Annotated in this window: 42 protein-coding genes (2 of these 42 only partly in view); 34 read left to right on the top strand and 8 right to left on the bottom strand. The window is 38.5% G+C overall.

The annotated features are described in order from the left end of the window. The 7 genes from AC1TO5_RS11175 to AC1TO5_RS11145 all read left to right on the top strand — a co-directional run. Positions 1 to 509, top strand: partial view of an ABC transporter ATP-binding protein gene (locus AC1TO5_RS11175; RefSeq protein WP_482062877.1) — the final stretch only. The gene continues 526 nt to the left of window position 1, outside the view; the window shows 509 of its 1,035 coding nt (coding positions 527-1,035); the start codon falls outside the window, past its left edge; its stop codon occupies positions 507 to 509. Continuing rightward, the gene (locus AC1TO5_RS11170) at positions 481 to 1,452 is read left to right on the top strand and encodes an ABC transporter ATP-binding protein (protein WP_482062876.1); all 972 of its coding nucleotides are present in this window, start codon (positions 481 to 483) and stop codon (positions 1,450 to 1,452) included. The genes AC1TO5_RS11175 and AC1TO5_RS11170 overlap by 29 nt, the downstream gene beginning before the upstream one ends. A 13-nt stretch (positions 1,453 to 1,465) precedes the next feature. Then, on the top strand, positions 1,466 to 2,380 hold the full coding sequence (locus AC1TO5_RS11165; RefSeq protein WP_482062875.1) for a metallophosphoesterase: 915 nt from the start codon (positions 1,466 to 1,468) through the stop codon (positions 2,378 to 2,380). Positions 2,381 to 2,642: 262 nt separating this feature from the next. Then, positions 2,643 to 2,786, top strand: a complete 144-nt coding sequence (locus tag AC1TO5_RS11160; RefSeq protein WP_482062874.1) for a hypothetical protein — start codon at positions 2,643 to 2,645, stop codon at positions 2,784 to 2,786. Positions 2,787 to 2,945: 159 nt separating this feature from the next. Then, positions 2,946 to 3,392 (top strand): LytTR family DNA-binding domain-containing protein, encoded by a 447-nt coding sequence (locus tag AC1TO5_RS11155; protein WP_482062873.1) that lies wholly within the window; start codon positions 2,946 to 2,948, stop codon positions 3,390 to 3,392. 14 nt (positions 3,393 to 3,406) lie between these two features. Continuing rightward, positions 3,407 to 3,835, top strand: a complete 429-nt coding sequence (locus tag AC1TO5_RS11150) for a DUF3021 family protein (protein ID WP_482062872.1) — start codon at positions 3,407 to 3,409, stop codon at positions 3,833 to 3,835. 178 nt (positions 3,836 to 4,013) lie between these two features. Next, complete coding sequence (locus AC1TO5_RS11145; RefSeq protein ID WP_482062871.1) at positions 4,014 to 5,321, top strand: alpha/beta hydrolase family protein; 1,308 nt, start codon at positions 4,014 to 4,016, stop codon at positions 5,319 to 5,321. Between the two features lie 377 nt (positions 5,322 to 5,698). Here the strand turns inward: AC1TO5_RS11145 and AC1TO5_RS11140 are convergent, their stop codons facing one another. Together AC1TO5_RS11140 and AC1TO5_RS11135 are read right to left on the bottom strand one after the other, a co-directional pair. Beyond that, complete coding sequence (locus AC1TO5_RS11140) at positions 5,699 to 6,640, bottom strand: aldo/keto reductase (RefSeq protein WP_482057925.1); 942 nt, start codon at positions 6,638 to 6,640, stop codon at positions 5,699 to 5,701. Positions 6,641 to 6,719: 79 nt separating this feature from the next. Next, positions 6,720 to 7,544 carry an SDR family NAD(P)-dependent oxidoreductase gene (locus AC1TO5_RS11135; protein ID WP_482062870.1) on the bottom strand — a complete coding sequence of 275 codons (825 nt, stop codon included), beginning with the start codon at positions 7,542 to 7,544 and terminating at the stop codon, positions 6,720 to 6,722. Between the two features lie 266 nt (positions 7,545 to 7,810). Between AC1TO5_RS11135 and AC1TO5_RS11130 the strand changes: the two genes are divergently transcribed. The 3 genes from AC1TO5_RS11130 (at position 7,811) to AC1TO5_RS11120 (ending at position 16,524) form a co-directional block, all read left to right on the top strand. Then, positions 7,811 to 8,368, top strand: a complete 558-nt coding sequence (locus tag AC1TO5_RS11130; RefSeq protein ID WP_482057905.1) for a TetR/AcrR family transcriptional regulator — start codon at positions 7,811 to 7,813, stop codon at positions 8,366 to 8,368. A 542-nt stretch (positions 8,369 to 8,910) separates the two neighbouring features. Further along, on the top strand, positions 8,911 to 11,256 hold the full coding sequence (locus AC1TO5_RS11125) for a cadherin-like beta sandwich domain-containing protein (protein ID WP_482062869.1): 2,346 nt from the start codon (positions 8,911 to 8,913) through the stop codon (positions 11,254 to 11,256). A 273-nt stretch (positions 11,257 to 11,529) separates the two neighbouring features. Next, positions 11,530 to 16,524 (top strand): leucine-rich repeat protein, encoded by a 4,995-nt coding sequence (locus AC1TO5_RS11120; protein ID WP_482062868.1) that lies wholly within the window; start codon positions 11,530 to 11,532, stop codon positions 16,522 to 16,524. A 315-nt stretch (positions 16,525 to 16,839) separates the two neighbouring features. Here the strand turns inward: AC1TO5_RS11120 and AC1TO5_RS11115 are convergent, their stop codons facing one another. The 3 genes from AC1TO5_RS11115 to AC1TO5_RS11105 all read right to left on the bottom strand — a co-directional run bounded on the left by AC1TO5_RS11115 (position 16,840) and on the right by AC1TO5_RS11105 (position 21,494). After that, the gene (locus AC1TO5_RS11115) at positions 16,840 to 18,252 is read right to left on the bottom strand and encodes a HAMP domain-containing sensor histidine kinase (protein WP_482062867.1); all 1,413 of its coding nucleotides are present in this window, start codon (positions 18,250 to 18,252) and stop codon (positions 16,840 to 16,842) included. Further along, positions 18,249 to 18,923 (bottom strand): response regulator transcription factor, encoded by a 675-nt coding sequence (locus AC1TO5_RS11110; protein WP_482063116.1) that lies wholly within the window; start codon positions 18,921 to 18,923, stop codon positions 18,249 to 18,251. Before AC1TO5_RS11110 ends, AC1TO5_RS11115 begins: the two co-directional genes overlap by 4 nt. Positions 18,924 to 19,178: 255 nt before the next feature. Continuing rightward, on the bottom strand, positions 19,179 to 21,494 hold the full coding sequence (locus AC1TO5_RS11105) for a helix-turn-helix domain-containing protein (RefSeq protein WP_482062866.1): 2,316 nt from the start codon (positions 21,492 to 21,494) through the stop codon (positions 19,179 to 19,181). 145 nt (positions 21,495 to 21,639) lie between these two features. On the opposite strand from AC1TO5_RS11105, the gene AC1TO5_RS11100 reads away from it, so the two are divergent. From AC1TO5_RS11100 to AC1TO5_RS11080, 5 genes are all read left to right on the top strand, one after another. Beyond that, positions 21,640 to 23,151 carry an extracellular solute-binding protein gene (locus AC1TO5_RS11100; RefSeq protein WP_482062865.1) on the top strand — a complete coding sequence of 504 codons (1,512 nt, stop codon included), beginning with the start codon at positions 21,640 to 21,642 and terminating at the stop codon, positions 23,149 to 23,151. 322 nt (positions 23,152 to 23,473) lie between these two features. Further along, positions 23,474 to 25,030: an extracellular solute-binding protein gene (locus AC1TO5_RS11095; protein ID WP_482062864.1), complete on the top strand. Its 1,557-nt coding sequence runs from the start codon at positions 23,474 to 23,476 to the stop codon at positions 25,028 to 25,030. A 100-nt stretch (positions 25,031 to 25,130) separates the two neighbouring features. Beyond that, a complete protein-coding gene (locus tag AC1TO5_RS11090) occupies positions 25,131 to 26,087 on the top strand; it encodes an ABC transporter permease (protein WP_482062863.1) in 957 nt (318 codons plus the stop codon). Between the two features lie 22 nt (positions 26,088 to 26,109). Further along, the gene (locus AC1TO5_RS11085) at positions 26,110 to 26,985 is read left to right on the top strand and encodes a carbohydrate ABC transporter permease (RefSeq protein ID WP_482062862.1); all 876 of its coding nucleotides are present in this window, start codon (positions 26,110 to 26,112) and stop codon (positions 26,983 to 26,985) included. A gap of 65 nt (positions 26,986 to 27,050) precedes the next feature. Next, positions 27,051 to 28,154 carry a glycoside hydrolase family 88/105 protein gene (locus AC1TO5_RS11080; protein ID WP_482062861.1) on the top strand — a complete coding sequence of 368 codons (1,104 nt, stop codon included), beginning with the start codon at positions 27,051 to 27,053 and terminating at the stop codon, positions 28,152 to 28,154. A 68-nt stretch (positions 28,155 to 28,222) separates the two neighbouring features. On the opposite strand, the gene AC1TO5_RS11075 is transcribed toward AC1TO5_RS11080, so the two are convergent. Beyond that, the gene (locus AC1TO5_RS11075; protein WP_482062860.1) at positions 28,223 to 28,738 is read right to left on the bottom strand and encodes a DUF2798 domain-containing protein; all 516 of its coding nucleotides are present in this window, start codon (positions 28,736 to 28,738) and stop codon (positions 28,223 to 28,225) included. Positions 28,739 to 28,882: 144 nt separating this feature from the next. On the opposite strand from AC1TO5_RS11075, the gene AC1TO5_RS11070 reads away from it, so the two are divergent. Then, a complete protein-coding gene (locus AC1TO5_RS11070; RefSeq protein ID WP_482062859.1) occupies positions 28,883 to 29,449 on the top strand; it encodes a TetR/AcrR family transcriptional regulator in 567 nt (188 codons plus the stop codon). A 135-nt stretch (positions 29,450 to 29,584) separates the two neighbouring features. On the opposite strand, the gene AC1TO5_RS11065 is transcribed toward AC1TO5_RS11070, so the two are convergent. Next, positions 29,585 to 30,499, bottom strand: coding sequence for a class I SAM-dependent methyltransferase (locus tag AC1TO5_RS11065; RefSeq protein ID WP_482062858.1), 915 nt, complete (start codon positions 30,497 to 30,499; stop codon positions 29,585 to 29,587). A gap of 160 nt (positions 30,500 to 30,659) precedes the next feature. On the opposite strand from AC1TO5_RS11065, the gene AC1TO5_RS11060 reads away from it, so the two are divergent. The 12 genes from AC1TO5_RS11060 to AC1TO5_RS11005 all read left to right on the top strand — a co-directional run bounded on the left by AC1TO5_RS11060 (position 30,660) and on the right by AC1TO5_RS11005 (position 44,789). Then, positions 30,660 to 30,788, top strand: a complete 129-nt coding sequence (locus AC1TO5_RS11060; protein WP_482062857.1) for a hypothetical protein — start codon at positions 30,660 to 30,662, stop codon at positions 30,786 to 30,788. Positions 30,789 to 30,915: 127 nt separating this feature from the next. Next, complete coding sequence (locus AC1TO5_RS11055; RefSeq protein WP_482062856.1) at positions 30,916 to 31,185, top strand: RNA polymerase sigma factor; 270 nt, start codon at positions 30,916 to 30,918, stop codon at positions 31,183 to 31,185. Continuing rightward, positions 31,157 to 31,750: a hypothetical protein gene (locus AC1TO5_RS11050; protein ID WP_482062855.1), complete on the top strand. Its 594-nt coding sequence runs from the start codon at positions 31,157 to 31,159 to the stop codon at positions 31,748 to 31,750. The genes AC1TO5_RS11055 and AC1TO5_RS11050 overlap by 29 nt, the downstream gene beginning before the upstream one ends. Positions 31,751 to 32,297: 547 nt before the next feature. Next, entirely contained in the window at positions 32,298 to 33,242 is a 945-nt protein-coding gene (locus tag AC1TO5_RS11045; RefSeq protein WP_482062854.1) for a carbohydrate ABC transporter permease, read from the top strand. After that, a complete protein-coding gene (locus AC1TO5_RS11040; protein WP_482062853.1) occupies positions 33,239 to 34,072 on the top strand; it encodes a carbohydrate ABC transporter permease in 834 nt (277 codons plus the stop codon). Before AC1TO5_RS11045 ends, AC1TO5_RS11040 begins: the two co-directional genes overlap by 4 nt. 40 nt (positions 34,073 to 34,112) lie before the next feature. Next, positions 34,113 to 35,453 carry an ABC transporter substrate-binding protein gene (locus tag AC1TO5_RS11035; protein WP_482062852.1) on the top strand — a complete coding sequence of 447 codons (1,341 nt, stop codon included), beginning with the start codon at positions 34,113 to 34,115 and terminating at the stop codon, positions 35,451 to 35,453. A gap of 249 nt (positions 35,454 to 35,702) precedes the next feature. Beyond that, positions 35,703 to 37,016, top strand: coding sequence for an extracellular solute-binding protein (locus tag AC1TO5_RS11030; protein WP_482062851.1), 1,314 nt, complete (start codon positions 35,703 to 35,705; stop codon positions 37,014 to 37,016). 25 nt (positions 37,017 to 37,041) lie between these two features. Continuing rightward, positions 37,042 to 38,814 (top strand): sensor histidine kinase, encoded by a 1,773-nt coding sequence (locus AC1TO5_RS11025; protein ID WP_482062850.1) that lies wholly within the window; start codon positions 37,042 to 37,044, stop codon positions 38,812 to 38,814. Then, positions 38,792 to 40,345, top strand: a complete 1,554-nt coding sequence (locus tag AC1TO5_RS11020) for a response regulator transcription factor (RefSeq protein ID WP_482062849.1) — start codon at positions 38,792 to 38,794, stop codon at positions 40,343 to 40,345. The genes AC1TO5_RS11025 and AC1TO5_RS11020 overlap by 23 nt, the downstream gene beginning before the upstream one ends. 24 nt (positions 40,346 to 40,369) lie before the next feature. Continuing rightward, entirely contained in the window at positions 40,370 to 42,745 is a 2,376-nt protein-coding gene (locus AC1TO5_RS11015; RefSeq protein ID WP_482062848.1) for a GH36-type glycosyl hydrolase domain-containing protein, read from the top strand. A 203-nt stretch (positions 42,746 to 42,948) separates the two neighbouring features. After that, the gene (locus AC1TO5_RS11010; RefSeq protein ID WP_482062847.1) at positions 42,949 to 43,770 is read left to right on the top strand and encodes an EAL domain-containing protein; all 822 of its coding nucleotides are present in this window, start codon (positions 42,949 to 42,951) and stop codon (positions 43,768 to 43,770) included. 59 nt (positions 43,771 to 43,829) lie between these two features. After that, complete coding sequence (locus AC1TO5_RS11005; RefSeq protein WP_482062846.1) at positions 43,830 to 44,789, top strand: GGDEF domain-containing protein; 960 nt, start codon at positions 43,830 to 43,832, stop codon at positions 44,787 to 44,789. Between the two features lie 123 nt (positions 44,790 to 44,912). On the opposite strand, the gene galA is transcribed toward AC1TO5_RS11005, so the two are convergent. Next, positions 44,913 to 47,687 carry a beta-galactosidase GalA gene (gene galA, locus AC1TO5_RS11000; protein WP_482062845.1) on the bottom strand — a complete coding sequence of 925 codons (2,775 nt, stop codon included), beginning with the start codon at positions 47,685 to 47,687 and terminating at the stop codon, positions 44,913 to 44,915. A gap of 216 nt (positions 47,688 to 47,903) precedes the next feature. On the opposite strand from galA, the gene AC1TO5_RS10995 reads away from it, so the two are divergent. The 6 genes from AC1TO5_RS10995 to AC1TO5_RS10970 all read left to right on the top strand — a co-directional run. Further along, the gene (locus AC1TO5_RS10995) at positions 47,904 to 48,752 is read left to right on the top strand and encodes an AraC family transcriptional regulator (protein ID WP_482062844.1); all 849 of its coding nucleotides are present in this window, start codon (positions 47,904 to 47,906) and stop codon (positions 48,750 to 48,752) included. A gap of 437 nt (positions 48,753 to 49,189) precedes the next feature. After that, complete coding sequence (locus AC1TO5_RS10990; protein WP_482062843.1) at positions 49,190 to 50,455, top strand: hypothetical protein; 1,266 nt, start codon at positions 49,190 to 49,192, stop codon at positions 50,453 to 50,455. Between the two features lie 175 nt (positions 50,456 to 50,630). Next, entirely contained in the window at positions 50,631 to 51,473 is an 843-nt protein-coding gene (locus tag AC1TO5_RS10985; RefSeq protein WP_482062842.1) for a pentapeptide repeat-containing protein, read from the top strand. Between the two features lie 125 nt (positions 51,474 to 51,598). After that, entirely contained in the window at positions 51,599 to 52,612 is a 1,014-nt protein-coding gene (locus tag AC1TO5_RS10980; RefSeq protein ID WP_482062841.1) for an SDR family oxidoreductase, read from the top strand. 99 nt (positions 52,613 to 52,711) lie between these two features. Beyond that, positions 52,712 to 53,170, top strand: a complete 459-nt coding sequence (locus AC1TO5_RS10975) for a HEAT repeat domain-containing protein (protein ID WP_482063115.1) — start codon at positions 52,712 to 52,714, stop codon at positions 53,168 to 53,170. Between the two features lie 176 nt (positions 53,171 to 53,346). Next, on the top strand, positions 53,347 to 57,671 hold the 5' portion of the coding sequence (locus AC1TO5_RS10970; RefSeq protein WP_482062840.1) for an S-layer homology domain-containing protein. The gene runs 1,213 nt beyond the window's last position; 4,325 of the gene's 5,538 nt are visible here — the first part of the coding sequence; its start codon is at positions 53,347 to 53,349; its stop codon lies beyond the right edge, outside the window.

The raw sequence follows: 57,671 nt of genomic DNA, 5'->3' as shown, positions 1-57,671 counted from the left end.
CAATGGCTTGTGATCCACAGCTGCTCATAGCAGATGAGCCAACGACCGCTCTTGATGTAACGATTCAATCACAAATATTATATTTATTGAAAAAAATAAAACAAGAGCGTCAAACGTCTATGATGTTTATTACGCATAATTTGGGTATTGTTGCTCAGTTTGCTGACACGGTTGCAGTCATGTACCGGGGGATAGTTGTTGAATCTGCTTCGGTGATGGAGCTATTCACTAACCCAAGTCATCCTTACACCCAGCTTCTTCTCGGATCAATTCCGAAAAAAGGCCAGAGAGCTTCACATGGGGAAAGACTTTTAGCTATTCAAGGTACGGTTCCAAGTGCCACTATAACCGTGACAGGCTGTCCATTTCATACAAGATGCCCATATGCTAAAGAAAAATGCAACTCTGAATTACCTCAATTATCAACGCTAAGTAGCTCCCATCAAGTTAGATGTCATTTATTGGAGGAGGAGAAAATGGTTGAGCTCAAATACGCAAATAATAGCTAGCGCACAAAATTTAAGTATTCATTTTGATTTCTCTACTATTTTTAAGAAAAGAAAATTAAAGGCAGTTAATCAGATAAATTTAGATATTTATCGCGGCGAAGTTTTAGCTATAGTGGGGGAGTCTGGCTCAGGAAAAAGCACACTAGGCAGAGCATTATTAAGACTAAATGAGCCAGTTGAAGGGAAAATTTTTTTTGAGAAACAAGAGATTACTTCATATAATCGTAAGCAAATGCAGCCATTACGAAAAGAAATGCAAATGATCTTTCAAGATCCTAATAGCTCTTTAAATCCAAGATTAAAGTTATTGGACAGTATCAGAGAACCTTTAGCAGTTAATCAGCTTGGTAATAAGAAGGAACAAGAGGAACAGATTCGCTCTATTATTGAAAAGGTCCAACTTCCTCAAGATTTTTTGAATAAACTTCCTTATCAGTTATCAGGAGGCCAAAAACAAAGAGTGGCGATAGCTAGAGCACTTGTCTCACACCCAAAATTTTTAGTTGCTGACGAACCGGTATCTGCATTAGACGTCTCTGTTCAGGCTCAAATTATTAATTTATTATCTGATTTAAAAGAAGAGTTGGGTTTAACTATTGCTATTATTTCACACGATTTATCCGTAGTACAATATTTTGCTGATCGTGTTGCAGTTATGTATTTAGGAAATATAGTGGAGATTGGTAATGTAGAAGATGTATTTTCAAGCCCTAAGCACCCATATACGCAAGCCTTACTCGATGCCGCTCCAGAACCCAATCCTTTTACAAAACAAACAGAGCAGCCAATTTTAGGGGAAATACCTAGTCCATTTCACATTCCTAGTGGTTGTGCCTTTCGCTCTCGATGTCAAAAAGCTTTAAAGGAATGTTCGTTGTTCATGCCTGAACTAAAAATCAGTACGAATGGTCATCAAGTGGCATGTATGCTATATAAAAATTAGGATGTGAAGCTAAATGTGCATATTTTCTTTTGCAGTTATTCCTGACACGCAAAAAATAACGAGATATTATCCTGACCTTTTTAAGCGATGTACAACATGGATTCAAAAAAATGCAGAGTCACATCAAATAAAATTTGTCCTGCATGTTGGGGATATTGTAGATCAAGGAGCAATTGAAGAGAAAGAATATCAAATTGCAGAGGCTGCAGTGAAAGGTATTGCGGATATGAACATACCCTTTCTGATATCGCCAGGCAATCACGACTATGACGAACCTATTGTTTCGACAAGTGGTCCTATTTCACCCGAGAATAGACGTTCACTACATATGTTCAATCAATACTTTGGAACCCACAAAATTGAGGAGCAGGAATGGTATGGCGATACATATGAAAGATACAAAACTGAAAACATGTATGCTTTAATTCAAATTGAAACGTCGAATATATTAGTTGTAGTATTAGAATTTATGCCAAGACGAGAAGTGCTGAAATGGCTAGATAAAGTAGTAGCAAAACACCCAGACTACGAGCTCATCATTGTTACACATAGTTATATGAACATAGATGGGCAACGTGTTCATGAAAATAAAAAAACCAATCCGAAGTATAAGTATGAAGCTGTTTCAGATGGATTAGATGGAGAAGAAATGTGGCAAATGCACTTTAAATATTATGCAAAGCTAAGAGCAATATTTTCAGGACACCATCTTCCGATTAATGTTAGTTACAAATTTGATCAAGGAGTACATGATAATTCAGTGTTTCAATGTATGTATAATTGGCAAGGGGAAGAGCGGGGGGGAGAAGGAAGGTTTTGTCTTATTAATTGGGACATAGAAAAACAAAGCATGCAGTTACGTGTATATAATCCTTATCAAGATCTTTTTGAAGAAAAAGAAGATTATGTAATAGAATTTAATTATTAATATATAGAGAGAATTAATCAGCTGGAAGAAATTCGACAATGCTCAAGATTATATGATAGAATGCTTCGCCACGGCACATACCTGACCCTTATTTCACTACACTAAATTTATTGAAGATTAATGGTTGCTTTTATAACGGATTAATATGAAAGAAAACAAGTATATTAAGACGGACAGAGCCTAAGTGGAGTCAGCGCTTGGGTTTTTCTTATGGGGATACTGTAGAGTCATTAGTGGAAGAAATTTAGGAAATGGAAGGGGATTGAAAAAATATGTCGAACTATCTGAGGATAATGATGAAACGGTAACGAACTGGCTGAGGTTAAAGATACACTTCCAGTTGCCACGTACCGCGGCAGAACAGGCACAATATATTGTAGATAATAATCTTGCAATCATTATTTAAGTATGATAGAAAATATATTGCATAGCGAGAATGAATGAATTGAAAACTGGATTATTGAGAATTGTATGGAATTAAGTTACTCAAAATAGAAGCTTATGCGTTTTGTTGTATGATTCACGTATTATAAAAGTTAACAAGTTTTAATTCGAATTTCCGAGGGTGATTTCTATCAAAATTTCCATCGAAGTAATAGACCATACTGAAGAAGAGGAGATCCGCATCAGGTGTCACCAAGTAGACGAAGAAATACATGAGCTCGTTAATAAAATAATGACCGAAACGCTCATTATACTTGGTTATCATGAGGATAAGATCAGCCGCATCAAACTTAGTGATATTTATTATTTTGAAGCTGTTGACGGAAAAGTGTTTGCATATGGTAAGAACACCGTCCATGAAGTTAAACAAAAGCTTTATGAACTGGAGGAACTTTGCAAAGAGAAACATTGTTTTCGCGCCTCTAAATCGACCATTCTAAATATAGCTAAGATTGCCAGTATTCATCCGTCGATCAGCGGCCGTTTCCAAGCATTATTGGATAACGGGGAAAAGGTAGTCATATCAAGGCAGTATGTTCCAATACTTAAACATATGATTGGATTATAAAAGGGAGGACCTATATGAAGTATTCCGAGCTCATAAAAGAAATGATTAGAGATTTCTTAATTATATTTGCCTCCATAATTATAATCATCGCTATTTTGCGGCAAATCTATGCTCCTGATGTAAGTTTCGAATTAAAGACGATTTTTACAATTATGGCTTTCTCTTTTCTGGGTGCTTTGACTGGAATTATATTATATACGCCGCATGCGATTAGCGAGAATAAAATGCGTATTCGAGTAATTTTACATTTTTTGTTTCTGGAAGCCCTATTAATTTTTCTGGCTGTCATCTTGAATCTCGTATACAGCACTTTCGGTATACTATTATTGGCTTTGGAAATCGCTGCAGTATACGCTATCGTTCGCCTACTGACGTATAAGAATGACAAAAAGGAAGCTCAAAAGATCAATGAAAGACTAAAAACCTTTAAAAACGAGGTTTAGAAAACATACACAAACTTTTCCTAAATATAGTCGTATTCGCAGCGTAAGTAGACTTGATTGCGTTGTTTTTTACAACTTATTGGCTCTCAGCTACAGCTTATCGTTTATGCGTATACAACTGCTCAGCCATTTATTATGATGAACTCATAAAAAGTTGGAGGAGGAGCAGAGAAGTCTTATGGAGATTTTAATACTTATTGTTACGTTGGTCTTTGAGTTGGTAATTTCTGTTTATTCCATTGCAACTAAGCAAAGCCGCAGCAACATAAAGAGTTGGACGAGAATCGCAATATTTATAGGATTCGTGATGCTGATCTTGGGGAAAGTTGTCGTATGGGAGTACACTTGGGGGCTGTTTGCAGGCTTGCTCTTTATATTAGCGGTCAAGGAAATTGTAGCACTTCTGCGAAAACAAACACACACTCCGCGTTACAAAGTTTTCTCTACGATATGGAAATTTCTCTTGTTAACACTGACCGTAGTCGTTACCCTTGTTCCTGTTTTACTTTTTCCGCAGCATAGACTACCGCAAGTGACAGGTCCGTATGCAGTGGCGACCGCCACTTACAGCTATGTGGACAAGAATCGTATTGAAGAATTTACGGATCAGGAAGACAATCGGTTTGTTAACGTGGAATTTTGGTATCCTGAACAGGCAGATGGAACATATCCTTTGCTTGTGTTCTCCCATGGATCATTCGGTATTAAAGCAAGCAACACTTCTACCTTTACTGAACTTGCGAGCCACGGTTATGTCGTCGTTTCAATTGACCATCCCTATCATTCTTTTTATACCGTTTCCGAGGATGGAAAGGTCGTGACGGTTAATCCCGAGTTCATGCAAGAAGTCAACGATGCAAATAAAGAAGGGGGTTATTCGCTTGGTGAGTTTTTCGAGCTTACTCAAAAATGGATGAAATTGCGAACGGATGATATGGATTTTGTCATCGATACGATTTTGGAACAAGCCGAGCAAAAAAAAGATTCTGTATATGAACGCATTGATACACAGAAAATAGGCGTGTTCGGTCATTCTATGGGGGGTGCGGCAAGTGTAGCACTGAGCAGAGAACGCGATGACATTGACGCCGTAGTAAATATAGATGCTCCGTTCTTTAGCGAGCTTTTGTATGATAAAGTTACAAACGAATTAACTACAAAATCCGAAGCTTACACCATCCCGCTTCTTAATGTTTATTCGGATGATGTGTGGATACAGCTCGACAACGCTTCTTCGTATATCGCGAATAGAATTTCTAATAAAAATTTTAAAGGTGCATACACCGTTTATTTTAAAGGCGCAAAACATTTAAGTTTAACCGATCTACCTTTATTCTCGCCTATATTGGCAAACTTGCTGCAAGGAGGCAGAATAGCAAGTATTGATAAATATTATGCGATTGAAACTCAAAATGAACTTATCCTTCGTTTTTTTGACTATGCTCTAAAGAATCAAGGTCAGTTTGCTCCAAAAGCGACGTATTGAGTATCTGTTCCGTAAATTTGCAGGTTGTTGCTTAGGCTGTCTAAGCATTCGGGGCATGTGGAGTGCGTAATATTGATGGTACGAAAATGAGGTGTGGCAGTATTGCTCAAGCACGCCTATATGTCAGTTCATTGATGCTGTGGGCTAAGCGGCGAAAATGGATTGGAAATCATCGGTTGGGAAAACAGTATGGGATCGAAAGATAATTTATTCAAATGGAAACATTAAAAGGTAGAGATGATTCTATTATCAGTACTTCGAACCTGCTTCTACAGTAATTGGCGACTCATCTTGAACGTATTTGTAAAAATCAAAAAAACTCCTATATAGGAGTTTTTTTCATAAGCAATGTTAGCGCGTGAATGGCTACTTTGAATTTAGAAACGCCCCCCGGCAGCGAAACCTTTTGGAGAGATACGTTCAATTTCTTCGAAATCCGCTGGAGTAAGTTGAACCTGCAGAGCGCCAAGATTCTCCTTCACCCGGTCTATTCGCGTTGTACCAGGGATGGGCACAATGAAGTCTCCTTGGGCGAGCAGCCACGCCAATGCAAGTTGAGCAGATGTACACATTTTTTTTGTAGCCATCTCTTCAATCAGCGTTGCGACTTCCATATTTTTAATGAAGTTATCGCCTTGGAACCGTTCATAATTTCGTCTATAATCATCCTCTGCTAAATCCTCGAACTTTTTAATTTGTCCTGTCAGGAATCCCCGTCCCAGCGGGCTATACGGTACAAAACCAATTTCCAATTCTTTGAGAACCGGAAGTACTTCATCTTCCACTTCTCTGCTCCACAAAGAATACTCCGTTTCCACTGCCGTAATGGGATGCACGGCGTGCGCACGACGGATGATATCAGCAGGTGCTTCGGATAGACCGATAAAACGAATTTTCCCCTCTTTGACTAAGTCGGCCATCGTTCCAATGGTTTCTTCAATAGGGGTATTCGGATCGTAGCGGTGTTGATAATAGAGGTCAATGTAATCCAATCCGAGATGGTAAAGACTGGCATCCACGGATTTTTTGATATACGCCCGATCACCTTTGGGCCCCTGGGTATGCGTTACACCAAATTTCGTGGCAATCACCGCTTTATCCCGTCTAGACTTAAGCGCCCGCCCTACCAACTTCTCATTTTCTCCAAACCGCGCTTGCGCAAATTCACCATAAATATCCGCTGTGTCAAACATAGTGACGCCGATATCCAGTGCTTCATGAATGACGCGAACCGATTCCTCGTTATTTGGCATCATCATAGTTCCAAGACCTAATGCTGAAACCTCTAATCCCTCACGTCCAAGGGTTCTTTTTTGTATGGCTTTCGAATTCATCATTCTACCTCCTAGAATATAATAGTGATACAACTCACTTTTGAGTTTCCACACGCCCAACCTCTTATTTGGATTTACCCGAAGCTGGTATTGAAGCGGCAGTCTTAGATGAAGCTGGACGCGTCATACGCTCGGTTACGATGGCAGTAAATTTACGTGTCAGAAAACGACTGCTTTGAGCCAACCAATAATTTGAGGTGCCATCTATGGTATAGCTACGGCCTTTCTCTATCCCTCGGAAACCAGCTTTCACAACTGACTCGGGAGTGCCATTAATTGCTGGCATATCCGTTGTGCCGATCACATCGAAAAACTCTGTCTTGGTTGTTCCCGGGCATAAAGCAAGGATGCGTACCCCAAGGTGGCGGTTTTCTGCAAAGATCGCCTCGGTGAAGGAAAGAACAAACGCTTTAGTGGCGGCATAAGTAGCCATATAAGGGATCGACTGAAAGGAACCAAGCGAAGCTATATTCACAATAATTCCATCTTTCTGATGCTGCATGTAAGGCAAAAATTGATGCGTCATATCTACGAGTGAACATACATTTAGATTAATCATTTCCAGTTCCCGCTCGCTTGAAATCTCCTCAAAACGACCATGTGTACCGAAACCTGCATTATTGATCAGAATATTCACGTTCAGGCCAAGCTCGGCGATTTGTTCAGCCAACAGTTGCGCCGCACCTGGGTTGGATAAATCAGCTGGTAAGGCATATGCCTTTATACCATATTTAGATGATAAATCCTTTGCCAGGGTATCTAATTTATCCTTCGACCGCGCCACCACAATCACATGGCTACCTTTAGCAGCCAGTTCCGTAGCGTATGCCTTGCCGATACCTGTTGAAGCACCGGTAACCAGTGCCACCTTGCCTTTGTAATCGACCATTGTTAAAACCTCCTGGATATAAAATTTGAGTTTCTGTGTTGTTTATCCCCTCCGTTGGAATATTTATTCTACTCCACTATAAGAATTAAATGTAAAAAAGTCAATGAAATCAGAAAAAATATTCTAAATTTATGGATTTTGTACGTTAAATAGCCGATTTTAAACGTATAACCGTTATCTTTACGGAATATTCATTCCCTTAATTGACACGCTATTAATCAAGTTGTATAATTAATTAGAATAATAATTCCTTAGTGAGGTGCAAAATGACTAAACGTGAAGACATTTTGGTTGCAACCCTTGATTTAATTATTGAAGAGGGCTTGCAATCCGTTACCTTTTCGAAAATTTTTAAGAGGGCAAATGTAGGTTCTAGCACCTTTTATAATTATTATAAAAGCAAAGAGGAATTGGTTAGTGAGCTCTTTATGAATGCTCGTACTCATATGGGAGAAGCAGTTATGATGGGGAATGATCCCAGTCTGACTGTCTATGAAAGAATAAAAGGTATGCTAAAAAGCACGATGGATTATGCACTTAGCTACCCCAAGGAACTTTCGTTTATTGAGAATTATTGCGAGTCACCCTATATCTCCGAAGAATTGAGGAATAGGCTAGATCCCTCGGCCATCGAAATTTTCTCAATCATTGAACAGGGACAAAAAGAGGGTGTTATTCGGGAAATGGATATCATATTATGTTGCCAACTCTTCACTGGAATGATCAACTCTGTCATAAAAGGTTATTTGGCAGGTAAATATTCTTTAGATGAATATCAGATACAACAGACTCTTGAAGCTTGCTGGAAAGCTATTAAGGTTTAGTGAAAGAGCTTGTGACAATATTAGGCGGGAATTCCATAACAAGTGGTTCAGCGGCAGATTTCCCTGCTAAAAATCACAGACGGCTTGTCAAATATGAGCACTCCACACATGTGGAGTGCTGTGTATCGCTGGTGAGGAGAATAGTTTAATTGACCACAATATTCATTAAGAATTGAGAAATCACTAACTTTAGCTGATGTAAAAGCTTGTCCGCCTACACAAGCAAGCAATATTTTGCAAAGGTAATTACTTCATTTTCGATTAATAATACTAAACGAAATATACAAGTTCTGAATCTGCTACTAGGATTAGTAGAAGAATCAGCATATATCAAGTTCAATAACCAGGTGTAATTAGTTTAGAAATAAGCTAATTACACCTGGTTTTCTTTATAGGTGTTCATGGATTACCCTTTTATAGATGCGCTTGCAGAACAAGCGTAGCCCATAAACCATTAAGAATTCATTAAGATTTGAACCAATATTATCCTATACACTAAGTTTATATCCGAAAAATCAAAAAATAGGAGAGTGTATTAATTAATGATGCGACAATATTTCTCTGTAATGAAGAAGACAATGATTTGTTTGCTGTCACTGTCTTTAGTCATGTTTGGGCTTTGGTCAGGCTCCAAGATTCAAGAGGTTTATGCAGAAGCTAATGCAGATTTAAGTAGTATGTATCTGTCCGCAGGAACCTTAAATGGAAAGTTTGATCCATACACAGTCGATTACACGGCGACTACAAATAACGGGGTAAGTAGCATGACAATAACGCCAACGGCAGCAGATAGTGAAGCGACCGTGAAAGTGAATAATGTAGTGGTAGAGAGAGGTTCGGCATCAAATTCGATTAGTTTGAACGTAGGAACCAACACCATCAAAATAGTAGTCACGGCTCAAGATGGTTTGCTGAAGAAGACATACACGGTGAATGTAACACGATTAGGGCTGGAAAGTAGTGCAGATCTAAGTTATATGTATTTGTCAAAAGGGTACTTAGGTCCAGAGTTTGCACCGGACATTACGAGTTATACGGCTTACGTGCATCACGATGTGGAAGAAACTACGGTTACTGCGGTATTAGCAAATAGTGCGGCGAAAATACTAATGAATAAAGCATTGATGACACCAAATCCAGAAAGACCTGAGGAATTTGAACGAGACCTTGCACTAGAGGTGGGAAGCAACACTATGACAGTGGAAGTTAGACCTCAAGATGGCGGCACAAGTAAGATTTATACGATAACGGTGATACGAGCGGAGGCAATCAGTAGTAATGCGTTATTAGATCTTATACAGTTGACGAGTGGAAAATTAATGCTGACGTTTTTTAGGGGCACGATTGATTACACTGCTAGTGTAACGAACGACGTGAGTAGTATGACGGTAGAGTTGTACTTGTCGGATAATCATTCGACTGTGAAGGTAAATGGCGCAGTTCCTCTATTCAATCAGGCAGAAGTTGATTTAATAGAGGGAAGCAACACCATCGAAGTAGAAGTTACGGCGCAGGATGGTATAACCAAGCAATTATACACGATATCGGTGACGCGAGAGGCGGCACTAAAGAGTAATAATGCAGATTTAAGTAGTATGGTACTGTCGAGTGGGAGTCTAAGTCCAACGTTTGGTTTAGAAACAATTAGTTACACGGCGAACGTAGCAAGCAATGTTAATAGCATGACAGTAACGCCAACGGTAGCTGATAGCGGTGCGACAGTGACGGTGAATAACACGTTGGTGACGAGTGGAACGGCATCGAGCGCGATTAGTTTAGGCGTAGGCAGTAATATGATCAAGGTAGAAGTTACGGCACAGGATGGAACAACGAAGAAAGTTTATACGATCACAGTAAAAAGAGCAAGCGTAATTCCCGACAGTGGTAGTGGTACTGGTAGCGGTGTTGGAGGCAAAGTAACCTCAACTGATGGAACAATAACACTTCCAGTAGGAAACTCTGGCGAGGTAAGTCTACCGAATGGGGTGACAGTTGTTATTCCAGCAGGAACTTCAGACCAAGAATTACAAATTACGATCGAGAAATTGACGGATACGAAAGAACTTCTATCTGATCAAGGAGTTCTAATCAGTCCGATTTATGAAATGCTGAAAAATATTACCGATAATTTCGCTAAATCAGTAACGTTGACCTTTGTGTTCGATTCGGCAAGTTTGAATGAAAATGAGCAACCGGTTGTGTTCTATTATGACGAGGTGAAGAAAGAATGGGTGCAGATTGACGGAGGTAAGATAGATGGCAATAAGATCACAGTCGACGTCGATCACTTCACGAAATTTGCAGTCATGGCAGTAATTACGGGGACTGAACCATCGGAATCTACGCAACCGAAATATAATGATATTACTGGACACTGGGCAGAGTCGGACATCAATAAAGCAGCACAAATCGGTATCGTGAATGGATATAAGGATGGTACGTTCAAGCCGAATAGAGTCGTAACTCGTGCGGAATTTGTAGTGATGCTGATGAAGTTGTTGAAGCGACAAGATGAAGCTGTGAAGCTGACATTCATTGACTCAGATAAGATTGGCACATGGGCAATAGACGCCATCGAGCAAGCTGTTCAAGCAGGTATCGTTCAAGGATACTCGGATGGCAGTTTCCGTCCCAATGTAGAAATTACACGTACAGAGATGGCTATGATGATCGCCAAAGCGCTAGCATTAAAGGTAGAAACGAATACGGTAACCGACTTTACGGATGACGCAGTCATTCCTAGCTGGGCAAAGACTCAGGTAGCGGCGTTGAAAAATCTTGGTCTACTATCTGGTAAAGGCAATAATGAATTCGCTCCTAATGATAAGGCAACTAGAGCAGAGGCAGTAACGATTATATTGAAAGTGGTTGCTCAACAGAGTAAGTAAAAATAAAGCAATGAAGATGATATGGTCAAATTAAATGGTACCTGTAGAAAGCACACTCTTTTTCGAGTGTCCAGACTACAGGTACCATTTTAAGTAGTCTCCTTTCTTTTGTATTGTTTTTATTTCTTAGAATGATATCTATTTAAATGGTGTTTTAAAAACCATTAAGATTTCATTAAGAAAAGTAGCATGAATACTTGATAAACTTATAGTAATGCCGTGAGAGTTGTAATTAATCTTATAAAAATTGAATTAGGATGGTGCATAATCGTTATGAAAATATGGAATTTATCTACAGTGAAAAAAAGTAAGAAGTTGATGATTTTTTTACTTATACTGTCAATTATGACTTTGGGGTTATGGTCAGGAGACAGCATTCAAAAAGTTTATGCAGATACGTATGGAGACTTTAGCTATTCTAAGTTGGATGGAAAAGTTGAAATAACAGGCTATACAGGTTCTAGTACTGATGTTAAAATCCCGGGAACTATAGACGATTTACCCGTGACATCTATTGGGGAAGCTGCATTTTCAGAAAAAAGCATAACAAGTGTAGAGATTCCGGCTAGTGTAACAATTATCAAGGTTACTGCTTTTCAAAACACTCGACAATTAAAGCAGGTAATTTTCGCAAGTTTAAGTAAATTGGATAATATCGAAGACCTTGCATTTAGTGGTAGTGGGTTAACGAGCATAGAGATTCCAGAGGGTACAACAAGTATAGGGACCTATGCGTTTAACAACAATGACTTAACTAGTGTAACAATCCCAGATAGCGTGGTAAGTATTGGTGCTTTTGCATTTGGAAGTAACGCTATAACTAGCGTAAATCTTCCAGCGAATCTGACAATAATAGAAGATGGTCTATTTTATTTAAATGTATCGTTAAGTAGTGTAGCAATTCCGTATGGTGTGACGAGCATAGGGAAACAAGCATTTGCATCAGCTCCTCTAACAAGTATACATCTTCCAGAAAGTGTGAAGACGATAGGAGAGGCTGCATTTTACAGTAACCGACTCAAAAATGTTACGATTCCAGCTAGTGTGGAGAGTATAGGGAAGGTTGCATTTAGCAGTACCACAGAAAAAACTATTATTATGGAAGGTGACACAACAGTTATTGAAGAAACAGCATTGACTAACATCGGTGATATTCGCAATATCATTGTAGGCTTTCATTCGTCTACAGCCGAGACATATGCTGAATTAAAGGGATTTCCTTTTGTAAATATTTTGTCTGCTGGGGTTAGTTATTCTCCAGATGGTGAATCTGTGGGGAAGGAACAGATCTTAACAAAGGTGGAGATTAAAGTTCCTGCTGATGTATCAGTCACAGCCGAGTATAAATGGTCTATAGACTCCTCGTTGCCTGGTTGGAGCAAAGGAGAGGGAACTACACTTCTTAGTGGAGAGACTATAACTATACCTACGGATACAGGTTATTGGTATTTGCATGTTCGAGTTGATGATGACAAACATACTCCAGGCTATTCACGTTCTAATGCTTTTAGAGTACTTGCACCAGGAAGTAATAATGCGAATTTGAGTAGTTTGGTGCTATCGAGCGGGAGCTTGAATCCAACTTTTGCAATGGACAAGATGAGTTATAGTACGGAAGTAGAATATAGTGTGGATAGTATCAAGGTGACGCCAAATGTAGCGGATCCAAAAGCTAAAGTAACTGTTAATGACAGTGTAGTAATGAGCGGAAGTACAAGTGAATGGATTAAGCTAAATGAAGGTCGTAACAGTATTAATGTAGTAGTTACTGCACAGGACGGAACAACAAAGAATACGTATACGATCTTGGTAACACGAGCAGAGGGAGATTTTGAATATTCTATGCTTGACGGGAAAGAAATTCTAATCTACGGGTATAAGGGAAGGAGTCTAGATGTAATCATTCCCGAAACTATTAATGGTTTACCAGTAACTATTATTGGGGATAGCGTTTTTTATAATAAAAATATAACCAGTGTAAAAATTCCGGATAGTGTAATAACCATAAGCGATCGTGCATTTTACGGAACAAAATTAAAGAGTGTAGAGATTCCGGCTAGTGTAACGAGTATCGAGGAGAGAGCATTTGCGAACAACTTTGATCTAGAGAGAGTAACTTTTGCAGGTTCAAGTAAATTAGAAAGCATTGGAACATCTGCATTTCAATATAGCGGTTTAACAAGTATAGAGATTCCAAATAGTGTGACTAGTATAGGAGACTATGCATTTGCTAGCAATGTATTAGCGAGTGTAAAAATTTCAAAGAGTGTAGAGAGTATAGGTAGTTATGCATTTCAATACAACCATCTAGAAAGCGTAGAGCTCCCAGGTAAATTGACAGTTATAGCTGAAGGTTTGTTTAGTGAAAATATTTTGTTGAAGAGTGTTACGATCCCAGAAGGGGTGATAAGCATTGGGAAATCAGCATTCCTTGCTGCTCCTCTAACTAGTTTAAGTCTTCCAACAAGTGTGACGAGTATAGGGGATAAGGCATTTCAATATAATAGACTAACTAGTTTAAACATTCCAGCTAAAGTAACAAGTATTGGCACTTCTGCATTTTATCAGACTAATGGGGACTTGAAAACTGTCATTATTGAGAGTGATTTAACTACTATTGGAGCAAATGCATTTGCTAATGCGGCTCGTGATCCAATAACGTTCGTAGCATTTGATTCGTCTACAGCAAAGACATATGCTGATTCGATGTCATTTCCTTTTGTGAATATTTTATCTAATGGAGTTAGTTTTTCTCCAAATGGTGAATCATTAGGGAAGGAAGAGATCACAACAATTGTGGAGATTAAAGTTCCTGCTGATGTATCAGTCACAGCCGAGTATAAATGGTCTACAGATTCCTCGTTGCCAGGTTGGACCAAAGGAGAGGGAACTAAACTTCTTAGTGGAGACACTATAACTACTTCTACGGATTCAGGTCTGTGGTATTTGTATGTTCGAGTTGATGATGCAAAACATACTGCAGGCTATTCACGTTCTGATGTATTTAGAGTTACTGCACCAAAAAGTAACAACGCAGATTTGAGCGGCTTGGTATTATCAAGTGGAGTCCTGATTCCGACGTTTGCGGCAAGCAAGATTGATTACACTGCGAGCGTGGCTAATGGTGTGGAGAGTATCACCGTGACACCGACGGTAGAAGAAAACACTGCGAGCGTGAAGGTGAATGGTGTAACGGTGACGAGTGGTACTGCATCGGGCGCGATTAGTTTGATCGAAGGAAACAACACGATCACAGTTGTGACAACGGCGCAGGATGGAACAACGACGAAGACATACACGATCACGGTAACAAGGGCAACGGCAGTGCTAAGTAACAATGCGGATTTGAGTAACTTGGAGCTATCAAGTGGAGTGTTAAGTCCGACGTTTGCGGAAGGCGAGATTGGTTACACGGCGAGCGTGGCTAATGGTGTGAATAGTATCACTGTAACACCGACGTTAGAAGAAAACACTGCGAGCGTGAAGGTGAATGGCGTAGCGGTTACGAGTGGTACTGCATCGGGCGCGATTAGTTTGATCGAAGGAAGCAACACGATCACAGTGATAACGACGGCACAGGATGGAATAACGACGAAGACAAACACGATCATGGTAACAAGGGCAACGGCAGTGCTAAGTAACAACGCAGATTTGAGCGGCTTGGTATTATCAAGTGGAGTCTTAAGTCCGACATTTGCGGCAGGCAAGATCGGTTACACGGCGAGCGTGGCTAACGGTGTAACCAAAATTACGGTAACACCAACGTTAGAAGAAAACACTGCGAGCGTGAAGGTGAATGGCGTAGCGGTTACGAGTGGTACTGCATCGGGCGCGATTAGTTTGATCGAAGGAAGCAACACGATCACAGTGATAACGACGGCACAGGATGGAATAACGACGAAGACATACACGATCATGGTAACAAGGGCAACGGCAGTGCTAAGTAACAACGCAGATTTGAGCGGCTTGGTATTATCAAGTGGAGTGTTAAGTCCGACGTTTGCGGAAGGCGAGATTGGTTACACGGCGAGCGTGGCTAATGGTGTGAATAGTATCACTGTAACACCGACGGTAGAAGAAAACACTGCGAGCGTGAAGGTGAATGATGTAGCGGTGACGAGTGGTACTGCATCGGGCTCGATTAGTTTGATCGAAGGAAGCAACACGATCACAGTTGTGACAACGGCGCAGGATGGAACAACGACAAAGACGTATACGATCATGGTAACTAGGGCGGCATCAAGTAGTGGTGGTAGCACCGATGGGGGCACAAGTAGTCCTAGCACAGGTGGCGGTAAAGTAACTTCAACTGATGGAACATTAACACTTCCATTAGGAAGCTCAGGTGAAGTGAGCATACCGAATAGAGTGACCATTGTCATTCCGGCAGGTGCATCAGACAAGGAAATAAACATCACGATAGAGGAATTGACAGACACGGACAATCTTCTATCCGATGAAGACTCACCAATCAGTCTGATCTACGAGATTTCTAAAAACTTCTCCGAGAACTTTAATAAGCTGGTAACGCTGACCTTTATTTTTGATCCTTCAAGCTTGAAGGAAGATCAGTATCCAGCTGTCTTCTATTATGATGAGGTGAAGAAGGAATGGATACAGATTGAAGGCGGCAAGGTAGATGGCAATAAGATTACAGTTGAAGTCAATTTCTTTGCGAAGTTTGCGGTAATGGCTGTAAGTAAGGAGGAACAGTCTGGAACGGACCATCCGAAATTTAATGATATTACTGGACACTGGGCAGAGTCGGACATCAATAAAGCAGCACAAATCGGTATCGTGAATGGATATAAGGATGGTACGTTCAAGCCGAATACTGTCGTAACTCGTGCGGAATTTGTAGTGATGTTGATGAAGTCGTTGAAGCGACAAGATGAAGCTGTGAAGCTGACATTCATTGACTCAGATAAGGTTGGCACATGGGCAATAGACGCCATCGAGCAAGCTGTTCAAGCAGGTATCGTTCAAGGATACTCGGATGACAGTTTCCGTCCCAATGCAGAAATTACACGTACAGAGATGGCTATGATGATCGCCAAAGCGCTAGCATTGAAGGTAGAAGCGAATACGGTAACCGACTTTACGGATGACGAAGTTATTCCTAGCTGGGCAAAGGCTCAGATAGCAGCGTTGAAAAATCTTGGTCTACTATCTGGTAAAGGCAATAATGAATTCGCTCCTAATGATAAGGCAACTAGAGCAGAGGCAGTAACGATTATATTGAAAGTGGTTGCCAAGCAGAGTAAGTAAAAGTAAAGCAAATAAGAGGATTTGGTGAAAGGAGACTTTTATAGAGTCTCCTTTTTCCATGGATGATGTTAACGATATCGTTAATATTGCAGTAGTTAGTGACAATGGGATGAAACGTGTAAGGTATTATGATTCAGCAACTCCAGCCGTTTTGAATTTACGATCAGCAAACGCTACGAAGTGTTTGTTGTATTGAGGAAGAAAGTATAGTTATGGAAATATGAATATTGTTAAGATAACTGATAAAGTAGTGAAGATCAATCGCAGAGAACCATACCAATAGTAGTGACACTGTAAAGATACAAAAAGTCAGCGTTATTCACGCTGACTTTTTGGCAGTTGGATCTCGAACACTGTTTTTTCCAAAGGGACGCTTATTAAAGTAATTGATCCACCATGGAAGGCAATAATTTCTTTGACAATGGACAGTCCAATGCCAAGTCCCTCGCCTCGTCTGCTACTATCGGCACGGTAGAAACGTTCAAAAACGTGTTCTTGATCTTGTATAGTAATGCCACTTCCTTTATCAATAACCGTTATGAAGAGGACATCATCTGTTTCCCAAAGTTCGATTCCAAGATAATGTCCTTCTGATCCGTAACGAATGGCGTTGTCGAGCAGGTTTCGCAGCACACGTTCGATTAGGGAGGCATCAATCGAAGCGTGGATATCCTCATCAGGGATATTCACTTCAACAGTGAAGTTTTGACCCTCTAAAAACATCAGATAATCTGCAGCGATGTTTTGTAACAATTCTGATACATTATGCGTTGCAACATGAAGTGTTACGTTTTCCTCATCCTGCCGAGTAATATCTAATAATTGATCTAAGAGCTTATCCATATAACGAGAACGCTGCAGCAGAATTTTAGCACTAGCTTGCAGTTCCTTCTCATCCTTATACAATCCAGCGCGAATCGTTTCTGCGTATCCTAAAATCATCGTTAGTGGGGTACGTAGATCATGGGAAAGATTAGATAGCAGCAGCTTACGTCTGTGATCCAATTGCCTGATCAGTTCTGTTTGATATTGGATACGATGAGCCATGGCGTTATAATGCACAGTTAGCTGGCCGATTTCATCTTTACTCGTATCCTCTAGTACGGTGATTTCACTTTGGAGGTTAAGCTGCCCCATGGCATGATTGAGCTTATTAATGCGTTTGTTCATGGAAAAGAAAAACCATAGCGATAGCAGATAAGGAATTAAGAAAGCGACAATTAATGGTAACAAAAAAGTAAACATAACTTTAAAGGTGCGCATGAAGAAATAAATTTGCCCTTTTTTCATAGCATCACTGGATAAACCCATTAGTAGATAATAGGGCTGATCCCCATTTTTAACGGAAAACGTAAGCGTTATTGGCTCATCGACTCCCCATAAATTTTCGGGCATATAAAGCATACGATCTGCAAGTTGTCCAAAATCATAGCTGTTCTGTTCCCCAAGAGTGTCATAGATCGTCGCTCCAGTTGCAGAAATCCATTCAAAACGAATATTAGGATGGTTATTATGAGCATCATCCAGTAATGGCGTTATGTCTGCGACATGAAAAGCTTGTTGCTTTTCAACCGTATCAAGAAGTTCTTGCGAGATCGTGTTCAAGCCATTCAAGTTATAACCCTCATCTCCAATTGTACCCATAATTTGACTAAGTGGAATGAAAAGAAGAATACTACTAATTGCACTAATGAGCATAAGCAGCCAAAGCTTTGTTTGAATTTTCATTGTCCATCTCCTGAAAATCGATAACCGATTCCACGTATATTATGAAGGTAATGAGGAGAGTCCTCTGTGGGCTCGAGAATGCTTCTTAGTTTACTTATATAAACACTCAAATTGTTATTATCAAAGTTTTCATGATTCCATACTTGCTTGTATATTTCCCTTTTACTTAAAACACGGTCTGGATTTTGCATGAACAATTCTAAAAGTCTGCATTCTACCGGGGTTACAGAAAATGATTTCCCATCGTTCTGCAATACATAATTTTCGATATCTAGCACAAATTTATTTAACCGCAGAACTTTAACAGGATGAGAAGAAGGGGGATTATGTCTTCTTAACTGTGCTTGTACACGAGCAACTAATTCCATTGGGCTAAAGGGCTTGGTGACATAATCATCTGCACCTAATCCGAGCGTCAAGATTTTGTCTTGCACTTCCCGTCTTGCACTAAGGGCAATAACTACTGGCGTTGCAGTTGCTTCTTGTAAATAGTGTAATACCTCAAATCCAGTGCCATCATCCATCATGAGGTCCAGTATCAATAATTCTATGGGATGCTCCTGTAAACATTGAATAGCTTGACGTCCTGAACTAGCTTCAATGACTTGTAGTTCTGCTTTTTCTAAATGCATACGAATTAACTGACGAATTTCGGGTTCATCATCTACAATTAAAATTTTATTAATAGTGAATCATTCCTCCATCTTCATAGGGTATTAAATCCATCTTGATCACAGTTAAATCATATCAATAATAAATTGGAAAATATATATTTTATAGAATTCATTAAGAATACATTAAGAAAAGAGGTGATTTCTATTTATCTCTCAAGTCTTACGATAAAGAGGCAAATACTTTATAGTCACTAGTAGTGATCTATTGGTATTTGCCTTTTGAATTTGCGATGAAGTATCTACGTTATCAACTTATGTCTGATTAGTTTTGAATTTATCACGATATTGTCCAGGGGTCATACCCTCTAGCTTGCGAAACGAGCGAATAAAGTTTTGAGAGTTATTATACTGCAGCTTTGCGGCGATATCCTTAATTGCAATAGTAGATTCAGATAGCCACTTTTTAGCCATTTTAAATCGATACATCGTTAAGTAATCAGTAAAGGAAACATTCGTTTCCTTGCGAAAAACACCACTTAAATAGTTCGCATTATAATGTAAGCGAGATGCACACTCCTCTAGCGTAAGGTCGGTATCATAGTGTTGCTGCACTAGATCAATAATTTTCGCTGATAAATTATGATATTGCGTATCTTGTCTATCGCGATAAATGGTAACAAGCGGATAAATGACGACCTTCCAAAACCATCGCTGGATTTCCTGCTTGTGCTGTATTTTAAGTAGCTGCTCTAGTAATGAACCATGATGATCAAGCTGCTTTAATGTAATCCCTGATTCCTGCATTGTGATGACTAGATTATTAAGCAATCTAGTGAGTGGAAATTGAAATTCTTGCGGTGACCGATCACTCTGAAAGATGCTGTAAAGAAACTGCGACAAAAGCTCTTTGGCATGATCTGCTTCGGCCACTTTAATCGCATCCAATAATTCATTTTCAAGCTGCTGTGGATAATTAATTTGCAGTACATTTCGTTGTTCATTCGTTTGATTGTACTGAATAATAATACCTTCGCCAAGAATCATGCGATGCTTCAATGCATCCAATCCTTCACGATAAGCATTACCTATGGAGCTAAACTCGTGAAATGCTGTACTAATTCCGATACTAATTTGTAAATTCAAAATTTGCTGCACCTGCTGCTGGAGTGATTCCGTCAAGCTATATTGTATGGAATGTAAAATTGTATCCTCCTTCTCGGGAGTACCAATAATAACGACTACACTTTGATCTAAAACAATTGGAGCTAGCCGCTGCTCAGTTGGTATCAATTCCTCTAAAACATTGTGGAGGGCAAATAAAAGTAAATCGATATCTTGAATGGTATGACTACTTGAAGGATGGAAATCAATTTGAATCGTAATAACTTCCATCGTATTCCAATTGTCTAATTGATAGGAATATCCAAATTGTTGAAGCTGTGATCGTATTTCAGCAGCTTTAATTTGCCCTTGGTAAGCTTTCATAAAAAACAGTGTTCGAACCTGATGGAGATGCTGTTGAACCTGAAACTCTAGTTCTGATTTGGACTGAAATAAAGAATGGACACGCTCACTAATTAATTGAAATTCATTAGCATTTTGCTTCGAGCCTCCATCACCATGCTCGATACCACCAATTTGCAGTAAAAGACGGCGGATCGGACTATAAAATTGCTTCGTTCCCAGCCAAACTAATAGAAAGCATAAGAAAATGATGCCTAAACAAATGTAAAGAGTATACATTCCAATTTTATTGGATTCAGCGGTTAAAGCTTCAATGGACGAAATCGACATATACGTCCAGCCTGTTGTGATGGATTTGTAGTAGGTGACAGTGGAGTGGATCTGATTAATTTGAGTATTGTATTGTCCGCTCATATCGGTTAATTCGTTCAGATTAATACCTGCCGTATTGATGGGCTGTCCAATGAGTGATTGGTCCGTATGAATGACAATGTTGGACTGATCATCCAATACGATAACATCAGAGCTCGAGTCGATATTTTGTACGACCATTTCTTGTAGGTCGCAGGTTGGGATCGTTGCTAGGGCAAGACCATACATATCTACGCTATTGGCTGGAAGTTGCTTGACGAGCGTGATGTTATAAGGACATACCGCAGTATTTCTAGCGACCTCTTCACTATAGAACAGATAAGATGGAGTCAGCACCCATGGTGTATATTCGGGCAGATTCATTAGCTCTATTAGCTGATCATCATACTCATATTGATCCAGTTCATATAAACCTGAATTTTTAATAAGCCAATTGTGCCGTTCATTGAGTAAGATAACATCCTCGAGTTTTATATCAAATGATTGCATATGCCGTATTTCGTTGCGAAGATCATCATAAAGCATAAAGTCAGCAGCCGTTAAATTTTGAGACATTGCTTGTTTCAGAACGGTAGAGGCAAGCATTTGATTCATAGTATGGTTGACAGTAGTCAATTTCTGTTCTACATTTGAATTAATCTGCATAATAAGTTGTCTTTTTCCTTCGTTAACATTTTTTTGGATTTCGTTAGATGCTGTAATATAGGCGAAAATTCCAATGAAAATAACGGGAATTGTGCTGAGTAAACATCCGAAAATCATCATTTTAGTTAAATAATTAAGTGAACGCATATTATCTCAACACCTTACTATTAATTTGAAGAATATGATTATCTTTATTTTAGTAAACGCATACATATTATACAATAATCATCTAGCATAGCAATAATCAACATCTCATAATATCGTAAAATCCAACAGTATAAGGGGAGTTACAATGGAACAACATAAGCAATTGAACTTCATCTTAATCGTATATAGGCTTGGTATGTTGGTATTAATCGTCACCCTGTTATTTGGCTGTAGCGCATCTGCTGTAACGCCAAAGACGGAAGATACAAGGATTACTGAGATTTCGATTATGGTGCCGCTACATTTTCCACATTCTCCAAGTGAGGAAAGCATAGCATTACTTGAACAATTAACAAATACTAAACTAGAGCTAAGCTGGGTGCCAGATGGAATTTATTCTGACAAAATGCATACAGCATTAACGACAAACTCCTATAAAAAAGTAATGTTCGAGAAGTATACAGATTATGTTTCTATTAAAAGCTCGATTAGAACAGGTGCATTTTGGGAGATTGGTCCTTATCTTGAGCAGTTTCCTAACTTGAAGCAATTGAATCAGGAGATATTATTACAAACAGCGGTTGATGGGAAAATATACGGTTTATATACGGAACGCCAATCCTCGAGGCAAGGTATCATTTTACGAAAGGATTGGTTAGATAGCTTAGGTATGAAAGAGCCGACAACTATTGATGAATTATACGAAATATTGTATGCATTTACTTATCAAGATCCAGATTATAATGGCAAGGACGATACGATTGGTTTAACCGATCGAAATGATTTAATTTATGGTGCTTTTAAAACACTAGGTTCCTATTTTGGTACTCCGAATAATTGGGAATTAATGGATCAAACCTTTATGCCAGAGTTTGAAACAGATACGTATATGAATACAATGAATTTCATGAAAAAATTATATGAGGAGAAGCTTATTAATGCTGATTTCCCAGTTACTAGTAAGGAGATGCAGCGTGAGCTATTAATTCGTGGGACAGCGGGTGCGTATATTGGCACTATGACTGATGTACAGCGCTTATATGAGGAAGCAAAGCAATTTAATGATGCGGTTGAATTTACTGTTATCAATCGGATAGAAGGGCCAGTAGGCAACCGTATTTGGTCAATTCCAAATTTTAATGGCTTATATTTATTTTCTAAAAAAGCAATTCCTACAGAGGATGAGCTACTAAAGGTACTAGCTTTCTTTGATCGTACGATGGATGCAGATGTAGCAAACTTACTACACTATGGAATTAAAGATAAGCATTATACAGTCGAGGATGATAAAGTTATATTATCAGAGGAATTAACGGCACTCCGTTCACAGGAAGTAAATGCACTATATTCGTTGATGATTGCTGATCTAAGTAATTCCAATGTTATGGAGGTAGCCGAGCAGCATCATTTATGGAGCTATGCTGCACAATTGGTAGAAGATAATAATAATTTTCTTGTCCTTGACCCGACGGTAGGACTGGAATCTATAACCTATGATGAGCGTGGGAGTGAGTTATACAGGATCATTTCAGATGCAACATACAATTATATACTAGGTGCGATTGATGATAATGAGTATGAACAGAAGATAGAACTATGGCGGAAAAATGGTGGGGATCGAATTATTGCTGAGTATACAGCGGATTATTTTCAGTAGAATACTTATTCACAAGTATAGTTAAATAGATCTAATTATCGATAGAGGGTTATATAGGCTGCGGTAAGTAGTGCAAGTTATGGCTACTTTACTGCAGTTTTTTTTGTTCATTGAGTTGAATAGTTCACGAGTTTGAGCTCAAGTGTCACTATCTCTCTTCATAATCATTAACTCATATATTGATTCATTAGGCATGAGCATGAACAAATGATTATTTCTGAACCATATCTGCAGATGTTACGGTATAGAAGCTTACAGATGACGAATGATTTTAAGACACCGGTTCAGCTATTTTTAATAATGAAAATGGGGGTCATCGTTTATGAAGAAAAAGCCAATAGTTATTGTATTAAGTATTTTGTTAGCGCTTTCTCTGGTGTTGAGTGCATGTGGAGGAAATAACAAAGGTAGTTCTGATCCAACACCAACACCAAAAGGGACAACAGATGTTAAAGGAAATGAGAACAAAGATGAAGAGGTACCAGCCAAGCCAACTGAAATTACGATTATGCTACCATTAAATGTTGCAGAAACACCACCAGACACGATCAAAAATGAGCTTGAAAAACTAACAAATACAAAACTAACATACCAATTTTCCCCGGCAGATACGTATGAGGAGAAATTAAATACGTCACTAGCAACGAGCACATTACCACAAGTCGTCTACTTGAAAAATCAAGCAACTTTTTTACAAATGAGGGAAGCCATTCGTGATGGACAGTTTTGGGAAATTGGACCTTATTTAGCGGAATTCCCTAACCTGAATAAATTGAAGCCAGAAATTTTGAATAATACAAAGGTAGATGAAAAGCTGTATTCCTTATATATTGGTCGTCCACTTGCACGACAAGGTCTAATTTATCGCAAGGACTGGGCTGATAGCTTAGATTTAGAGGCGCCGAAAACAGTTGAGGATCTGTATACAATGCTAGACAAGTTTACGAATGGGGATCCAGACAATAATGGTATCGCCGATACGATTGGTTTGGCAGATCGTAATGATCTAATCTACGGTGCATTCAAAACAATAGCTTCTTGGTTTGCTACTCCCAATGGATGGGGCGAAAAGGATGGGCAGCTATTGCCAGAATTCACTTCTGAAGAGTACATTGCATCGATGGATTATATGAAGAAGATTCGTGACAATAACTTAATGAATGTAGACTTTGCAGCGACTAGTAAAACAGATCAAGTAGCCCTGTTTACTAGTGGTAAAGCTGGCGCATATATCGGATCTATGCAAGATATTGATTCTTTAGATAAGGACTTAGTTAAAAATGTCCCTACAGCAAATGCAAGTGTACACGCACTAATGGAAGGACCAGATGGTAATGTGTCTACTTGGGCGATTCCTGGATACAACAATGTTGTACTATTCCCGAAAACAGCGATCAAAAATGAAGATGAGCTTAAGAAAATACTTGCCTTCTTTGATGCGATGATGACACCTGAAATATCTAATCTAATGTTCTGGGGAATTGAAGGTGTTCACTATACAGCAGTAGATGGGGAAGCAAAGCCATCTGATGATAAAGAGTTAACTGAGCGTGAAGTTAAAGGATTCAAAGATAGTGTTATTGGAGAACCAGAAACAAGTGGTAGATTAGAGGCATTAAACACACTTGAGGCACGTATTTTAGCAGAACAATTAATTATTGAAAATGCTAAGGTAGCGATTCATGATCCAACAGCAGCGCTTGATTCTGCTACTTATGCAGAAAAAGCAACTCAGCTGCAAGAGCTGATTACAGACGCAACATATAAGTACATGTACGGTTCAATTGATCTTGCTGGATTTAATGCAGCTATTGAAGATTGGAAAAAACGTGGGGGTCAACAAATGATCGATGAATTTAATGCTGCTTACAAACAATAAGACTGACTAGATATAAGCAGGGTGGCTGCGGAAGGGCTAAGCATAGATCTGCTATGCCCTTCTCTTCCCCTCGAAATGCAACGTGGGAAAGGAGAGAAGAATGATGCAAGATGTAGTAATAGAGAAAGCACATGTTCCAGGAACACGGTCTAGCAGTGAACTAAAGAGGCGATTATGGCGAAATAAATGGTTGTATGTCATGATCACTCCGGGAATTTTATTTTTTATAATATTTAAATATATTCCTATGTTTGGATTAGTAATAGCTTTTCAAGATTTTAAGCCATTCTTTGGATTCTCGGGTAGTGAGTGGGTTGGATTTGAACATTTTAAGCGTTTATTCACAGAACCAGACTTCTTAAACATACTATTCAATACGTTAATTTTATTCGGGTTGAATTTGCTAATTTATTTTCCAGTACCGATTATTTTAGCTTTAATGTTAAATGAGGTTCGGATTACATTTTTCAAACGGTTTTTTCAATCCCTTGTATATTTACCGCATTTTCTTTCTTGGGTCATTATTGTATCGATAAGCTTCGTCATGCTTACGATGGATGGTGGAATTATTAATGAGCTATTAGTCTTTTTTGGATTTGAAAAAGTCAATTTCCTGCTCAATAACGGTTGGTTCAGACCTGTATATATCCTTCAAGTAATCTGGCGTGAAGCTGGGTGGGGAACGATTATATATTTAGCTGCAATTGCATCGGTGGATCCTGGGCAATATGAAGCGGCGCGGATAGATGGCGCATCCAGAATGAGACAGGTATGGCATATTACTTTACCAGCGATTCGTAGCGTTATTATTATATTATTAATTTTGAAAATCGGTGATGTGCTAGAACTTGGTTTTGAGCATGTGTACTTGCTCTTAAATTCAATGAATCGCGAAGTTGCTGAAATTATAGATACTTACGTTTATACGGCCGGCTTGCGTCAGGGACAGTTCAGTTACGCTTCAGCCATTGGTTTATTTAAATCTTTAGTAGGCTTAGTTCTAGTCGTGCTTGCTAATTATTTGGCGAAGAAAATGGGTGAGGAAGGCGTTTATTAATCTGAGATGAGGAGGTGAGCTCATGGTTGAGGATCGTACATTTACTGGGCGTATGTTTGGCATTATTAATTATTTGTTGTTATCCATCATTTCGTTGATAACTGTGCTGCCCTTTATGCATGTAGTGGCAGGTTCATTTACAACGAGTGCGGAATTAGCTGTGAAACGCTTCGTTCTTATTCCAACAGAATGGAGCTTTGAAGCCTATCGTTTTATTTTCTCGACCGATACTATTTTTAGAGCGATGGGAGTTTCAGTAGGAGTGACCTTCTTCGGTACGATATTCAGCATGCTAATTACAGCATTAATGGCATATGGATTATCACGACGTGACTTGGATGGTCGTAAATACATTATGTTTTTGGTTGTATTTACGATGTTATTTAGTGGTGGCTTAATTCCTACATTTCTCGTCGTAAGTAAACTGAATCTAATCGATAGTTACTTGGCATTAATTATTCCATCAGCAATTACCGCATTTAATTTAATTATATTAAAAAACTTTTTCCAAAACATTCCTGAAGGTCTTGAGGAATCTGCTAAAATTGATGGGTGTAGTGATTTTGGTATTCTATTCCGGATCGTACTGCCATTATCAATGCCTGCTATCGCAACTTTATCTTTGTTCTATGCTGTTACCTACTGGAATACGTATTTAAGCGCAATATTGTACTTAAATGATGCTGCCAAATGGCCTATTCAAGTATTACTTCGACAAATCGTAGTACTAGCGAGTGGTCTAGAGTTTGGTGCAGAGTTAGATGCATCGGTGCCTCCACCAGAGCAAACGGTGAAAATGGCTGTTATTGTTGTAGCTACTTTGCCGATCCTCTGTGTGTATCCATTCCTACAAAAGCATTTTGCGAAGGGTGCGATGCTAGGTTCGATAAAAGGTTAAGCTATCGAAGCTACATTTTATTTACAAGAAGCATATCAAGCAGCAATAAAAAGTTTTAGGAGGTAATGATGAACAGACAATTGAATTGGTCTCCGCTTGATTGGGCAGAGTCTGCATGTCAATCATTGATGGAAAATTATGTGCCAGAAGAACTGCCGCCAGCTCATCGGTGGCACTATCACCAGGGAGTATTTCTATGCGGTATGGAGCAGGTGTTTTCACTTACGGGGAAAGAAAGCTATGAACAATATATTAAACGCTATGTTGATCAGTTAATTGATGAAGATGGTAATCTCTATTTTGCAAGGGATGAGCTTGATGCGATTCAGCCAGGATTGTTACTGTTTCGTTTAGCGGAGCAATATCCTGACGATGGTCGCTATGAAAAAGCAGCCCAAAAGCTCCGCTATCTATTTGAAACGTTAAATCGTACGAGTGAAGGTGGATTTTGGCATAAGGATAAATACCCGTATAATATGTGGCTAGATGGATTATATATGGGTGGAGTATTTGCTTTGAAATACGCGAACGCATTTGATGAGCCGGAGCTTAGAGAACTGGTCTTTTTGCAGGAGCAATTGATGCGAGAACATATGCGTGATGAGAAGACGGGTTTGCTCTATCATGCATGGGATGAAAGCAAACAAATGCCATGGGCAAATGAGGAGACGGGCTGTTCCCCTGAGTTCTGGGCTCGCTCACTTGGGTGGTATGGCTTAGCGATTAGCCAATTTCTCGATGAGTTACCTGAGACAGATACAAGAGTGAAGCAATGGGAGCAGGTACTATCACAATTCGTAAATGCATTACTACCATATCAAGATGAAGAATCAGGTCTTTGGTATCAAGTCGTTGATAAAGTTGAGCAAGAAGATAATTGGCTAGAAACATCAGGTACATGCTTGTTCGTATATGCGATTGCAAAAGCTTATCAAAGAGGGCTTGTGGGGGAAGATTCATTCGTCGCCGCCAATAGGGGTTATCAGGGATTGCTGGAAACGATTGAGTTTGACAAGCACTTTATACTTCCTAAAATTTGTATCGGTACTTCAGCAGGTGATTATCAAAACTATGTGACCAGACCTACGAGCGAAAATGATTTGCATGGTGTAGGTGCATTTATATTAGCTTCAGTTGAAATGGAAAAGATCCAATCAAGTATTTCATAATAATGGCCAGTCAGAATACGTCTCTGACTGGCTGTTTTGTTGCTGCAATATTAGAATGTACAATATGATTAATTTTGATTCAACTGAGTGTTACTTGCTGCTTTACGTGCCTGACTTTGATGTAGTTTTTTCATAGCAAAGCGAGCGATTGGTTGTGCAACTAATAGTTCAATCCAGAATGCGACACCAAAATTTCTTGGCCAAATGTGAAGGAAGTTTTGAAATGGTTCTAGACTGATTTGTTTCATACCAACCCAAGTTCCAATAATCGATAACACGAGAGATAATACGGTAACATTCAATATCGTATTCAATAGAACTCGGGCATTAAATCCATCCGTTTGTCCTACGAATTTTGGCATTACTTTGCCAACAATCGGTCCAGCAACTAATCTAACTAATAAAACGACGATTACCCACATGATCGGGATAATCTTTAAAGTATCTAGATATACTTCTTTACTAAATCCACGTTCCAGTCCCACAATAATAGGCGCTATTGTGTTCACGGATATTATTGAAATAATTAGTAAAAATAAAATACCTTCTTTTGCGTTTCTAGGCAATCTGTCCTCATTATTCATTTTTTCATCTCCTAATTATATTGACCGTTCAGTATAATCCCTCAACATATTTTATGTAATATTATTAATAATGTCAACATAGTTGGAATTAATTACTCTTTTCGCTAAAATGAAATGAATAGCATTTAGAAAGAGTGAAAAAATATGGAGATTACTACAAAAGAGAAGATTCTAATGGCTGCGTCACGTCTATTTCGTAAACAAGGGTATCATGCAACAACATTGAACCAAATATCAAAAGAAAGTAATACACCAAGAGGATCAGTTTATTATTATTTTGAGAATGGGAAAGAACAGCTTGCACAAGAAGCGATTATACGAACAGGTCAAATTATTAAACAACGTATCGAGGACGCATTAGCAAAAGAGTCTGACGCTGCATTAGCTATTCATAATCATTTGAAGAATAAAGCAAATGAGATTGAAATGCAGAAGGAATCTAAGGATATTTTTTCATTAGTTGCGATTGCCAGAGAAGTGTCAGATACGAATACTATTCTTCGGGAAACGTGTGAAGAAGTTTATGAAAGTTGGATTAACACATTTGCAGCAAAAATTGAAAGTTCAGGTTTTGATAAGCAGGAATCTGTGAACTTAGCGATTACTATTCAAGCGTTGATTGAAGGGGCTTATGCACTAGTGGTTTCGCAACAAGACGCTAAGGCGATGTATATTATAAGTGAACAAGTACTCAATATATTAGCGCGCTAATTATTATGAGGAATTGGATAGTATACAAAACTCTAAGCATACTAGTTGCTATGAAGGAGTATCATCATTTCAGTAGAAAAAGATAGCCAAACAGGGGGAGTGTTTGTAACTCGCCCTGTTTGGCGTACAGTGAACTTAAGATTTAACTGCCAAGCAATAATTTACATTATCGAACGCTGTTATTTTATTTTCAGGCTGACTTTCATTATAAGCTTGAAACAACTCTCCGGTAATTTCCGCAGGAGTCAAATGCTGATAGATGAGCAGATTAACAGATGCTAACATTTGCTCCAACTCAGAATAAGAATAACTGGCCTGCATAGGTTCACCTGCTTGAGCAGCCATCATTACCTGCTTTTGTGTACGTTGAGCTGCTTGAGAAGTGAATGTATGCTCATCGGGATAATCAAAAACGATACTGCTCCCGCTCGGAATCATCGAAGCAATAGTAGACAAGAGATGCTTAAATACATCCTTAGGCAAATAATAGCTAATTCCTAGCAGACTACTAAAACTGATTAGATTTCTGTTAAAAGCTGGGCAGGCTAGTAGAAGGTTCTGCCAGTCAGTTTCGAGAAAGTCGGCTGAAATGCAGTGTAGATTTGAGGGTTTAATCATATTTAAGGTGGATACACGTCTGAGTTTGTCGGTAGCAGTAAAAAGATGATCGATTTCAAAGATTTGTAATTGCGATGCCCACTTCGGCTGGCGATAAGCGAAGGTGTCATAACCTGCGGCAAAAATGAGATATTGTCTGGCGCCGAGTGTAGTTGCAAGCTCTAGTGCTCGCTCTGCAAAGGCGGCTCTACCAATTGGAGAAGGAGAAAGTTGGTAATCATTAATCCTGCGTAGCGCTTGCTCCTGTGAACCATCAAATTCAGGTTGGAAGAACGCTATTGCTTGAGACATATTACTGGAAATATTCTCATATTCTTCATCGGTTAATAGTTGTCTAGCAATTTGATCATCAAAAATTTTAATCTGATTATGCTCAGTATGATACGCTCTTGAGAATGCACTGATAAGCGCAGTTAAACTCTTATTTTCCATTATCTATCACCTCATTTCTGTTATAACATGGGGACAGTTAATGAAACAACACTTGATTTTTATGTAATTTTATGGTATAATACATGCGAAAAATTAACAGTATTCACAGTTTTGACATATTTATAAGGGTTTGTTACCTTCAGAATGGAAGGATTTCTAAATGAGTGCATTGATTGGTGGAAAAGTTGGTGAGGGCGGTTGTTCCGAAGTTTATGAGTGGGAAAATAACAATAAAATAATCAAATTAGCTAGAGCGAATATAGATATTGATGCTATGAAAAGAGCGTAACATCTCTGACTGGATTTTTTTGTTATGATTACAAAAACGGATGACTCTAAAGAACTACAAATAAAAAAACATTTTTCTTGTAACGTAATGAAAAGTTAGAAGTTATATTAGTGAAAGGAGTGAAAATATGAGATTTGAGGAAATCTATCGCGCGTACTTTCAAGAAGTATATTTATATCTTAGATCATTAGCTCATAACGAAAGTATAGCTGAGGAAATTACTCAAGAAGCGTTTTTTAAAGCATTAAAATCAATTGATAGTTTCGATGGATCTAAGGATATTCGAGCGTGGCTTTTTACTATTGCTAAAAATACATATTTCTCTTATTACAAGAAAAAGAAGTGGCAAGTAGATTCGGAGTTTGTAGATGAAGAAGCTGGTAGAAGAGCACTTTGAACAGTGTGAGCAATGTGCGAATGAATATGCAGCAATGAAGCGGAATCTTATTATTCCCGTCGATAAAGAGACATTAATCATTAAGCGTATTCAAAAAAAATGGCTAAATAAAAAAATTATGATTTCAGGATTATCAGTACTAATTACAGCTTTAATTCTCATAGGAGCTTACTTATATGTATTTGTTTATGCAACAGTTGTACCTTACTCAGAAGATGTAATTAAAATTGAAACACAAAATAAAGATCAGCTCGTTACACATTATTATGGGATTAGTTATCAATCGACAAGTATGACGCATCCGATTACCCTTGAAATTAATGGTGAGGAAAAGAATGTGGTCTTCTTACACTATAAAGAATCTATCGCAAATTCGCATTCAAGAAAACTTATGGATAATGAAGAAGTACGTAATGAGCAAGAATTTATCTTTCAAATTCCAGAAAGCGAAATGGTCGACGCTGTATATTATACAGATTTTGATTCTGAAAAATTAGCTATGAAGCTAAGTACTAATCCTTGGTATTCTGTTCTTGACGGTGCTGAATTGATATGGGAGAAATAAAATTAAGAGTAATTCTGAGAGAAAAATGAATTGGATTCTGATAGGGGAAATCCAGTGGTTATATTGATAAGCAACAGAAGTCACACAATATCAACGATTGCTAGTTTGCCGTACAGCTATTATGGAGATCTGATCTTAAGATTTAACAGCCAAGCAATAATTCAAATTATCGAAAGCCGTTATTTGTGAATATTAGGGTCGAATGGCATTCTAACGGACATAGAAGTCGTTATTTGACCTTAATGGAGCCCAAATGCATCAAATGGTGTGAAGACATCAAAATCAACCTTGATTGATATTCAAGCATTGATTTTGGTTTTGAGCCAAAAATAGAAAGCTTAAATACATCGCTTTATGGGCTGAATGCTCATAAAGCGATGTGTTTTTTGTTTCATTCACGATATTGTTTCTTGTGGTCCTTGTTTGTAATGGCTAGAGCGTATTTATCTTTATTTTTTCACCTATTCAAGTTGATTTCCTCACCTGTTCGCTCTTAGATTATTCCTTTAATGTTATCAGTAGATAATATGAGAAGGGAGAAATTCGTATGGAGACTGATAAGAATGAAAATAATACCGTGCCCATTAAGCGTAAACGTTCAAAAAATGGCATGAATAACTTGGCGGGGTATATCTTCATATCTCCATGGTTGATTGGATTTTTATTACTTACGTTATGGCCGATTATGCAATCATTCTATCTTTCTTTCACGGATTATTCATTACTTTCAGATCCAGAATGGTCAGGACTAGATAATTACAAAAAAATCTTTACTAGGGACGATGATTTTACTGCATCCTTAAGGGTGACTTTTATTTTCGTATTAGTATCATTGCCGTTAAAATTAATCTTTTCGCTTTTAGTAGCATTACTGCTTAATCAAAAACTAAAAGGGATGAATTTTTATAGAACGGTAATTTATTTTCCATCGCTAATTGGCGGTAGCATTGCAGTATCTCTACTTTGGAGAAATATATTTGGTTTAGATGGTTACGTCAATGAAATGCTTTCTTGGTTTGGCATTCAAGGAATCGGGTGGGTCTCCAATCCTGATACAGCACTTGGCTCACTCGTATTACTTAATGTATGGCAATTTGGCTCAACGATGGTTATTTTTCTGGCAGGACTTAAGCAAATTCCTTCTGAGCTGTATGAATCGGCTTCTGTTGATGGAGCAGCAAAAGTACGAAAGTTTTTCCATATCACTTTACCAATGTTATCTCCAGTTATGTTCTTTAATTTGATATTAGGTATCATCGGTTCCTTCCAAATGTTTACCGCTGCACTCATTATTACAAAGGGTGGTCCGATGCACTCCACCTATATGTATGCTCTGTTCCTCTATGAGAAGGCATTTAAGCATTTTCAGATGGGCTATGCGTCTGCACTTGCTTGGGTATTGCTAGTTATTGTAGCTATTATTACGGCGTTGAATTTCTTTGTCTCTCGTTACTGGGTGTTTTATGAGTCAGATGGGAAGGGGGACAAATGATGAATCAACTCAAAAATAAGCAGAAACATATCGTGCTCATATTGTTTTCTATCTTTATGATTTATCCAGTGTTTTGGTGGTTAGGCGCATCATTGAAATCGATCGAAGAAATGAAAAGTCCGTCCCTATGGCCAACAGAACCAATTTGGGACAATTATATTCAAGGCTGGTCATTCTCACCTTCCGAGCATACCTTTGCTCATTTCTTCGGTAATACATTACTTATGGAGCTTTGGAATGTAGCAGGAGGAGTAATTACTGCAGCAATCGTAGCCTATGGTTTTGCCCGATTGAATTTCCGGTTAAAAGGATTTTGGTTCGCCATTTTGTTAATGACGATGATGTTGCCTACTCAGGTTACTATCGTACCGCAATACATTCTCTTCAATAAACTTAATTTAGTTAATAGCTATGTCCCATTAATATTGCCACATTTTTTTGGTGGTGGTGCATTTTTTATCTTTCTTCTTGTACAGTTTATTCGTGGAATTCCACGAGATCTTGATGAAGCAGCGAAAATCGATGGGGCATCTGTATACGGAATTTTCCTTCGAATTATTTTCCCGCTTATTAAGCCTTCACTAGTGACTGTGGCAATTTTTACATTCATCTGGAGCTGGGATGATTTCTTTGCACAGGTGCTTTATTTGACCTCAGTCGATAAATTCACAGTAGGTCTTGCATTGCGCATGTACATTGACCAATTTGAAATCCAGTGGGGGCCGATGCTTGCGATGGCTATGGTATCAATTGTTCCCTCTGCGATTATATTTTTTCTCGCACAGAAGCATTTCGTCGAAGGTATTGCAACGACGGGGATTAAAGGTTAGTTAGTTTCATCTAATCGAAAATTGAGAGGGGATTAAAGTCATGAAGAAAAAATGGTCAAAAAGTATGGGATTGTTCATGTTAGCTATGCTGCTTATTCTTACAGCATGTGGAAGCAACAGCACTAACGAAGGTAAAACAACCAATACACCAAAGACAACGGATAATGGTTCAGTAAGTAATTCTACAGATAATGATGCGAAGCCAGTCGAGTTAACAATTATGTGGTGGGGGCCAGATACTAGACATGAAGCGACTTTAAAGGCACTTGAAATTTATACAAAACAGCATGCTAACGTTACTTTTAAGCCTGAGTATTTGGCTTGGGATGCTTTTTGGGCAAAGCTACCAACGTTAGCAGCATCTAAGTCTATTACAGATGTATTACAAATGGATGCAGCATATATTCAAGAGTATGTTGGTAAGGGAACATTGGAAGATCTATCTGATATTGATTTGTCAGGTATTGTTGACTCCAACGTAATTGAGAATTTGAAAATTGATGGCAAGCTATATGGTATTCCGCTAAGTCAAAATGCTCAAGGTATTGCATTCAACAAAACAGCACTTGAGGCTGCTGGTGTTGATCTACCACAAAAGGACTGGACTTGGGAACAGTATTTTGAATTTGGTCGCAAAGCAAAAGAAAAACTACCAGAAGGTCAATATGGTATTTCTGATACGTCAGACCTTTGGGACTGGTATCTGTGGTATCAAACCGCGAATGGTGGAAAACCTCTAATGAGTGATGGAGGAAAAACATTTACTTTAGAAAAGGATTTATTTTTTGAATATCACAATACATTTGCTCAATTACGTCAAGATAAAATTGTACCAGCAGCAGAACAGCAGGTAGCTCTATTGGAGAATGATCCTACTTCTGATCCAATGGGTTCAGGAGTAGTGATGACGCGTGGAGCAACTACAGGATCGGTTAATGCACTCGAGAGTATGCTTCCAGGGCAAGTTGATGTTGTGAACCTTCCGGTAGGCGAAGCAGGTGGCGGTTGGGCACAATCAACAATCTTCTTATCTGTTAGTGCTAATTCCAAAAATAAAGAGCAAGCAAAAGAGTTTTTGAAATGGTTTATTACAGATGCTGAGGCAGGTAGTGCACTTGCATTAACTCGTGGTATTCCAATTAATCCGGAGATTTATACGGCACTAGAGCCAAATCTTACACCGCAAGAAAAGCTTGGTAAAAAGATTTATGATGTTGCATTAGACAAGGCATTACCATTCTTTCCTATAGCTGAAGGATATTCCGAATGGGTCGATACTTATAAGGCAACGATGCAATCTGTTATGTTCGGAAAATCTTCAATTGAAGAAGCATATGAGAAGCTGAATACGCTTGGATTAGAAATTGCAGCTAAGAGATAATCTTAATATCTTTCTAGCAAACCGCCTGCTATTACTTAACTGTAATCAGGCGGCTTTTTCTAACTATTGGGTTTTATTTATAGGAACAAACAGGATAGCATTATACTTTATGAAAAGTTAATATTGTGAAAAGAATGTAGTTATAGGATAATTAATAGTGATAATATAAGGAAAATTTATCCACAATTAACGAGCTGAAAATAATATGAAAATCACGGTTATGTAGACAATCGTAAAGGAGAGGGCGAAATGAAAATATTACTTCTTCGATCGATTATACTGCTTATCTCCACGATGTTACTTATTAGTTGTAGCCTCATAGGGGAGAGTGGAAATGTGATGGATACTCCACAACCTATTAAGCTTACCATTATGCATAATTGGATTGTTCAAGATGGAAAGGCACTGGCGATACGTACTATTCTTGAGGATTTTCGTGCAACACACCCAAACATTATTATAGAAGAAGAGGGACTATCCACAGATGGACTAAAGTCTAGATTGCGTACACTGGCTGCAGCAGATGAAATGCCTGATCTGTTTGTAATGTGGCCGGATGCTATGACCAAGGATTTCGTCAAGGCTGGACATCTTCAGCCCATTGATGATTTTTTAGCGGATAAGGAAGAATGGAAAAATAACTTTCTCCCTGGATCTTTCGATGGTTACACCGTAAACAATCATATATACACTGTTCCAATGAATTTAGCTCCTACTTCATTTATATATTACAACAAAGCTATATTCGATCAATATCAGGTCAAAGTTCCTACGACATGGGAGGAACTATTGCAAGCCATTGAAATTTTTAACCGTAACAATATAATTCCAATTGCATTAGGTAACAAGTCAACCTGGGTGGTACAGTCCACAATTTTTAGTACATTAGCCGATAGAATTACAGGATCAGATTGGATTGAAAGGGTGAGAAATCAAGATAGTGCGTCATTTACCGACCCTGAGTTCATACGAGCACTTGAAGTATTACAAAACTTGAAAGAAGTTGGAGCTTTTCAATCTGGTTATAACAGTATTGATGAGAACGAAATGATGCAGTTATATTTGAATGGAAAATCAGCGATGGTCATTAATGGTGGTTGGGCAGTATCCTCCATCGTGAAGAATGCTATGTCTGATGTACTGAACCATACACATGTTATGATTCTTCCTCCAATAGAAGGCGGAAAGGGTGCGGCATTATCGACATCCGGAGTTGTTGGCACAGGACTTGGCGTCAATATTAATTTAACTGGAGAACGAAAAGAAGCTGCAATGGAGTTGTTCTATGCGTTGTCAGGACCGAAAGGTCAACAAGCTACACTCGACAGTAATACTTTAATCAGCTACAAAATTTCACTCGATGAGAGCAAGGTAAGTCCTCTTTTTATTGAATTGAATGAGCTTGTTCAAAGAATAAGCATTAGTCCCGTATATGATAGCAGCCTTAATTCTGAGATAGCAGATGTACTGAATAATGGACTTCAAGAAATATTACTTGGTGGCGATCCTGTCATGATTGCTCAAAAAATACAGGATGCACAAGTTGCATCGCTAGCGAAGTAACCTAATTTCTCTGGAGGGTAACGAAATGGTCAAATGGATGAGTAACTCTCTTGGAAGAAAACTATCAGTCATTATTATGATCTCTACACTAGTTCCTCTATTATCCTTAGGAGTCTTTACTTATTCAGTTTCTTCTCTAGTAACCGAGGAAAAAGTCAATCAATCTGGAATCGATACGCTTAAGCAGATGGAAGATAAACTACGTTTTATTATTGATGACATAGAGAATATTTCCTTATTTATGATTGGCCAGAATGACATTCAAAAATTTCTTAGCGCAGAAGTGGATGATAATCAACATCAAGCAAGAATTCTAGATTTTATGATGAATTTATCTACCTCAAAAAAATATATATCAAACATTTCACTTTATTCTAAAAATGCGAATACCTCTCTTTCTAATACAGCCATCTACTCTTCAAATTTGTCTGATCAAGTTGATTTATACAATGTGACTGACAAGATCTGGACCGGAGTTTATACGGTATCTGATTTTTCAGGTCAGCATCAAGTTATGTCACTTATTAGACCAATGAGAAGTATCTATTCATATGAAACTCTAGGATGGCTTGTCATTAGTTTAGATGAAAACGAACTCTCTGAGTATTGGTCAGAGGCTAATCTTGGTGAGGGTAATGGTAAGGTCGCATTAATTAATGAACATGGCAATGTCATTTCATCAACTGAGAAAGAATGGCTTGTAAAATCTTTTGATGAGTTATTTCCAGGTACTTTAAGTCAATTCAATGAAGGACTATACGGTGAAACGGTGTATGGAGAAGGATCAGCCAAGAAGACCATACTCTACTATAGTCAAAAGACGAACGGCTGGAATTTTATTGGTATGTTGCCATACGATCTATATAGCTCCCAAAATCGCTTTATATTAATTTTAACAGCGGTTGCTGTACTATCTTCCATTATTATTAACGGTGGGCTTGTCCTCTTTGTCATCCAACGAGTAACTAATCCATTACGTATGTTAACTCGGCTGTTAACAAAGGTGAACACCGATGATCTTATGCCAATCTATCATGCTCAATCAAGAGATGAGATAGGAAGATTAGGAGAGAGCTACAATAAGCTAGGTTCTCGTATTAAGGAGTTAAAAGATCAGCTTATAAGAGATGAGACGCGTAAGAAGGAGGCAGATATTCGCGCTTTACAGGCGCAAATTAATCCTCATTTTCTATATAACACATTATCATCTATACATTGGATGGCGCTTATGTCAGAAGAAAAACAAATTTCAAATATGGTAGGAGCATTAAGTGATCTACTTCAATTCAGCTTGAATAAAGGAAATGAATTCTGTCCCGTACATCAAGAGCTTGCACATATTCGGAACTATACAGACATACAGTCTATTCGTTATCCAGATAAGTTTGAGGTAGATATTATCGTAGATCCAAGCTTACAGGATAAATTCATGTTGAAGCTAATTTTACAGCCTCTCATTGAAAATGCCATGATTCACGGTATTCAGAAAAAGGCTGGAAAAGGTAGCATTGGTATCTATATAGAGCAGCAAGGGAACGATATGAATTTTCTTGTTGTTGATGATGGTATTGGCATAACGGAAGATAGATTACATAATGTACGCAATCAATTAGAACAATCTGCAGTTGTATATGGTCCAGAGGCTAGTTATGGTTTGAGAAATGTAAATGAACGACTTCGTCTACACTATGGTTTGCTGTCATGTTTACAAATAGAGAGCAGACCGAATAACGGTACTCGAATATCTTTCTCTATTCCATTCTTGGAGGGTCCTTATGAAAATTATGATCGTGGATGATGAGGTAATTATTCGTACAGGGTTAGAAAAAGTAATAAAGTGGGGAGACCTTGGTCTAACCTTACTGCCTCTCGCTTCGTCTGCTGAAGAGGTTCTTGAGCGGATTGAAGAAGAACGACCAGATATTTTAATGACGGATATTCGAATGAGCGGTAAGACGGGATTGGAACTATCAGAGGAAGTGAAAGAGATATTTCCTAATCTTGAGATTATTATATTGACAGGATACGATGATTTTATGTATACACAGCAGGCAATACGTCAACAAGTTAGCGATTATCTGTTAAAGACGAGTCGACCGGAGGATATTATTCGAACCGTGTTAAAGGCAAAGCAACGGGTAGAGGAGCGCCGAGTTACCCAAAGTAAGGATCATATGAAACATAGAGAGGATCGCTATCGTCTCTTAAAACGCTACATTATTGATGGGGAGCAGTTACAGCAAGAGGTCGGAATTCTATTTGAGAAAAGTTTTTCTACGTTAGAACAATGTCATCAAGGATGGCAAATCATTGTTATATCGGCCGAGGGCTGGGGGCAATCTGCTTTGGAACAGGAGTTACTTTTATTCGGCGTTGATAATATGGTTGCGGATCTAATTCCTTGCATAAGTTTCGTATATAAAGATAATGTAATTGTCGCTATATCAATGGGTAAATTAGAGAGTGAGAAGCAGATGCGTCGAGTGATCTTTGAGAATATCAGTCGTTTACTGAAATGTCAGCTAACGGTTGTTGCTGGTCAGCAGATTGATTATCCTAGTCAATGGCATGAATCATACTTGACAGCGGTAACAGCCAAATCATATCAATCGCTGCTAGAGCAAAATCAATGGGAGTATGAAGATATTAAGCATCGAAAAGGTGGAACGACCGTTTGTTCCTATGAAGAGGAGATGGAGCTATCATTACAACTTCTTGAAGATGATCCTATAGCGCTGAAACTATGGGTGCAAAGCTATATTAATCATCTGCTTGATGACCCAGAGGTTACACCTCAATCACTTGAGAGTGCTATTCAGTCGGTTGTTATAGCAGCACATCGATGGATTGATCGAGTACTTTCGGCCATTGGTCGGAAGGGATCACAGGAAGTGAGTTTGCCATCCCTGCAATATAAGCTTGATCGTAACCCTAGTGATACTCTGTTTCAACATCTGCATATGATTATGAAACTTTATCATCATTATTATGCAGAAGGAAAGACTGCACATATCCAAAAAGCAATCGTCTATATTGAGGAGCAAATTGGAAAGGATTTGAGATTGCAACAGGTAGCTGAGTTTGTACATCTTCATCCGAATCATCTCAGCGAAATCTTCAAAAAGGAAACGGGTATGAAATTTGTCGATTACGTTACTGGTAAGAAGGTTGGGCGAGCTGCTGAAATTCTAGCAACCTCACCTGCCAAAGTCAGCGAAGTAGCCAATAGAGTTGGATACGAGGACGTAAAGTATTTCGGACAAATTTTCAAAAAGTATACCGGACTAACACCAAGTGAATATAGAGACAAGAGCCGGAAAAATTTATAAGATTAGTGGGAAAGGGTGATCATATTGATCCATGCAACAAAAAATAACGAATACTATGAATTGAAAAGTGCAACTCTTCTACCTAAGGCATCAGGGTTTTTATGGAATGAGAAAATGATGATTCATATGAATTGTCGCGGATATGCTGTAACCCAGTTCATGCAACCAGAACCCGCAAAATACTCCCATGCTCCCAATTTGGAAGCCAAATCGTTTATGCAACCTGAGCAGCCTTACTATGCTCATCATCCTGGTCGCTTTCTATATGTGAAGGATGAGGAAAGTGGAGAAGTTTTCTCTGCTCCATACGAACCTGTACGCAAGCCAGCAGATAACTTTTCTTTTGCTGTTGGTAAGAGCGACATCGTGTGGAACGTTGAATGTAATGGAATATTAATAGAAATGAGCTTAAGTTTGCCTAAAGCAGATGCTATGGAGCTTTGGCAAGTGAAGGTAAAGAACCTTTCACAGCGGCAACGTAAGATAAGCATTTACCCTTATTTTACTGTCGGTTACATGTCGTGGATGAATCAATCTGGAGAATACAATGAAAATTTACAAGGAATTGTATGTTCATCAGTTACTCCTTATCAAAAACATCATGAATATGACAAAATAAAAGAATTTAACGATAAAACCTTTTTACTAGCTGACCAGAAACCTTCTGCATGGGAAGTTAATCATGAAGCATTTGAAGGAGAAGGTGGAATTTCAATGCCTTCTGCAATTAGTAATGAAGAACTGGGAAAAGGAGATGCACGATACGAAACGCCAGTAGCTGTCCTTCAATATCGAATAAATCTGCTTCAAGAAGAAGAGCAATCATATCGATTTATCTTTGGACCAGCTAACAATGACGAACAAATTGCACAAATTCGAAAAGCTTATTTTATAGATAAAAACTCGGATAATGAAGATGGTTTCGAATTAGCTAGGCGAGAATATGATGCATACATTAGAGAAGGTAAAGGGTGCATTGAGATTGAAACTCCGGATTCTGATCTAGATAACTTTGTTAATCACTGGTTGCCCCGCCAAATCTATTATCACGGAATAACGAATCGTCTCACGACAGATCCACAAACCCGTAACTTCCTCCAGGATCATATGGGGATGAGTTATATTAAACCTCAAATAGCTAGAGAAGCTTTTCTACTGGCATTGAGCCAACAAAAAGTAAGTGGTGCCATGCCAGATGGTATTGTTTTACATCAGGATGCCGAGTTGAAATATATTAATCAAGTCCCGCACACGGATCATTGTGTGTGGTTACCTATTTGCTTAAGTACTTATTTAGATGAAACAAATGATTATGCAATATTGGATGAACAAGTACCATTTGCAGATAGTGAGGAACTAGCATCAATATTTGAACATATAGATCGAGCGATGCAATGGTTAATCCATGATCGAGATAGTCGAGGACTGAATTATATCAATCAAGGTGATTGGTGTGATCCTATGAATATGGTTGGTTATAAAGGCAAAGGTGTTTCTGGATGGCTGACCATTGCTACAGCTTATGCATGTATGGTTTGGGCTAATATATGTGAAAATAGTGGTCAAAACCATATTAGCAATAACTATCATCAGGCAGCGCAAGAAACGAATGATATTATTAATACCTATTTATGGGATGGCAATTGGTATGCAAGAGGCATAACAGATGACAATGTTGTTTTCGGGATTAGCACCGATAGTGAAGGCAGGATTTTTATCAATCCACAAGGGTGGGCACTATTGAGCGGTGCTGCTAATAATGAGCAGCAAGAGAAGTTAATTAGAGCGGTTAAGGAGCAATTAGAAACACCATATGGCGTTGAAAAGCTGGCTCCTTCTTATACAGCCATGCGAGAGGATGTAGGTAGAGTAACTCAAAAACATCCTGGTTCCGCAGAAAATGGTGCTGTATACAATCATGCTGCGGCATTCTATATTTACGGGCTTTATGCTGTAGGTGAGAAAGAAAATGCTTATCGTTTGCTTAGAAAAATGCTACCAGGGCCGACACTAGAGGATATTGTACAGCGAGGTCAGTTACCAGTATTTATACCTAACTATTATCGCGGAGCATATAGACAAATCCCTCGTACGGCAGGACGTTCGAGTCAGCTGTTCAATACAGGCACAGTTCCTTGGATGTATCGCTGTCTAATTGATGGTTTATTCGGTATTAAAGGCACTAGTGAAGGCATACAGATTAAGCCTCAGCTACCAACAGAATGGAACGAGGTTACGGTCAAACGAGAATTTAGATGCGCAACGCTACATATTGTTATGAAGCGAGAAGCGGGACTGCGATTAATGGAAACTTACGTGAATGGTCATTATATTGCAGATAGCATGATTAGAAATATTAAGCCAAATACTGTCTACGAAGTGTTAGTGAAAATACCTTAAACTCACAATGTAACATGATGTAACTGTTATTTCGCATACTACTCTTAGGTGAAGTAGATAAGCTGTTTTCGATATAATCGGAGACAGCTTATTTTTACTGTTTTTACATATATTTTACACCTGATTAATCTGTTTCGTTATATCGAATGTTAGAATGAAATTATTAGAATCATAAATCTAAGATTTGATAGGATGAATACTACATGAGAAAGTCATTGAAACATGTAATAAGTGAAACGCAACAGTATAGTGAATTGGAGAATGAATTGCTAACTGTGCTGAACGATCAGAGTATACATACATTATATCAGCCAATTATTGAGCTCGATTCAGGAAATGTGATGGGTTATGAAGCATTATCAAGAGGGCCAGTCCATAGTATACTTCATTCCCCTTTGCAGTTATTTACAATAGCGGAGCAGTTTGGTCAGTTGCATACACTTGAACGTCTAGCACAGGAAAAAGCGATATTAAATGCTCGTTTGGATTCAATGCAACAACTGTTATTTCTCAATATATCCCCGCAAATGATTAATGCTTCTGAGTTAATATCATTAAGAACGTTAGAGGCACTACAAAGTTGTGGATATAAACCTCATAATATAGTGTTCGAGATAACAGAACAGAGTTCTATCGATGACTTTACTAAGGCAAGGCAATGTTTAGCATATTATCGTAATCAAGGTTATCGTATTGCAATAGATGATGCCGGAGTAGGTTATTCCTCGCTTAATACAATTGCTCAGCTCTGTCCTGATTATATTAAATTTGATCGCTCGCTTATCCAAAATATTCATCAGGATAGGATGAAAGAATGTATACTTGAAGCATTTATTACGTTTACTAAAAAAATGAATATTGGTTTAATAGCAGAAGGAATTGAGCTAGAGGAAGAACTTGCTATGCTTGTTCGTATGGGAGTAGAGTATGCACAAGGCTATCTATTAGCAAGACCACATCAAAATCCATCAACAATCCCTTCACATATTCTGGGGATTATTCGACAAAATCGTAAAATCACATAGTAATAGTGAACTCTTTATAAAGGATTTAATTAACTATTTAACATTGGAGTGTACGAAAATTGGAAAACTGGAATGTTGTTCCGAGTTTGAAAGAAATTCATATACAACCAGGACATACAGTAGATGAGAATGAGAAGTTAGATGATTTGGTAAATCAAATTAAAGTGCAAAAATCATACATGCGTACATATGTAGTATTAAAAAATGATATAGCAATCGGTATTATTAGAAGTGTGGACATGTATGGCCTATTAGGAACCCAGTATGGCATGTCATTAAATTTAAAAAAGAAGCTAAAAGACGTCATGTATTCGAATGTTTTAATCGCTGATTGTTCAATGAAGGTGGATGAAATATCAAGAGTTGCGATGGCAAGATCGTATGAGGATATTTATGATGATATTCTTGTAACAGAAGAAGGTAAGTTCATAGGCGTTATTCCAGTGTATGAGTTGTTAACCTTCATGACAGAGTATAGACTGAAAAATGCAATTCAACAAAATCCATTGTCAGGGCTTCCAGGTAATGAAAGCATCGAACAATATATTCGCTACAAGTTAGAACATAAGCAGACATTTTCGATTGTTTATGCAGATATCGATCATTTTAAAGCCTATAATGATTCATATGGTTTTAAGTTTGGTGATGATGTAATTAAGTGGGTTGGCAAAACTCTCGCATCAATAACGTTACCAGAGCTATTTGTTGGTCATATTGGTGGCGATGACTTTGTGACAATTATTTCTCAGCCCTTTGTAAATGAGTATTGTGAAAAAATCATTGCTACATTTGAAGAGGAGAAAAAACAATTTTATTCAATAGAAGATTACTCCAAAAACTATATTGTTTCATTAGATAGAGATCATCGCTTGAAAAAATTCCCCTTTATTAGCATTTCCATAGCGGTAATCAATGTTGATGCAGATCAATATACTGATTTGACTGAGATATCGCTCACAGCTGCTAAACTCAAAAAGAAAGCGAAAAATATTGCTGGAAGCAATTATGTTAGTGCGTGATAGTAAATGCAAAATGATAATACGATAATAGTTGAGATAGAACCAGCCCCAATAGTGGCACTTATTAAGGTGCTTACTAGTTGGGGTTGGTTTAGCTTACGTTATCAAGCTTGATAACGTAAGCTAAATCTCATTATTTAAACGTACCGAAGTAGCGCCACCTATACCAGGTGTGTGTGTGTTTTGATCAATCCGAATGATAATGGTCATCGCAATTTTCTCTGATTGCGCAAATTCAATTAGCGGTATTTGAATTTCATTATACCATTCGATCATCCGTTCGAATTGTTTTGAGCCATTGATATAGACTTCTATATCGCCGCCTATAGATTGGAATAGCATATGCGGATCACGTTTGAAATCAACGAGCTCACTATCAAATTGTGTGCGATATACGACATAGCCAGTTTTGCTCCTTAAGCTCTCTCTAAATCCAAAGCTTACATCAATTTTTTCCCATGTATTCATGTCGGTTAGATCAACTTGCGCATGTGGATCTGGCTTTTCCGTTTGCGTCTCCTGTGTAACGAACCAATCATTAATATATAGATCACGAGCGGAAGCAATATACGGTAGTTCTTCTACCTGTACTACAGGGATTGTAATGGATTGCTTTTCAATGCCATTGCCATAGAAGGTTAATATAATAGGCTCTATACTTGTACCAATTTGACTTTGAATAATGATTTGTAAGCTGCCATTGAAAAGCATACGGTAAGGTTCAATATCTGATTCATGACTATTCGGGTTACCATTACCACTACCCAAAATTACCCCTGATCCTTCTAATTCAAAGTGTACTAGCTGATTGGCAGTAGGTACATATCTTCCTTCAGCATCTATCGCATGAACGTTAACAACGATGGCATCACGGCCGTCACCAAGTAGCTGCTCTTTGTGAGGCTCAATGTTTAATGCAGCAGCCTCGCCTGTTGTATGCTTATGAGTCGTAGCTACTAATTGTCCATTGATATAGCCTTCCATCGTTAATGTTCCCGGTTCATATGGAATATCCCATGCAAATTGCTCATAAATATCGATTGTTTGACGGTTAATAAGTTGTCCGTTGAGATATACTGCGACTTCTTCACAGTTTGTATGTGTCATGACTTTGATCGGTTGACCTTCCTTACCATGCCAATTCCAATGAGACACAATATGAAGCACTGGTCGGTTGAGCCAAAAAGCTTGATATAAGTAATAGGAGTCTTTAGGGAACCCACAAGTATCCATAATACCAAAATGAGTACTTACACTAGGCCATTCATAAGGCGACGGTTCACCACGATAATCGAAGCCTGTCCATACGAATGTGCCCATAATGTAGTCGTTCGTATTGATGGTTTTCCAAGAATCCCTAACTGTATTGCCCCAGACAGCTTTTTCTGTATCAAAGCTATTAAATACTTGAAGCTCATTATTACTTTCATAATTGTTGCGGGTGGCGAAGGCACTTACCGTTTCTGAGCCCATAAGTGGTTGCTTCGGATGCTTGATATGAAAATTTTCATAAGCTCCATTCATATAGTTGAATCCGGTAATATCCATAATGTCCGCGGTACCTTCATCTTCCATAACTCCACCATGCATAGCACCGAGTAGAGGACGAGTTGGGTCAAGCTTGCGAATAGTGTTCGCCATACGCTTGAACATTTTACGACCAATTGGAGTGCTTTGTAGTGGCTCCTCATTAAACAAGCTATACATAATGACAGAAGGATGATTGCGATCACGAGTTACCATATTCGTAACTTGCCCGAGTCCTTCAGCTGAACTATCGAAGTTGCGATTTTCGTTCATAACTAACATACCAAGTCGATCACAAGCATCTAACAATTCTGGTGCTGGATTATGATGAGCTGCTCTATAAGCATTGCTGCCCATTTCTTTAAGGCGAGAAATACGATAACTGTGCAATTCGTCAGGTAATGCTACACCTACACCAGCATGGTCCTGATGATTACATGTTCCTTTTAATTTGATAGGACGATCATTCAGATAGAACCCTGTATCTGGACATATGCGTATCGTGCGATAACCATAGTTCGTATTTATTACATCTATCACTTGACCATTGTATTCAATCGTAGAGCATAGCGTATAAAGATGTGGATGCTCGATATCCCAGATCATCGGATTTTCAATTTCAATCAATTGTGCTATCGTCGCTTGCTCTAAGGACGCTACTGTTGCGGTGGTACGATGAGTAGCAACTACACTTTGATCTGGATCGATCAATTTTGAAATCAAAGTAAAACTAGCATCCTCATCATATTCATTGCGAACCGTTGTTTCAATGTTAGTATGCCAATGCTGATCTGCTTGTTTCTCGGGATTAACCCAAATCCCTCTTGTGGTGATATGTAACTTGTCTGTTGTGGTTAACCAAGTATTACGATAAATACCAGCACCTTCGTACCACCAGCCCTCAGATTGCTTGGCATCAGCTTTAACTGCAAGTACGTTTGGTCGTTCACCAAAGAAAGCGCGATCTGTAATATCTATTGAGAAGCTTGTATAGCCGCTAAAATTCCGCTCGATTACGTTCCCGTTAAAGTAAATGGTAGCATGTGTAGCGATGCCATCAAAATGAATATGTAATTGCTTGTTTTTAGCATCCTCCGTAAGGAAGAACTTTTTGCGATACCAGCCGATGCCGCGAGTTTTGTAACCGAAGTCAGGTACACCATTCTCACGGTCAAACGGTAGTCGATAAGACCAGTCATGAGGAAGCTGCACGAGATCCCAATGATTATCGTTCCATTCTAGGCCACCTGGTCCTTTCAATCCCCCTGCTTTGGCTTGCCCGTAAATAACATCATGTGAAGAACTTAAAGCACCTTGTATATCTTGAAGTTGAAAAAGCCAATCCATATTCATACTTAACTTTTCGCGCATATCGTTCAATCCTCTCCATGTAATATGCCTCTCATTCTAATGAAAATAGCGAACAGAGAGTTAGTAGAAATGCTATTGAAAAATAGTAGAAAATGAACATTACTATGAAAGTTATTATGTAAATGTTTTTATTTTCACAATATGCTATATGCTAGAGATAAAAATATGCTTTAATGGTATGAAATAAAAGAGATTACGTTCGAATTGGAGGATGCTATGATTTTACCTTTTCGATTATTCCATAATAAGCAAAACTTTCCGCTACCTATATCGTTGTATAGCTGTGGTTTGCATGGACAGCATACGCAATATCGACCGATAGGTTTTCCGACAGTACAATGCTTTATTTGTTTTGGTGGCGCGGGGACTTTTCAATTTCAGCAAATGCCTTATATTCGATTAAAAGAAAATGAGGTATTGATCGTACCGAGTAAATTAGCTCATGATTATAGTCCATCTAGTGAAGAACCTTGGCTGCTAGGTTATATTGGGATAGAGGGTACATATGCAGAAGCATTTATCCATAATTCTAAAATGCCCATCTTAAAACCAATGGCACTACAACAGGAGAAAATGAATCTGTTATCGGACAAGCTAGCTCTTATTTGGCATTCTCCTGAAAATGATGATGAGGATGCTTCCAGAGTAGCATCACTTTATGCCTATGATGTATTGACGCTTATTGCATCACAAGTAGTAGAGCAAGCATCATCTGCGAATGATAAATCACACTCCACAGCAACGAATGCCATTCTAAATGCAGTTAACTATATGCAGCAGCATTATAATGAACAGCTTATGATTTCTAATATTGCCTACGCAGTAGGCTACTCCAAGCAGCATTTCCAACGAAAGTTCAAAGAGATGTATGGCATTAATCCGCATTTGTATTTGCAAAGAGTAAGACTTGAAAAGGCAGCAGTACTGCTGGAGCAACATTCTACTATATCGATACAAGAAGTGGCAGCAATGGTTGGTATAGAAACGAACTATTTCGTAAGATTATTTAAGCAAGAATATGAGATAACACCAGCTAAGTATCGAGTCAAGCTTGGAAAAAAGTAACGAAAAGTGGATTGTCAAAAGAAGCAAATGCAGAATCAAAAATATCTGTATACTGGGCACAAATAGTTCCTAAAATTATTTTCGCTAAGACTGATAACAGGTGTTGAACTTATTTCTCCTAAATACACAGTGAAGTACGAATAATATACGGGAAAATTAAATTGAGACAGGTTGGAATCGTGAGTCATTGACTCTTAGATACAACCTGTTTTTCTCTATTTTGAAAGAGTTAAGTCTTCCGTAATTAGGATATCTATGATGTCATCGAAACAATGTAGATATGTTGGATTCATACCCAAAGTGAAATTCATTGTGGTATCTACCCAATCCAACCTTAATACAACCTCATATATATGTACATGGAGGTGTTGTATGTTGAAAATAATTGTTCAACTAAAAATATGATTCGCTTGAGAAGGTGTTCTAGGTGTCTGCAATTGAAAAAGTCCAGTTATCGTAGTAGTTCATGCAAGAAGAAACAGAGTAAATACAAAAAATGCAATAAAAAAAGAAATGAATCTCTAAGAAGAGACAGAGGCTGCTGTAATAAGGATTATAGGTGTAAGCAGAATCATCATAAGGTATGTGAGAAATGTTGTAAAAGAGGATATAGAGGTAAGCGAGGACCACGTGGATATAAAGGAGAAAAAGGTGACAGAGGAAATACCGGAGCAACCGGAGCAACGGGAGCAACAGGAGCAACTGGAGTAGCAGGAGCAACAGGAGCAACAGGAGCAACAGGAGCAACAGGAGCAACAGGAGCAACGGGAGTAGCAGGAGCAACAGGAGCAACAGGAGCAACGGGAGCAACGGGAGCAACAGGAGCAACAGGAGCAACAGGAGCAACAGGAGCAACAGGAGCAACAGGAGCAACAGGACCTGCAGGGGGATCAACAGGAGAAACAGGAGCAACAGGAGATAGTGGTGAAACGGGAGCAACAGGAGCAACAGGAGCAACAGGAGCAACGGGAGCAACAGGAGAAACAGGAGCCGCAGGAGAAACGGGAGCTGCAGGGGGAGCAACCGGAGCAACCGGAGCAACCGGAGCAACAGGAGCAACCGGAGCAACCGGAGCAACCGGAGCAACAGGAGCAACAGGAGCAACAGGAGCAACAGGAGCAACAGGAGCAACAGGAGCAACCGGAGCAACAGGGGCAACAGGAGCAACGGGAGCAACCGGAGTAACAGGAGCAACAGGGGAAGATACTCCATATATTGAAACGTTAAATGTAGGCGACATAGACACGTTAATTTCATTTAACGCAGGTTCAGGAAACAACCAAGCTATTGGAGCCCTTGTATATAATGGGCAGGACACAACGATTAGCAGACTTGCAACCTTTGTTACTCAACTAGGCGGCAATACGGGAAGTTTTCAAATGGCAGTCTTACAGCCTGTAGGCTCAACAACAGCTACGGTTATTGCTGTGACAACGGTATCAATGACCATATCTCCAGGTCTGTTCATCTTGCCATTAACTGCACCTATTACACTATTAGATAATAGTGTATATTATCTAGCTGTATACAATCAGATCAATGGATCATCACTCGGTGGTCGAGTTACTGGAACAGGAAGTGTAAATGATGCTTTCCCAATTAACTTTAGATCTCAAAACCTCACTGGGTTTACAGTTGGAGCCGTAATAAATACTAGTGATGTAAGCTTGCGATTATCACCTTGGATCGCGGGATTAGAATAACCTTATTCAAGTAAAAAGTAATGTGTATAAATGAAGAGATGATGCACCAAGACATCATCTCTTCATTTGTATTATTTTGCTAGCAAGTGTCATAGTCAAAACAAATATCCCAATATTTCATTTAAATGGTAATATTAATATTGATAGATGCTAGTAAAGGGATGTGTACAATATTGTGTTTCAACAATTAATAGATAACGTCAATAGCCCAAATCCATATCGTGCAGATTGTGAACAATGCTTTGGTTTATGCTGTGTGGCGTTACCTTATGCCAAATCTGCTGACTTCGCTTTTAATAAAGACGGAGGGACGCCATGTCATCATCTACAAGCGGATTATCGTTGTGGTATCCATCAACAATTAAGAAGTAGTGGATTACGAGGTTGTACAGTGTATGAATGTTTTGGAGCAGGTCAGAAGGTTTCTCGAATGACGTATAACGGAAAAAACTGGCGAGATAACCCAGAGTTAGCGAAGGAAATGTTCGATGTTTTACCAGTTATGCAACAGCTGCATGAAATGCTATATTACTTAACAGAAGCACTTAGTCTAGAGGATACTCATCCTATTTATGAACAATTACAAAAGGCTATAGTAGAAACGGAACAACTTACAAATCTCAATACGACAACACTGCTAGAACTCTATGTACCAACTCATAGAGCATTTGTGAATGACTTACTGCTGCAAACGAGTGAACTAGTACGTGCCAAAGTCAAAATAGGTCTCCAACATAGTAAAATCATTAGAGGAAGAGATTGTATTGGTGTAAAGTTAAAAGGAGCTAGTCTTAAAGGAGCTAATTTAAGAGGAGTACTATTTATTGCAGCGGATCTTAGACAAGCGGATATGAGAAAAACAGATCTGATTGGTGCAGACTTAAGAGATGCTAATCTCAGTGGAGCTAATCTTATAGGCAGTATCTTTCTTACGCAAGCTCAAGTCAATTCCGCTAATGGTGATAGTAAAACCCAATTGCCATCTGCGCTAACGATTCCTGCTCATTGGTTAGATTAAATCTATCAGTTTTCGCCGAAAAGTAATTGATAGGTTTTACATATTGTCTTGGTAACGCATACATGATAACGTAAGAGGGAAGTAAAGCAAGTACATTGTAATGGAAACAATTTGGAGGTGGATAGATGAAAGCACTATTTATTGGAGGAACAGGCACGATTAGCTCGGCAATTACAGGGAAGTTATTAGAACAAGGACATGAGCTATATTTGCTTAATCGAGGTAACCGTAATACGGCTTTGCCTACAGGTGTGAATGTCATTCAAGCAGATATTAATAACGAAGAGCAAGTATCAAAGCTCATTGAACATTTAGAGTTTGATGTTGTTGCTGATTTTATAGCATTTGAACCGACGCAATTAGAAAGAGATTATCGTTTATTCAACGGTAAGACAAAACAGTTTATATTTATTAGCTCGGCGTCTGCTTATCAGACACCACTATCTGACTATAGAATTACCGAGGGTACGCCGTTATCGAATCCTTACTGGGAATACTCTCGGAATAAGATTGCTTGCGAAGACTATTTGATCAAGCAGTATCGAGAAAATGGTTTCCCAATTACGATTATTAGACCAAGTCATACCTATGATGAACGCTCGATTCCACTAGGTGTACACGGTAGAAAAGGATCATGGCAGGTTGCTAAGCGTATGCTTGAGAATAAGCCAGTCATTATTCATGGGGATGGAACTTCGCTATGGACGATGACACATAATAGCGATTTCGCTAAAGGATTTATTGGATTAATGGGTAATATTCATGCCATCGGAGAGTCGGTACATATAACTTCAGATGAAACAGTCACATGGAATCAAATATATGAGATCATTGCTGATGCGCTTGGCGTGAAACTGAATAGTGTTCATGTTTCATCACAATTTTTAGCAGCATGTGATAATGAATTTACTGGTGGATTATTAGGCGATAAGAGCAACTCTGTCGTATTTGATAATTCAAAATTGAAACGATTGGTTCCTGAGTTTGTTGCAACCACTAGATTAGATCAAGGGATTAAGCAGACGATTGAATATATATTCGCTCATCCTGAGTATCAGACGGATGATCCTGAATTTGATAGCTGGTGTGATAAAGTTATTGGAGCTTTAAATGCTGCAGCTGAGTCGATCAAAAACTAATCAACAAGTGTGGGTAGAATAGTTGCGTTCGTGCTATAATAGAAACTAATAGTATGTAATTTATCATTATGCCATTGCGGCGATGATTAAGGAGATTGAATTTTGAATAATAAAAACCATGAAGCTGTTGGTGAGCTTCCAGAAAATTTTGAAGAACTTAAGAAAGCAGTTAATCGTACTGCAAACTGGAAAGATCGTTTGGATGCTGTTAATGAATTGGCTGGGTGGAACTCCGATGAGACAATTAAAGTTTTACAGCATGTTCTGACAGGCGATCAAGTATCCCAAGTTCGTGAAGCTGCATTCCGCACGCTGAAAAAAATGGGTGAAGATGTACAAATGCCAGCGAAAAATAAAGGAGAGCTATTCAAAAATCTTCGTAAGATTTTGCTAAGAATTAAGAAGAGCTTACCAGAAGGTCATACATTCGAAGAGTTTAAAGAAAAGCTACAAAAGATGCGTTCGGATATTTATGATACTTACGAAGGTGATAAAGGCGAAGGCTTTGACGCTTGGCTTACAGATATGTGGGAAACAACTACGAGCAGAAGAAAATAGTTGTTTCGTTAGATTAGTCATTGGGAGCATGGGATTATATCCATGCTCCTTTTTTTTGTTGTGCCAAGTGGATCTAATAGTTGTACCAGTCTTTACTGAACCTTAATATGAAATAAACATAGTGATGACATACACCCTCTATCATTGTAATTATCAATGTTAGGGGGAATTTATTCATGTTTACAGCTAAACATCGCAAAGGAATAGCACTTATGTTATTGGTAGCTATTATTTTCAGCATGGCACCAGTTGGCATGAGCTTTGCAAGTGAAAACGAAGAACCAGATCTACTTATTACAGAATTGGTACCTGATTCAGCCAATTTCGCATCAAAAGATGCCTATGAATTTATTGAAATATATAATAATACAGATGAGGCGATTGAGTTCAAGGATTATGAACTACGCTATCGTTACGATGCGAAAGATATACAATGGAATGTAGGAAATTCATACAGTAGTATGTTAATTCCTGCCCATGAAGCTATTGTAGTCTGGGTTCAAACTGAGCCTGTCATAAGCGTTACGTCTGAACAATTCAATAGCAATTACGGTACGCAGCTTATAGACGAGACGAACCTATTCAAAGTTATGACTGATGGCGGAATGCATAATAGCGCAGCAAGAACGTTAGCAATTGTTGATCCAACGGTCTTAGATGGGAATAATAACGGTACAGTTGTTTCTCAAGCATTTTACAATGACGATGAACAAACGAAGCCAGACAAAGGTATTTTCTATCGTATGCCTAATGAGGGTAGTACAGAGATGGTTATGATGGACAATCCAGGTACAATTAACGCGTCCCCTGGTATTATTTCGCCAGATCAGTTATTACGTGATGAGATTGTTACGGAGTTACCAATTGACTTGCTACATACTCCAAGTACATACCGCGCAATGGATAGCGAAAATTATGAGATTGAAGTAGCTATTTCCAATGCGGTAGATACAGTAATAGGTAAAGTATTTTATAAGTTCGATAATGAGACGACTTATATAGAGTTGAGCACTTCAGGCTCATTAACTTCGCAAGTTGCAACAATAACAAGTGAGCAATTGACATCTCGTAACAAATTAACGTATTACATAGAAGTTATTGACGAGGATGGAACTTCAACTGTTACAGATGTTTATAAAATTTTGATTGTTAATGAGAATACGGTTAGCGGGGATACACCAATTATGCTCGTAACAGAGCTACTACCGAACAGTAATAATGTAGGTGGAAGTGATGCCTACGAGTTTATCGAAATCTATAATAATACAGAGGAAGACATTAACTTCAAAGATTACAAATTGTACTACATCTATACGGATAACGGTAGAATAGCTGACGTCGTATGGGCTACACAGCAAAAGGATATTATTATTAAAGCAATGGATACGATGGTATTTTGGAATATTAACTCTGCGAACGGAAGTTTAACCGTTGCAGACTTTAATAAAGAATTCCAGACAAATCTAGTTGAAAATGAAAACATCGTCAAGTTGTATAATGATGGACTGGCGAATGGCTCTAGACGTGGTATCGCTATCGGTACCAATACACATCAAGATATTTCTGTGGCCAATTATGATGGTTCAATTACGAATGTTGTTAACAAAGGTAGTCACTATCAATATCAAGTAGGCAACACAGATATGTTTGAATTTGCAGTAGGTACGATTGATTCTTCACCTGGATTTGTATTACCGAATCAAGTGCCGGCAGTTCCTATGAAAACAATTGAAGATAACGAAGAACCTGTATTTATTAATCTAACTAATGTTACTGAAGTTGATGCAATCACTGATCTTACGATACAAGCAGAAATTACAGATAATGAAAGTGTGAAATCTGCTGTTCTATACTACAAGACTGATAAAGATTCCGCATATTCAGAGCGCTATTTATATGATGAGAATAGAACAAATCAATTTACGTATACGGTGAATTCAACTGAATTTATTGGACGCAATCATGTGACGTATTATTTCGAATATTCGGATGGTTCGCATAGCTTAACGTCTTCTACCTATACAGTAAGTATTACAAAAAACAGCAAAGATGATAGTACACGATTGAATATGAATAATAATCAAATCGTAAACGGCATTACGTCTTTGAAAGGTGCTTCAAGTACATTAACTCCAGAACAATTACAACTGTTTGTTGATGAACAAGAGGCATTGGATACTTATGCAGCATTAGAAACGGATGCGTATTTCGTATTTGAAGCGAACGATGTCAATTATTACTTCAAAAACGGCGTTACGATGGGTACGGAAATTCTGCATACATTCCTTGATCCTATTACCACATTTACAACAATTAAAGTTCCAATTGAAGCAGAGCGATTAGCGCTTGGTAATAATGAAATTGCTATTCGTGCAGGTACGAAGTCTGGTCCTTTCGATGATCGTCCAGAAGAAAATAAAGATGATTTCAAAGTACGCAATGTTCGTCTAATATTAGCAGACGGCACAAATATTTATGATCCAGCTTTCAATAATAAGGATACTGTCATCAAAATGGGTGATAGTGCAGGTATGAATGAGGCATTGGCATTCAATTTTGAACTATCAAATGACAGCTTACAGGCACTTGCTTATGACTGGAACACGCTTGAAACAGAAGATGGTGAGCATATTGTTAAAGTAGTAGCGGGTAATGAAGAAGTTGAACAAACCGTTATTGTTGATAATACAGCACCCACAATTGTACCTTCGATTACTAATGATGAAGTATTACATGGTGAGTTTACATTGGATACAGTAGTTACCGATAATTATGCTGGTGTTCAATCTGTTGAGGCAACATTAAATGGTGACATTATTGAGTTGCCATATGAAACTTCAACGGGTACATTAGCTTCAGGAGCCTATTCATTTGCAGTGACAGCAACGGATGCCGTAGGTAATCGCACAGTTGAAACGGTCACATTTACAATTGATAATGACAACCCAAATGCGGTCGAGCTGATTACTCCGCTATCAGGTAGTAAAAATGTTGGACTAGCACCAACATTAAAGGTTAAAGTTACTGATCCGCAAGAGGATGCGATGTCGGTTCTATTCAAAAGTGGCTTCCATTATGACAGTAAACGTACAGCGGGCTTTAACGCTTATTATGGTGGATCTACTGTAGAGCCGCCGAAGCAAAAAGTACCTTCAGCTGAGACGAAGATGAGTTCAACGGCATTGCAAGAAATTAGTGCAGTAGATAGCAAATACTATACGACAGATGCTACGGAACAGTTCCCATACCAACGTTTTGAGATCAAGCTAGATTCATCTGTAGTTGCTACTGATGAAGTAGAGATCAACTGGCAGGGTAATTCATTAGAAGGAAGAAAAGTGAGCTTATACGCTTGGAATCCTACTGTTGAGAAATGGGATTTACTGGACAGACATATTGCTGGACTAGAAGACTTTAAGCTAGAAGCTAAAGTTGCTGCAGGGGACTATAATGACAATGGTGTCATTAATGTGATGGTGCAGGATGAACGACCAGTAACTGAGGATGAATATGACTTCTCCTTTATATGGATGTCGGATACACAATATTACTCAGAGAGTTATCCTGAAATCTATGAGACAAATACGCAGTGGGTTGTAGATAACCAAGAGGCGATGGATATTCGTTATATCATTCATACGGGCGATATCGTTGATGATGCGGATCAAGATTATCAATGGGAAGCTGCGAATAAAGCGATGGAAACAATCGAGAAAGCAAAAATTCCGTACGGTGTATTAGCAGGTAACCATGATGTTGATCATCAAACCGGGGATTACTCATACTATTGGAAGCATTACGGTGAAGATCGCTTCAAAGATATGGAAACTTACGGTGGATCGTATCAAAATAACCGTGGTCACTATGATCTGATCTCTGCTGGCGGTATTGATTTTATTATCGTATATATGGGCTGGAACATTGGTGATGCAGAAATTGATTGGGTTGAACAGGTTGTGAAGGATCATCCGGAACGGAAAGCTATTCTAGCGTTCCATGAATATATGCTAGTTTCTAATAATCGTGCACCAATTGCCGATGAAATATATGAGCAAGTTGTTGTACCATATCCTAACGTTATAGCTACGTTGAGCGGTCACTATCATGATGCGGAAACTCTTGTAGATGAAATCGATGATAATGGTGATGGCATTATAGATCGTAAAGTTTATCAAATGTTAGCCGATTATCAAGGTGCTGAAATGGGTGGATTAGGTTATATTCGTCTACTTCAATTTGATCTAGATAATGACAAAATTCATGTCAAAACGTACTCACCATATTTGGATGATTACAATTACTATGATCCGATAGAACATCCTAATAAAGATGAATTCGATATGGATGTAGATCTAGGTGTTATGAACAAACGTGTTGCTACCGATTATTTTGAAGTGAATATCCACACGGCGCAAGTCATTGGTGAGGTTACTAATGTTGCTAGTGGGTCAGAAGCTTCGATTCAATGGGAGAAATTACAGAAAAGTACAAACTATGAATG

The sequence above is a fragment of the Paenibacillus sp. Y930 genome, from assembly GCF_056786375.1.
Note: the sequence above shows the minus strand (reverse complement) of the source record. Positions and strands in the feature narration are given on the sequence as shown.

Coding starts and splice junctions, on each gene's coding strand:
- AC1TO5_RS11165 (WP_482062875.1), top strand. CDS start 1,466: ATGTGCATATTTTCTTTTGCAGTTATTCCTGACACGCAAAAAATAACG.
- AC1TO5_RS11150 (WP_482062872.1), top strand. CDS start 3,407: ATGAAGTATTCCGAGCTCATAAAAGAAATGATTAGAGATTTCTTAATT.
- AC1TO5_RS11145 (WP_482062871.1), top strand. CDS start 4,014: ATGGAGATTTTAATACTTATTGTTACGTTGGTCTTTGAGTTGGTAATT.
- AC1TO5_RS11135 (WP_482062870.1), bottom strand. CDS start 7,544: ATGGTCGATTACAAAGGCAAGGTGGCACTGGTTACCGGTGCTTCAACA.
- AC1TO5_RS11130 (WP_482057905.1), top strand. CDS start 7,811: ATGACTAAACGTGAAGACATTTTGGTTGCAACCCTTGATTTAATTATT.
- AC1TO5_RS11125 (WP_482062869.1), top strand. CDS start 8,911: ATGATGCGACAATATTTCTCTGTAATGAAGAAGACAATGATTTGTTTG.
- AC1TO5_RS11120 (WP_482062868.1), top strand. CDS start 11,530: ATGAAAATATGGAATTTATCTACAGTGAAAAAAAGTAAGAAGTTGATG.
- AC1TO5_RS11115 (WP_482062867.1), bottom strand. CDS start 18,252: ATGAAAATTCAAACAAAGCTTTGGCTGCTTATGCTCATTAGTGCAATT.
- AC1TO5_RS11105 (WP_482062866.1), bottom strand. CDS start 21,494: ATGCGTTCACTTAATTATTTAACTAAAATGATGATTTTCGGATGTTTA.
- AC1TO5_RS11100 (WP_482062865.1), top strand. CDS start 21,640: ATGGAACAACATAAGCAATTGAACTTCATCTTAATCGTATATAGGCTT.
- AC1TO5_RS11095 (WP_482062864.1), top strand. CDS start 23,474: ATGAAGAAAAAGCCAATAGTTATTGTATTAAGTATTTTGTTAGCGCTT.
- AC1TO5_RS11090 (WP_482062863.1), top strand. CDS start 25,131: ATGATGCAAGATGTAGTAATAGAGAAAGCACATGTTCCAGGAACACGG.
- AC1TO5_RS11085 (WP_482062862.1), top strand. CDS start 26,110: ATGGTTGAGGATCGTACATTTACTGGGCGTATGTTTGGCATTATTAAT.
- AC1TO5_RS11080 (WP_482062861.1), top strand. CDS start 27,051: ATGATGAACAGACAATTGAATTGGTCTCCGCTTGATTGGGCAGAGTCT.
- AC1TO5_RS11075 (WP_482062860.1), bottom strand. CDS start 28,738: ATGAATAATGAGGACAGATTGCCTAGAAACGCAAAAGAAGGTATTTTA.
- AC1TO5_RS11070 (WP_482062859.1), top strand. CDS start 28,883: ATGGAGATTACTACAAAAGAGAAGATTCTAATGGCTGCGTCACGTCTA.
- AC1TO5_RS11065 (WP_482062858.1), bottom strand. CDS start 30,499: ATGGAAAATAAGAGTTTAACTGCGCTTATCAGTGCATTCTCAAGAGCG.
- AC1TO5_RS11060 (WP_482062857.1), top strand. CDS start 30,660: ATGAGTGCATTGATTGGTGGAAAAGTTGGTGAGGGCGGTTGTTCCGAA.
- AC1TO5_RS11055 (WP_482062856.1), top strand. CDS start 30,916: ATGAGATTTGAGGAAATCTATCGCGCGTACTTTCAAGAAGTATATTTA.
- AC1TO5_RS11050 (WP_482062855.1), top strand. CDS start 31,157: ATGAAGAAGCTGGTAGAAGAGCACTTTGAACAGTGTGAGCAATGTGCG.
- AC1TO5_RS11045 (WP_482062854.1), top strand. CDS start 32,298: ATGGAGACTGATAAGAATGAAAATAATACCGTGCCCATTAAGCGTAAA.
- AC1TO5_RS11040 (WP_482062853.1), top strand. CDS start 33,239: ATGATGAATCAACTCAAAAATAAGCAGAAACATATCGTGCTCATATTG.
- AC1TO5_RS11035 (WP_482062852.1), top strand. CDS start 34,113: ATGAAGAAAAAATGGTCAAAAAGTATGGGATTGTTCATGTTAGCTATG.
- AC1TO5_RS11030 (WP_482062851.1), top strand. CDS start 35,703: ATGAAAATATTACTTCTTCGATCGATTATACTGCTTATCTCCACGATG.
- AC1TO5_RS11025 (WP_482062850.1), top strand. CDS start 37,042: ATGGTCAAATGGATGAGTAACTCTCTTGGAAGAAAACTATCAGTCATT.
- AC1TO5_RS11020 (WP_482062849.1), top strand. CDS start 38,792: ATGAAAATTATGATCGTGGATGATGAGGTAATTATTCGTACAGGGTTA.
- AC1TO5_RS11010 (WP_482062847.1), top strand. CDS start 42,949: ATGAGAAAGTCATTGAAACATGTAATAAGTGAAACGCAACAGTATAGT.
- galA (WP_482062845.1), bottom strand. CDS start 47,687: ATGCGCGAAAAGTTAAGTATGAATATGGATTGGCTTTTTCAACTTCAA.
- AC1TO5_RS10995 (WP_482062844.1), top strand. CDS start 47,904: ATGATTTTACCTTTTCGATTATTCCATAATAAGCAAAACTTTCCGCTA.
- AC1TO5_RS10980 (WP_482062841.1), top strand. CDS start 51,599: ATGAAAGCACTATTTATTGGAGGAACAGGCACGATTAGCTCGGCAATT.